The following is a 57,671-nucleotide window of genomic DNA, read 5'->3' as shown; positions in this document are numbered from 1 at the left end:
GCGTGACACACCGTGTCTTTGGTGACGGAACCGTCGTTGCCATCGATGCAGAAAAGGGAGCGTATGTCATCCACTTTGATGAGCTGGCGACGAACCGTAGCATTGCCTTCCGCGCGAAGTTGCAGAAAATCGGCTGACTATCACTTTCCTTGCCTGAATGCGGCCGCGGTGCTATACTTCAGGAAAAGGATGTGAATGGAATCATGATGAATGATAGAGAAAAGAAAGTCCTGTGCTTCGGCGTGGCCATCGGCATCTTGCTCGGTGTCATAGCCATCAAGACCGTGGGGACGCGCGGCGCTGTGATATTCGCAGCGCTGGCCTTCCTCATCCCGCTCGTGCCGGAGCTGCGCGCGCGGGCTAGAAAGAGTAGGCTGCCGCAGGTACCCTCCATCGAGAAGCCGCATCTTGAAGCACCGCATGTCACGATGCCTCATATTGAGACACCGCATATCGAGGTCCCACATGTCGCGATGTCGCATCTCGAGAAGCCCCATGTCGAACTGCCCGAGGTCGACCTCTCGAGCGACTGGCTCAGCAACAAGGCCATCGTCATCTACTTCATGATCTTCATCATCAGCTTTGTCATCGGCTACGTCGTGCTGAACTGATTGCGACAAAAAATGCTGCCACAGAGGAGAGCGCTCCTCTATGGCAGCATTTTTTATGGGAAGATCAGTCGATGAAGTTCGTCATGGTGACGGGTTCGTGCGTGGGATAGTCGATGCCAGCCTGTCTGCCGGCCTCGATGCACTTCGTGATCCAGGCGATATTGCGCGCGAGTGTGCGCATCGTCTGCAGGCCTTCAAGGTCCTTGCGGACTTCGTCCGGTGTGAAGCCGTGTACCTGGTTCCAGTACTGGGAGCCGACGACGACCATGTTGGACATCTGGAAGTACTTGTTCAGGCGGTCAAAGGCTGCCGTCGCGCCGCCGCGGCGGCAGGAGACGATGGAGGCGGCCACTTTGCCGTGCATTCTGGCGTCCTTCGTGCAGCTGAAGGTCAGGCGGTCGAGGAAGCTCGTGATGAAGCCCGTCGGGCCGCCGTAGTAGACGGGCGAGCCGACGACGAGGCCATCGGCAGCGGCGAGTTTGTCGGCCGTCTCATTGACGATGTCCGCAAAGACACAGCGGCCGGTCTTCATACAGCTGTGGCAGGCAATGCAGTCCTGCACCGCTTTCTTGCCGAGCCAGATCATCTCCGTCTCGACGCCCTGCTCGTGGAGTGTGGCGGCAATCTCTGCCAGTGCAGTGTAGGTGCAGCCCTTCTCATTGGGACTGCCGTTGATCAAAAGGATTTTGCTCATAGTGATTACCTCTGCGAATAAGATTATAATACGTTTGCTTATCTTCTTCGCGCTCCATAGCCCAAAGTCCTGTCAACGATGCAGATTATGACAGAAAAAGAGCTTGGCGGCCAAGCTCTTTTTGCATGCGATGTGCGAGATTTGAAATGTGGTGAACGGAAATCAGTTCTCGTAGGCTTCTTCGAGCTCTTCGAGCGTCTTCTGCTTGCTCTCCTTGCCGAGTGTCAGGACGACGGCGGAGATGATGACGAAGACGGAGGCAAACATCAGGAAGATGGTGCTCATGCCGAAGGCATTGGCGAGCATCATGCCGACGAGCATCGGGGCGATCATGCCGCCGATGCGGCCGAAGCCTGCCGCCCAGCCGGAGCCGAGTGCGCGGATCGTCGTCGGGTACTGCTCTGGCGTGTAAGTGTAGATGACGCCCCAGGCACCGAGGTTGAAGAAGCTCATGGCCGCACCCCAGGCGAGAAGCGAAGAAGCGCTTGCGGCATTGCCGAAGAAGAAACTGCAGATACCGGACATCAGAAGGAACAGCGAGAGCGTGTACTTGCGGCCGATGACGTCGACGAGCCAGGCGGCAGCGTAGTAACCCGGCAGCTGGGCAAGCGTCATGATGAGCACGTATTCAAACGTCTTGACGACGGCAAAGCCCTGGGCAAAGACGATGGACGGCAGCCACATGAAGATGCCGTAGTAGCTGAAGACAATGCCGAACCAGGCGAGCCAGAGCATGATGGTGCGCGTGCGGAATGGCTTCGTCCAGAGCGTCGTGAAGCTCGTCGCAGCGGCGTTTGGCTGTTCGCGCTCTGCTTCACTGAGCTCTTTGGCGAACGGGCGGCTCTCGACGTGGAGCTTGCGCTCGAGTTCGAGGATGATGTCCTTGGCGTCATTGATGCGGCCGTGCGAGATCAGATAGCGCACGGACTCCGGCATGTGCAGGCGAATCAGGAAGACGTAGAGCGCCGGGATCGTGCCGATGACGAAGGCAATCTGCCAGCCGAAGTGCGGGATCAGCAGGTAGGCGATGCAGGCGGCGACGAGCCAGCCCACACCCCAGAAGCTCTCGAGCAGGACGATGAAGCGCCCGCGCAGATGGCTCGGTGCGTACTCGCTCATGAGCGTCGCGGCGACCGGAAGCTCACCGCCGAGTCCGAAGCCGACGAGGAAGCGGAAGACGAGCAGTGACTCATAGCTCCAAGAAAGAGCACAGAGCCCTGTCGAGATGCTGTAGAGTAGCACCGTGATGGTGAAGACCTTCTTGCGGCCGATGCGGTCAGCGACCGTGCCGGCGAGCACGGCGCCGAGCGCCATGCCGATGAGGCCAATCGAGCCAATCCAGCCGGCCTGTGCAGGCGTGAGTCCCCAGTCCTTTGTCAAGACAGGCAGGACGAAGGCAATCAGGCCCGTGTCCATCGAGTCGAAGAGCCAGCCGAGGCCCGTGACCAAGAGAAGCTTGTAGTGGAAGGAGCCAACCGGCAGGGCTTCCAGGCGTTCGAGAATCATGCAAATAACCTCTTTCCCAAAATTCTCAAATGAGATGAATCGATGATGACATCTTCATTCAGCTGTCATGACAGCTGAATGTGTTATTGTTATTTTAACGGATTCTCAGGAAAATGCAAGGGCCCGGCGAGAAGTCGGAGCAATTCATTACTGAGCCGATGGAATCCGAATGGAACCGACTGATTTCCTTTACAGGAAGCGGCCTGCGTTGTAAGATGGAAGTGTTAAAATTTTTCGTGATATGCAGGAGGAATCCATATGAAAAAGGTACTGACAATCGCGGGCAGTGATTCGAGCGGCGGCGCAGGCGTGCAAGCGGACCTCAAGACGATGCTGGCCAACGGCGTCTACGGCATGAGTGCCATCACGGCCCTGACGGCGCAGAACACGCAGGGCGTCCGCATGGTGCAGGAGACCACGCCGGAGTTCTTGGCGGCAGAGCTCGATGCTGTCTTTGAAGACATCCGCCCGGATGCCGTCAAGATCGGCATGGTTGCTTCGCCCGCACTCATTCACGTCATCGCAGAAAAGCTGCAGGGATACGGGGCAGAATACGTGGTGGTGGATCCCGTCATGGTCGCGACGAGCGGGGCAAAGTTGCTCGCCGATGATGCCGTCGAGGTACTCGTGCAGGAGCTCTTCCCGCTCGCAGAGGTCATCACGCCGAACATCCCAGAGCTCAGCGTCCTGACGGGACAAGAGATTGCGGATGAGGCGGCCTTCCAGCGGGCGGCCGAACATCTCGCGGCGCAGGCCGGTGTCAATGTGCTGGCCAAGGGCGGTCACTCCGCTGGTGAGGCGAGCGACCTGCTCGTCATGGCAGACGGCAAGGGTGAGAAATGGTACCGCGGCACGCGCGTCGAGAATCCCAATACGCATGGCACGGGCTGCACGCTCTCGAGCGCGATTGCGGCAAACCTTGCCAAGGGATTCGACCTTGCGGAGTCGATTGGCCGCGCGAAGTCCTATCTGTTCGGGGCGCTGCTGGCGAAGATGGACCTCGGCACGGGCAGCGGCCCCGTCGATCATGGATGGAATCTCCATGGCGATTTCTTCGAGAACTGAATATCCGATGTGCCTGTGAGCCAGAAGCCCCGAAAGGGGCTTCTTTTGATTTGCACAAATGAGACATAGTCGAAACATATGTGATAATAAATGAGAAATTCATTGAGAATAGAAGGAAAATGGTTAGAAAACATAAGGAAAAGATTGAAAGTATGGAGCTTTACTGCTAATATAAGAATCAACAAGAGAGCAAAAGAGAAATAACATCACAAATGTGACAATAAAAAGAAGAGGAGGCGAAGACATCATGATGCCAGTAGAGAGACGCATCCTGATCAAGGCGGCCAGCATGTACTATCTTGACCATCTGAAGCAGAGCGAGATTGCCTCGCGCATGGGCGTTGACCGCACGACCATCAGCAAGTATCTCAAGAAGGCGATGAAGAGCGGCATTGTCAAGATAGAGGTTGAGAGCGATTCGTATGAAGATCTTGAAGCGGCCCTAGAACGGCGTTTCGGTCTGCGCGAGGCTTACGTCGTGCCCAAGAGCTACGACATGCTCGCCATCAAGCAGAGCATGGCGCAGGCCGGACTCAACCTGCTGCGCCGCATCATGGCGGATGGACAGGTCGTCGGTATGGCGTGGGGTTCTACCATCCAGGAACTCACGAAATACGCGCATCACGAGAAGATGCCGCAGCTTGACATCGATTTTGTGCCGATTGACGGAGGGCCGGAGAGCATTGACAGTGATCATCACGTCAATACAATCTGTTATGAGATGGCCAAGACGGTCGGCGGCCGCAGTCATTACATCTACGCACCGGCCATTACGCGCACGCCGGAGATTCGCGATGCCATCGTACAGGATGCGAATTATGAGAAGATCTCGCAGTTCTGGCAGCGCCTTGACGTTGCGATTGTCGGTATCGGTGCACCGGTCAAGTCGTCGAATCTCGTCTGGGCGGGATACTTTGGCCGGGATGCTATCGATTCCATGCGGCGCACTGGGGCCGTGGGGGAGATTTGCTCCGTCTTCTACGACAAGGATGGAAGTCCCGTGCAGACGCCCTTTACGGATCGCACGATTGCCATACCGCTCGATACCTTGCGCGGCTTGCCGTACAGCATCGGCATGGCTGCTTCACGTGAGAAAGTTCCAGCGATCATGGGGGCCTTGCGCGGCCATCTCATCAATGTGCTGATCACGGACGAGTCGACGGCAACCATTCTGCTGCATGAATGATGAGGAGGGTGAGATTTCATGATAGGGATGTTGTTCTTGGCGGCGATTGTAGTCTGGGTCATGCAGACCCTGCTGGCGCTCTGGCAATTCCGCCGCTTCAACCGCCGCGTCAAGGAGCTCCGCCGGTTTGGGCGCGTGGCCATCGGCAAATCGAAGGGGAGGTTCCTGGCGGGAGCCATTGTCCTGCTCTGCATTGACGAAGATTGCCGCATCATCAAGGGAGAATTATTGGAAGGTGTCACGGTCTTTGCCAAATGCCGACCCTTCACCGCTCTTAGTGAACTAAATCTTCTAAGTATTCACAAATCGATCTGTGAGGAAAGAGGCCTGACACGCCAACAGGTCAGAGCCGCGTTGAATGCGCGTCAGGACTATCTTTCCTATCAGGAGCTCCAGCAAGAAAAACGCCATGTATCCGTGACGCCTGCTGGAAGATAGAATAGGGAAAAAGAAAGGGAAAAAGAAAAGGAGAGATTTTGATGGACACCATGGTTTTATTGGCACAGGGCTTTATCGGCATGTTCAACAAAGGTGGTGAGACCTTTGTCGGCTGGGTGGGCGGCATCATTCCGACACTCATCTGCCTGCTTGTCGCCATGAATTCGATCATCGCTTTTGTGGGGCAGGAAAAAATCGAGAAGTTTGCGCGCATCTGCGGTGGCAACGTCATCACGCGCTACATCCTGCTGCCGGTCGTCGGCACGTTCTTCTTCTGCAATCCGATGACCTTGTCTCTGGGCAAATTCCTGCCGGAGTACTATAAGCCATCGTATTACGCAGCAGCATCCGCTTCCTGCCATACGATGAACGGGCTCTTCCCGCACGTCGACCCGGCGGAACTCTTTGTCTTCCTCGGTGTGGCAAACGGCATCTCGGCACTCGGACTGCCGACGGTTGATCTTGCACTGCGCTACTTCCTCATCGGCATTGTCATCAATTTCCTGCGCGGCTGGATCACAGATTTCATGACGGCTTACGTGCAAAAGCAGCAGGGAGTGAAGCTCAGCAAGGAGCTTGCGCCGACAAAATCGTGATCCCTAAAAAATTTTAGGCTGATACTACAACATATGGACATATGTGATACATGAAAAAGGAGAAAGGCATCATGGCAAAGTATAAAGACGTCATCGTCACAGCTGGTTCCGGCGGTTTCGGCGGTCCGCTGCACCTGCATCCCAATGAGAAACAGAACAAGATCGTCAATATCACGGGCGGCGTCATCTCGCCCGTTGCCAAGAGACTGGCGGAAATGACGGGCTGTGAGCTGGTGGATGGTTTCAAGACGAGTGTTCCTGACGCGGAAATCCTGGCAGTCGTCATTGATTGCGGTGGAACACTGCGCTGTGGCATTTACCCGCAGAAGCGTATCCGGACAATCAACCTCAATCCGACTGGCCCGAGCGGTCCGCTCGCGCAGTTCATCAAACCGGATATCTACGTCTCGGCTGTGCGCGAAAAGGATCTGGCTTTTGCAGAGGAAACTGACGCTGCTGAACCGGCCGCGGCAGAAGAAGTGCAGCATGATGCGGCGGCACCGGGCGGGATGGGCAGCCGTCACTATGACACGTCGAAGAAAATCTCGGAGCAGCAGGCCGGTTTTATGGCGAAGGTCGGTCAGTTCATGGGCGGTATCGTTGCTGTCTTTTATCAGGCCGGCCGTGAGACCATCAACACGATGATCAAGACCATCCTGCCATTCATGGCCTTCGTCTCGATGCTCATAGGCATCATCCTCTCGACAGGCATCGGCGACATCATTGCCCACCTGCTCGTGCCGCTAGCTGGCAATGTGGGCGGCCTCATCATCTTGTCGCTGATCTGCTCCTTCCCGTTCCTCTCACCGTTCCTCGGACCGGGGGCCGTTATCGCGCAGGTCATCGGCGTGCTCATCGGCGTCGAGATCGGCAAGGGCGCAGTCCCGCCGCATCTTGCCCTGCCGGCGCTGTTCGCCATCAATGCGCAGTGCGCCTGTGATTTTATCCCGGTCGGTCTCGGCTTGGCCGAAGCAGATGCGAAGACGGTCGAAGTCGGTGTGCCTTCCGTGCTCTATTCCCGCTTCATCACGGGACCGCTTTCCGTCATTCTCGCTTGGCTCGCCAGCTTCGGGCTCTATGAGGCTTGATGAATTTCCATGGATGTATATCAGGAGGTATTCCAATGAAAAAATATTACAGTACAATCGTACAGGAACTCGGTGCTCAGGTTCATGCGTTCAAGGGGGCGCGCATGCTCATCCTGTTCAATGAGAATGCGCCTCAGGAACTCCGCGAATACTGCGTCCTGCACCGCGGCAACAAGCTCGAGGATATCGTCGAACCAGGCGACATCTTCCAGCTCGGCAAGGAAGCGTACAAGATCATCTATGTCGGCAGCCAGGTCCAGAAGAACCTGCGCGACCTCGGTCACATCACACTGCGCTTCAATGGAAACAAAGAAGGGGAGAATCTGGAAGGTAGCCTCTATCTCGAGGACAAAGAGATCGGCGACATTGCTCCCGGCGAGGAGATTGCCATCTATAAGAGATGAAGGGGCTGGCAAGCGATGTGAAACGTCCCCAGCATCAGACATCATTCAGATGTCGTGTGGTAAGAAAAGATAGGAGAGATATTCATGACTTCGTGGTTGAATCTGGAAGGGAAAACAGCAGTAGTGACGGGCGGTGCATCCGGCATCGGCAAAACGGTTGCGCAGTCATTTCTCGATAATGGTGCGAATGTCGTAGTCTGTGACATGAACCCGGACGAGCCGGAATTTGAGCTCGGCGGGAGCAGGGGAAAGCTGCTCTACGTCGTGACCGATGTCACGAAAGCGGAGAGCGTCACAGCGATGGTCGAGAAGGCAAAAGCGGCTTTTGGCAAGCTCGACATCCTCGTCAACAACGCAGGCATCAACATCCCGTGTCTGCTCGTGGATCCAAAGGATCCGCACGGCAAGTATGAGCTCAGTGAAAGAGTCTATGACAAAGTCACGAGCGTCAACATCAAGGGCGTGTACCTCATGGCACAGGCCCTGGGCCATGAATTTGTCCGCAATGGCGCTGGTGTCATCATCAACATGAGCTCGGAGAGCGGTCTCGAAGGCTCTGAAGGCCAGAGCATCTATGCGGCGACGAAGAATGCGGTCAACTCCTTTACGCGTTCGTGGTCCAAGGAACTCGGCCGCTACAATGTCCGTGTTGTCGGCGTGGCGCCGGGCATCCTCGAGGCGACGGGCCTGCGCACACTGGCCTATGAAGAAGCGCTTTCCTACACGCGCGGCATCACGGTCGAAGACCTGCGCAAGGGCTATAAGAACACGAAGACGACGCCGCTCGGCCGCAGCGGCAAGCTCACCGAGGTGGCCAATCTCGTCCTTTTCCTCGCCAGTGACCGCGCTTCGTATATCCACGGTGTCACGTACAACGTGGCCGGCGGCAAGACGAGAGGCTGATGCCCTTCTGCCGCAATCCACCATCCTTACCCATTCTTTATGTCTTTCGAGATGCACTCTCTGGCAGAGTGCATCTCTTTTCTTTTTCGGGGAAATTGAAAAATTTGCCTGACTGTGCCAACCGTGATAAGATGGAAAGGCAATCGCCAGATGCCCCGCAGGGGCTTGTCTGGAACGGAACGCAAACAAAAAGAAGGAAAAGGAAGAGATGAATCCATCATGATGAAGATAAAGAAACTCGCGAAACTGCTGGGGCTTTGCTGCCTGACGGCAGGGCTGGCCCTGCCGTCTGCCGCGCAGGCAGCGACGGGGGATGATGGCCATGTCACGGCGACATCGGTGCTCGCGGAGAAGGCGGGGCAGAAACCGGCTGTGACGGAGACGAAGGCGGCGCAGCAGATCGAGGCGGCGGCCAAGGCGGATACATCTGCGGGCCAGTCGGTTGACATCCGCAGTGTGCGCCTGGTCTGGGATCACGTGCCGGGGGCCGTCAAGTACCAGGTCGAGATCCTCGGCTCTGCAGAGGACACACTGCCGAATGTCATCATGACGCAGAATCAGATTTTTGCCAATGGCGTTGACATTGAGGTCGGCCGCTACGGCAAGGCTGCGGCGAATTTCTACTGGAAGGTGCGCGGACTCGACTACAACGGCAATCCCGTCAACTCGTATTCCACGCCGCAGCCGCTGACGTCTGGCACGCTGAACCCGACGGCACCGCTTGCGACGTCGGACTACGACGCGATGGACTATGCGGCGGAGTACCCTGTCTACTCGTGGATACCGATGCCGGGCGCGAAGCACCATGAGGTGCAGGTCTACCGCGAGGTGGGCTCGCAGGACATGTACTTAAAGACGCTGCAGGCTGGTGAGTACGATGTCTACGACTGGGACGCCTACACGACGCAGGGCCGCTACTACTGGCGCGTGCGCTCTGTGGATGCGGACGGCGCGCCCTTGAGTGACTGGTCGGCGAAGAACGGCTTCACGGTGACTTCGCCGACCCCGATCGCGGCGCTCGGCGACAGCATCACGCACGGCGGCGGCGTCATGAGCGTGCCGCCCTCGTATCCGCTCTACAACTGGGAGACGTATTCGTCCGTGCCCATCAAGAACCTCGGCGTCAGCGGCAACACGACGCAGGACATGATCGACCGCTTCGAGCACGATGTCCTGCCGTTCTCCCCGCGCATCCTTGTCATCATGGGCGGCGTAAATGACTACCGCGCCGGCACGTACGGCTGGACCGTCGTGCAGCATCTCAAGGCGCTCAAGGAGAAGTGCGCGGCCTACGGCATCATCCCGGTCTTCGTGACGCCGACGCCGATCAATCCGAGCCTCATGATCCACCGCGCCGGCATCGAGCATCCGACGCCGGACTGGCTCACGCATCAGCAGTTTGTCTGCGCCTGGGTCAAGAAGCAGCCGTATTCTGTCGATGTAGCCAGCGCTCTGGCCGACGAGCGCGGCTGGCTGCGCTCCGACTACACGACGGACGGTCTGCACCCCGATTATCTCGCCAAGAAGTCGATGGGCGAGAAGATCGGCCAGTACCTCGAGGCGACCTTTCCCTGGGTCACGCAGAGCCTGACGAAGAAGACGAATTCCTGACCGCGTGTCAGTTTCATACGTCAAAAAGCCGCATTCCGTGTCATGGAATGCGGCTTTTTTGGTGCGCAGTCAGTCTTTGATATGGATGCCCGTGATCGTATAGCCGCTGCCGGAGAGGGCGCGGCGGATCTCGTCGTCGCTGACCTCGCGCGTCATCTTGACGATGGCGTGATTGCGGTGCAGGTTGACCTCAGCAGCAGCGCCGTCAATCGTGTCGAGTGCCTGCTCGACGCGGGCCTTGCAGTGACCGCAGGTCATGCCCTCGATATCGACGACCTTCGTCGCGACAATGGTGCCTGTGAGTTTCTTTTTCGGGACTTTGACATCCCCGCCTCCGCAGCAGCTGCTTTCCCCACGGAAATGCTTGAGCACGCCCTTGACGGCAAAGAAGAGCGCGACGAGGACGACGATGCCGACGATTGCTGTAGCCATGATGGATTCCCCCTGTATAACAACGTAATTGAAAATAAACTTCATTACTATTTATATACCAGCTGGGGGTATCTGTCAAGCCTTACTGTCTCCAGATAATACTCAGAAAAGCCTGCTAAAATGACTGAATACAATCGGGGAATACTATCCATCCATCATTTTATTCTTCTAGGAGGTTTTATTTATGAAGCGCAGGAAGGGATTCATCGCGATCGTGGTCCTCTTGCTCGTGGCCATCGGTGTCAGCGGTTACTGCTACCAGTCGGCCCGCACGCCGGAATATGCGCTGAACGAGCTCATGGAGGGCGCCAGAGAGCATGACGCGCAGAAGGTGCAGCGCTATGCTGACCTTTCCTCTATCGTCACGAAAGGGTATGACAGCAGCACAGAGATTCTCGCGCGCGACATTGAGCGGCTCCACCGAGAGTATCTGCAGGACTGGTTCTTCTGCCACGACACGGCCTTCATGGAATCGTACATCAAGGAGCGCCGCGAGAGCGATCTCGTCTTCATCAACCGCAGTCTCGAATTCTTCCTGACGCCGACCATCGCGCCAATCGGCGAGAGCGACGAGCAGGCGAAGTGGATTGCGGGCGAGGCTGAGAAATTCACGCAGCACTACAGCGCCAAGCTCCAGGGCGTCGAGCGCAAGGGCGACTGGGCTGAGGCGACGTTCCTCGTCACAGGCGATGATTCCGACTACGGCCGCCTCGTGCCGCAGATGACCGTCAAAGTCGAGCTCGTGCAGAAAAGCGATGGCCATTTCCAGGTTACGCACATCACGAACACCGACGAGATCTTCGATCCGATCGTCAAGGGCATCGAGGATTACTGGACACTGCAGGGCTGGCAGTGAGACTATGTGAGACAGAAAGAGATTCCACGATGTGATTGGGCACATCGGGAATCTCTTTTTTTGTGAGCTTTTTCGTAGAAAATGGCCATGCATCCTGCTAGAATGGCCATGAGGTGATGATCATGGAAAAGATAAAGCACATCGGACTGTATCCCTGCCCGTTCGGCTTCTTCCGCATCGTGGAGGAAGAGGACGCAGTTGTTGCTATCGATGTCGTGAAGGAGCGGCAGGAGGAAGAGCGCCCGAGCGAGGTGACGGACTGGGCGGCGCGGGAGCTTCACGAGTATCTGGAAGGGGAGCGGCGCGCGTTCACGTTCCCCTACAGGCTCGTGGGCACGCCGTTTCGCCTGCAGGTCTGGAAGGAGCTCGAGAAAGTCCCCTACGGCGAGACGACGACTTACAAGAGACTGGCGGAGGCCATCGGGCGGCCGGGGGCCTACCATGCTGTCGGCGGCGCCGTCGGAGCCAATCCCCTGAGTATCTGTGTCCCGTGCCACCGCGTCATTGGCACGAACGGCAGTCTCACAGGATATGCCTGGGGGCTGCCGATGAAGGAGGCTTTATTGGAGCTGGAGCGCCGTTAACGCTGTCCGAGCGGTGTCTTCTGCAGGATGCCTGCTGCGACGATCGCGATCGCGCTGTTCAGCACGCCTTCTGCGATGAGGCCCGGTGCTGAGGCGAGGCCTGCTGCGAGGCTGTCGTAGAGCAGTGCTCCGAAGAGCGTGTAGGCAGCAGCCATCCAGGCCGAGGCGAGCAGGAAGCCGACGACGAGGCGAGCGGGCGAGGCCTTTGTCTTGTCTGGTCGGATGACGCGCCAGGCAATGTCCGCCATGAAAAACTTGATGATGAGCGTCGGCAAGATCCAGAGCGGGAAGCCGCCGATGAGGTCCGAGAGCGCCGAGCCGAAGCAGGCCGCGATCAGTGTCTCGCGGCGCCCGCAGAAGAGCACCATGAGGAAGATGGCCGCATCGCCGAGATGTGCGTATCCGAGCGGGATCGGGATGCGCGGCACGAAGGTCGCGAGGAAGACGACGGCCGCCATGACGGCCGCCAGGCAGAGCTCGCGCGTGGTGAATGAAGAGGATGGATGTACAGATGATGCCATGATGATTTCCTTCTTTCGTCTTGTTTTTTCAATCTGGACTTGTGTCCTATTGCTGACTAGTATATACTGGTTTTGACCTTAGAAAAAGATTCAAAGCATGACGATAAGATAGTATCAGATGGAGAGAGGGAGTTTGCTGTGCTGACCTATTCATTCGAGAACATCGGGGCGGAATCGCTCTACGAGCACCTCTACCGCTGCATCCGCGCGGACATACTCGCCGGGCGCCTGCAGGCGGGCGAGAAGCTGCCGTCGAAGCGCTCGCTCGCGCACCAGCTCGGCATCAGCGTCATCACGGTCGAGGGCGCATATGGTCAGTTGGTGGCGGAAGGCTATTGCCAGTCGGTGCCGAAGAAGGGATTCTTTGTCGCGCGTCTTTCCAGCCTGCCCATCAAGCCCGCTCAGGCGCAGCGTGTCCATCGCGAACCGGAAGCGTGTTTGCCTGAGTACCTGGCCGACTTCACGGCCAACAGTCTGCGCCCCGAGGATTTCCCGTTCAAGACGTGGACGCGCCTCTTGCGCCAGGTCATGGCGCAGCAGGCTGAAGAGCTCTTGGAGCGCTCGCCCGGCATGGGCATCATGAGCCTGCGCGAGACAATCGCCAATCATCTGCGCAGCTTCCGCGGCCTCGATGTCGCGCCGGAGCAGATCGTCGTCGGCGCGGGCACGGAGTACCTCTACGGACTGCTCGTGCAGCTTTTGGGGCGCGACAAGTGCTTCGGCGTCGAGAATCCCGGCTTTGACAAGATCCGCCAGGTCTACCGCCAGAATGCTGTGCGCTGCGTGCCTGTGGCGATGGACGAGCAGGGCATCTGCCCGCAGGAACTCCAAGAAAAAGGTGTCGACGTCCTGCACATCAGCCCGTCGCACCACTTCCCGACGGGCTGCATCACGCCGATCAGCCGGCGCTATGAGCTGCTGGGCTGGGCGAGCGCGGGCGAGGGCCGCTTTATCATCGAGGACGATTACGACAGTGAGTTCCGGCTGACGGGCCGTCCCATCCCGACGATGATGGGCATCGACGTCAGCGGCCGTGTCATCTACATGAACACCTTCTCGAAGACACTGACGCCGACCATCCGCATCAGCTACATGGTCCTGCCCGACAAGCTCGTCGAGGTCTTCCACCGAGAACTCGGCTTCTACAGCTGCACCGTCTCGAACTTTGAGCAGTATACGCTCGCGCGCTTCATCCGCGCAGGCTACTTCGAGAAGCACATCAACCGCATGCGCAACTGCTACCGCAGGCGGCGCGAGGCCTTGCTGCAGACGATGAAGGCGGGCGGCCTCTTCCATCACGCCGACCTCATCGAGCGCGGCTCCGGCCTCCACTTCCTGCTGCACTTCCACACGGGGAAAGACGACCATGTGCTGCAGCAGGAATTGTCGCAGAAGGGCATCCGCATGCGTCCGCTCAGCGACTATTACGTCGGCAGTGCCGAGGGCGCGGCGCACACCTTCGTGCTCAACTACTCTGGCATGGAAGAGGATTGCCTCGACGAGGCCATCGACCGCATCGTCTCATGCCTTGAGGCGTGACCGTATAGATATTTACTATGTACCCGATAGGGAATCTATATTTTCCATATATGATGATTCATGATATAATGAGAAACAATGAGACAGAGTCGTCACTCGCAGTGGATAGATGAAAGATAGAGGTGCTTCTTATGTTGATGGGTCTTACCGTACCAAAACTCCTGCTGATCTTCGCAATCGGCTTGCTGGTCTTCGGACCGGGCAAACTGCCGCTCGTCGGCAAATCGCTCGGCAAGAGCGTCCGCGAATTCAAATCCGCCGTCACCGAAGACGAGAAGGCGGAGGCCAAACAGATTGCCCAGGCAGAGCAGAAGACCGAGACTGTTGCAAAGTGAATCTCGCATCCGTGCACGAGCATCTTTGAGGAATACCTCAGGGATGCTCTTTTTTTTACCCCTTGTTGTCGCCCAACATCGTGTCATGACGGGCAGTCGGTTAAACTTGATTTGCAATCTCAGATTTTTTGAGTACAATGAAGGTGTGTATTTACGACAAAAGGAGAGTCTTATGTATCTGAATGAATTGAAAGCCGGTGAGCGCGCAGTGGTGCGCTCGGTCGGCGGAGAGGGAGCGCTGCGGCAGCATTTCCTCGACATGGGCGTGATACCGGGCGCGGAGATCACGCTCGTGAAGTTCGCGCCGATGGGGGACCCAATTGAGTTCCGCATCCACGAGTATGAGCTGACACTGCGCATCGACGATGCGAAGCAGATTGGTATCGAGAAGCTGCCGGGCTGGGAGTCGGACCAGCATCCAGCGGTCCACATCCCGCATGAGCCGACGGACCATCCAGGCCTCGGCGAGGGCGGCCGCTACCACGTGCGGCAGGGCGAGCACCCGCTGCCCGACAGCCAGTTGCTGACGTTTGCGCTCGCGGGCAACCAGAACTGCGGCAAGACGACGCTTTTTAACCAGCTGACGGGCTCGAACCAGCATGTCGGCAACTTCCCGGGCGTCACGGTCGACCAGAAGAGCGGCAGCATCCGCGGCCACGCGAACACGAAAATCACGGACCTGCCGGGCATCTACTCGATGTCGCCGTACACGGAAGAGGAAATCGTCTCGCGCGAGTTCATCCTGCGCGAGCAGCCGACGGGCATCATCAACATCGTCGACGCGACGAACATCGAGCGCAACCTCTACCTGACGCTGCAGCTCATCGAGCTCGACCGCCCGATGGTCCTCGCACTCAATATGATGGACGAGCTCACGGGCAATGGCGGCTCCGTCGACATCAATGCGATGGAGTCCTTGCTCGGCATCCCGGTCGTGCCAATCTCGGCAGCCAAGGGCGAGGGCATCGAGGAGCTCGTCGCGCACGCCCTGCACGTCGCGCATTACCAGGAGAAGCCGGGCCGCATGGACTTCTGCGATGCGGAGAGTCATCGCGGCGCGGTGCACCGCTGCCTGCACGGCATCATGCACCTCATCGAGGATCACGCGAAGGAAGCGCGCATCCCGGTCCGCTTCGCCGCGACGAAGATTGTCGAGGGAGACAGCCATGTCATCGAAGCGCTGATGCTCGACCAGAACGAGATGGAGATGATCGAGCACATCATCTGCCAGATGGAGAAGGAGCGCGGCCTCGACCGCTCGGCGGCCATCGCCGACATGCGCTTTTCCTTCATCGGCAAGCTCGTCGACCGCACGTTCCACAAGGCGCACGAGAGCCGCCAGCACGAGCGCAGCCGCCGCATCGACAAGATCCTGACGGGCAAGTACACGGCCATCCCGGCCTTCATCGCCATCATGAGCCTCGTCTTCTACCTGACGTTCAACGTCATCGGCGCGGCCCTGCAGGACCTCATGGCCGCAGCCATTGCCTTCCTGCAGGATGAGGCGGATGCCGCCATGACGGCTGCCGGCGTCAATGAGGCGATGCACTCGCTCGTCATCGACGGCATCTTCCAGGGCGTCGGCACGGTGCTGTCGTTCCTGCCGATCATCGTGACGCTCTTCTTCTTCCTGTCCCTGCTCGAGGACACGGGCTACATGGCGCGCATCGCCTTCGTCATGGACAAGTGGCTCAGGAGGATCGGACTGTCGGGCCGCAGCATCGTGCCACTGCTCATCGGCTTCGGCTGCTCGGTCCCGGCCATCATGTCGACGCGCACGCTGCCTTCTGAGCGTGACCGCCGCATGACGATCCTCTTGACGCCGTTCATGAGCTGCTCGGCCAAGCTGCCAATCTACGGCTTCTTCATCGCGGCATTCTTCGGCGACTACGGCGCCCTGCCGATGATCGTCCTCTACTTTGGCGCGATGCTCGTCGGCATCCTCATGGCCTACCTCGGCAAGAACACCATCTTCAAGGGCGAGGCCGTGCCTTTTGTCATGGAGCTGCCGAACTACCGCATGCCGGGCCGCCGCAATGTCATGCAGCTGCTCTGGGAGAAGTCGAAGGACTTCCTCGAGCGCGCCTTCTCCGTCATCTTCATCGCGACGATCGTCATCTGGTTCCTGCAGACGTTCGACTTCCGCCTCGACATGGTTGCGGATTCCTCCGAGAGCATGCTCGCCTCGATCGCGGGCGTCATCGCGCCTGTCTTCGCGCCGCTCGGCTTTGGCGACTGGCGCATCTCGACGGCGCTGATCTCGGGCTTCATGGCCAAGGAGAGCGTCGTCTCGACACTCGGCGTCCTGTTCGGCACGAGCTCCATCTCGACAGTGCTGACGCCTCTTGCGGCTGCATCGCTTCTGGCCTTCTGCCTGCTCTACACGCCGTGCGTCGCTGCCATCACCTCCGTCAAACGCGAGCTCGGCACGAAGTGGGCCATCTGGGTCGTCATCTTCCAGTGCGTCATCGCCTGGATCGTCGCCTTTATCGTCCATACAATCGGCATGCTCCTGTGATCAAGATCAAGATATCGAGATACTAAAAAGCGGCTGTACGCGATGTACAGCCGCTTTTCTGCATGTCAATCTTCGACGTCCCGTGTCTCGAGATAGAAGAAGAACGCGGTGACGATGATGGCTAAGATCAGCCAGATGGAAGATGGCATATAGACCTCCTGTCGATTATGGCATGGGGGTGATTCGGCAGCGGACGAATGGTTCGCCGCTATTTCTTGCTTTCAGTATAGCAGAGGATTCCGGCCTCTGTCAAAGCTTTTCGCCACGTCTCTTCGAGCATGGGCAGGCGCCAGCGGGCGTTGGCCGGGCTCGTCGAGGGCATGGCGTAAAAGGCGATGTCGGGACGCCTCATCAGAGCCTTGTTGTGGCGCCGGAAGGCCTGGGCCGACTTGCCGCCGTTGAAGCAGATGGCCCGGATGGCCGGGTACGCCTGCAATAGCGCAGTGAAGTCATTGCCCCGCTCCTCGCGGATGGCGGAGTCGAGGCTGCCCTCGCGCTTGCACTGCCCGATAGAATCCCAGAGGGCAATGTGGTGGTCTAGCAGCATAGCGAGCTTTTCCTCATAGCGGGAGGGCAGCGCTTCGCCGAGCAGGTCGGCCATCATCGGCCAGAAGCGGTTCTGCGGATGGGCGTAGTACTGCTGTTCCTCGAGCGACTTGACGCCGGGCATGGAGCCTAAGATGAGCGCCCGGCAATCCTTGTCGATGCTGGGCGATAGTCCGATACAGAGCATGTGGATGCGACCTTTCTGGATAAGCGAGTCAGCGGTTCTCAAAGGCCTTGGCCAGATGCTCGAGGCCATTTTGGAGCGTGCTCCAGGGGCAGGCGATGTTGAGGCGCTGGAAGCCGCGGCCCGCCTTGCCGAAGATGTGGCCGGAGTCGAGCCAGAGGTTCGCGTCGTTGATGATGATGTCGTCGAGCTCTTCGTCGGAGAGGCCGTAGGCCGAGAAGTCGAGCCAGAGAAGGTACGTGCCCTCAGGCTCGATAAGCGTCACCTTGGGCATCTTCTCGGCGAGGAAGGCCTTCGTCTTCTTGTAATTGCCTTCGATGTAGGCCAAGAGCTCCTTGAGCCACGAGCCGCCTTCTGTGTAGGCTGCCTGGGCGGCGAAGAGGCCGAGCGCGTTCGGCTGGCTGTAGCCGGCCGCCGAGATCTCAGCGCGGAAGCGCTTGCGAAGCTCGTCATTCTCGATGAAGATGTTCGAGATCTGCAGGCCGGCGAGATTAAAGGTCTTCGACGGTGAGGTGCAGGTGATCGTTTGCGCCGCAATCTCCGGCGAGAGCGAGGCGAGCACTGTGTGGCGGAAGCCAGGGCGCACGAACTCCTCATGGATCTCGTCGGAGACAATCAGCACATCGTGCTTGAGGCAGATGGAGGCGATGCGCAGCAGCTCCTCGCGCGTCCAGACGCGGCCGGCCGGATTGTGCGGGCTGCAGAGCAGGAAGAGCTTGACATTATTTTTGACAATCTTATCTTCAAAGTCCGCAAAGTCAATCTCGTAGTGGCCGTCCTTGAGGACAAGAGAGCTGTTGACGAGCTGGCGGCCGTTCTGGCGGATGACCTCGCTGAACGGATAGTAGACGGGCTGCTGCAGGAGGACGGCATCGCCGGGCTTCGTGAAGCAGCGCACGGCTGTGGCCAGCGCGAAGACGACGCCCGGCGTGATGGTCAGGGCCTTCGTCGAGGGCGTCCAGTCGTGGTGCTCCGTCATCCAGTCGACGATGGTCTGCTTGTACGACTCTTTCGGGTCGGTGTAGCCGAAGATGCCGTGCTGGACGCGGCGCGTGAGCTCCGCGATGACGGGCTGCGGTGTGGAAAAGTCCATGTCGGCGACCCAGAACGGCAGGATGCCCTGCGGATAGCCGCGCTCGACGGCAAAGTCGTATTTGAGGCACGAGGTGCCGCGGCGGTCGATGACTGTATCAAAATCAATTGGCATAAAAATCACTCGCTTTCTGTGGGAAGGGCTAGCAGGGAGCCGGAGGGATCAGCTGTTCAAGGCCTGGTCGAGGTCAGCAATGAGGTCCTCGGGATCCTCAATGCCGACAGAGAAGCGCAGCAGGCGGTCGTCGAGGCCCGTGCGCGCGAGCAGCTCCTTCGGCATCTCGGCATGCGTCTGGGCGATCGGGTACGTCAGCAGACTTTCGACGCCGCCGAGGCTCTCGGCGAAGGCAATGAGCTTGAGGCGGCCGAGCACTTTGATGGCGAGTTCTGGCGACTTGACCTTGAAGGAGATCATGCTGCCAAAGCCCGTGGCCTGGCTCTTGTGGAGCGCGTGGCCCGGATGGTCGGGCAGTCCGACGTAGTAGACATCGGTGACAGTCGGCTGACGCTTGAGCCAGTCGGCAATCTTCATGGCATTTTTTTCCTGGCGCTCGACGCGAAGGCCGAGCGTCTTGATGCTGCGCAGCAGCAGCCACGAGTCGATCGGCGTCAGGTTCGGCCCTTCCGACTTGATGTAGAGCTCGAGATCTTTGCCGTAGCCGGCATCAGCGTCGGCAATCGCGATGACGCCCGCGATGATGTCGTTGTGGCCGCAGATGTACTTCGTCGCACTGTGGACGACGATGTCGGCGCCGAGCGTCAGCGGCTTCTGGAAATGCGGCGAGAGGAAGGTATTGTCAACGGTGAGCAGGGTGCCGTTCTCGTGGGCGAGCGCAGCGAGGGCGCGGATATCGCTGACGAGCATCATCGGGTTTGACGGCGTCTCGATGAAGATCATCTTCGTCTCCTGGCGGATTTTTGCCGCCGTCGCCTCGAGGTCGGCCGTGTTGACGTAGTCGAAGGTCAGTCCGTACTTCTTGTAGATGTCGTTGACGAGTCGGACGGTGCCGCCGTAGAGGTCCTCGGAGAGCAGGATGTGGTCGCCGGGATTCAGCAGATGGAGCACCATGTTGATGGCGGCCATGCCCGATGAGACGGCCCAGGCGCGCTGGCCGCGCTCGAGCTTGGCGAGGACGTCCTCGAGCTCCTTGCGCGTCGGATTGGCGACGCGGCCGTAGTCAAAGCCCGTGCTCTGCTTGTAGCCCGGGTGGCGGTATGTCGCCGAGAGGTAGATCGGTTCGCTGATGGCGCCGGTCGCATCGTATTTGTGGCAGCCGTGCACTTCAAGGGTGTAATCGTTCATGAGATTCCTCCTGTTAAGCAAATCTTTGGAAGACATATCGTTCTAGTAGGTATAGCTGCTATTATAAGGGAAAGCAGCTGTTCTTGTCAATGACATCAGCACGGCAGGGCGATGCGCCGCGTCGCACCCTCTTCCGACTGGAAGTTGGCGCTTGTGAGGTCGCGCAGTTCCATCAGCCGCGACTCGACTTCTGCGGGCGGCAGCAGGAGGTGGAGCGTGACAGCTTCGGCGTAGTCGGCCTCCTCTGTGCGGATCTCCTGCTGCCGGATCCAGTGCTCGACTGTCGCCAGGAGGTCGTAGCCGATTGTCACATGGAGCTCGGTAAAGGGCGTCATCTCGATGCGCGTGGCCGCTTCGATGCCGAGCACGGCGGCATGGCCGTAGGCGCGGATGAGTCCGCCCGCGCCGAGCTTGATGCCGCCGAAGTAGCGCGTGACGACGATGACAACGTCCGTCAATGCGTTCTTCTTGATGGCCTCGAGGATGGGGTTGCCCGCCGTGCCGCCCGGCTCGCCGTCGTCGTTTGACTTCTGCTTGTCGGCGCGCTCGCCGAGCACGTAGGCAGAGCAGTTGTGGCGCGCGTCGAAGTACTGCTTCTTCATGGCCTGGATGAAGGCGCGCGCTTCTTCCTCCGTCTCGACGTGGCGGATGTGCGTGATGAATCTCGATTTCTGTATCTCGTAGAGCGTCTCGACGGAGTCGTCCGTCTCGCGTATGGTTCGGTAGCCGTTCATGATTGCCTCCTGGATGTATTTCTTTCTTAAAATAATTATACCCTATTTCCTGCGCGTATGTCTCATCTGAAAATTTTATCTGCAGAGCTATGGTAATTGCTATCGTTTTGTAGTATCCTTTAGGTTGAAATAATGGAAGTGTCGCGGATGGCAATGCTATACAAATCACAGATCGAAGCGGCACTGGGAAGGTTGTGTTATTAAGGTAATGAACGAGTCGAAAATGAACAGAGGGTTAAAGAATCGCCATCTGCAACTGATCTCGCTGGGCGGGGTCATCGGCAGTGGTTACTTCCTCGGCACCGGGTATGTTCTCGAAAAAGCGGGCCCGGCCGCGATCCTCGCCTATCTCTTGGGCGGGGTCATCGTGCTTTGCGTCATGCTCTGCCTCGCGGAGCTGGCGGTGGAAAAACCTGTATCGGGTTCTTTTGTCACGTATGCAAGGGAGCACATCTCTCCGACCTGGGCCTGCGGTGTGGGCTGGGCCTACTGGACGACCTGGGTTGCGTACGTTCCATCCGAGATGATTGCCGCTGGCATCATCATGAATAACTTTATACCAGAAGTCAGCCAGCTCTGGTGGGCTGTGTTCTTCGGACTCCTGGTGACGATTCTCAATCTGTTCCATGTCGATAAGTTCGGCGAGAGTGAGTTCTGGCTGTCTCTGATCAAGATCATCGCTCTTGCAGCCTTCAGTATCGTGGCCGGCCTCATCTGCCTCGGCCTCATCGGCGATCAGGGCTATATCGGCACAAAGGTCCTTCTCGGCAGCGGCGGCTTCGCGCCGAACGGCTACTGGTCGATCGTGCTGACGATGGTCATCATCCTCGTCAACTTCCAGGGCACGGAGATTATCGGCCTTGCCGCCGGCGAGTGCGAGAAGCCGGAGAAGAGCATCCCGATTGCGGTGCGCAACGTGACATGGCGCATCATCGCGCTCTACATCATCCCGATCTCGCTCCTGATCTCCATCCTGCCTTGGGACAAGGCGGGCCTCGATGAGAGTGTCTTTGCGGCAGCTGTCACGCAGTACGGCCTTTCGGGCTTCGGCGCGTTCTTCGCCTTCGTCATCCTGACGGCGGCCATCTCGTGCTCGAACTCGGGCCTCTACGGTGCGGCTCGCGCCCTGCATGCGCTCGCGCGCATGGACATGGCCCCGAGCACGCTCGGCCACATCAACAAGAACGGCATGCCGTCGCGCTCCATCCTCGTCTCGATCTGCGCGTGCTGGGCCGTCATCCTGCTCTACTCGTTTGACCCGGATTCAGCGCTATACACCTACCTCTTGGCCGTATCGGGCTTCACGGGCGCGATTGCCTGGATCTCAATCTGCTGGAGCGAGTACCGCAGCCGCAAGCGCAAGATCGCCGAGGGCACGGAAGGGGCGCTGCGCTACAAGACGCCGTTCTTCCCGTATGTCACGCTGTTCGGCATCTGGGCACAGGTCTTCTGCCTCGTCGTCATGGTCTTCGAGCCAGAGCTGCGCGAGGCCCTCTACGCCGGCGTCCCCATGCTCGTCTTCCCGATGGCCTGGTACCGCCTGCGCCAGCACCGCCGCGCCACCAGCGCCGCACGTGCACTTCACTGAATCGAATACGTCAAAAGCCGCTTCTTGGATAGAGGCGGCTTTTTTGTTGACATCTCGCATGAGAAGGCGCCGCAGCTGCTTGTCAACGCTGCGCTGCGCAGGACTGCGTGACATCCAGCATGGCGAGACGACGGCACCAGCACCCCAACGCTGCGCAGGATTGCGTGACATCCAGCATGGTAAGACGCCGCAGCTGCTTGTCAACGCTGCGCTGCGCAGGACTGCTAAAAGGATTTTTTGCCGCAGAATCAATCCTTAGAAAAGACAAAAACGCGCTTCGCTTGAACGATTGTCTTTTCTAAGGGGCTTGGTCGGCAAAAAATCCTTTCTTCACGCAGTCCTGCTAACGCTCCGCTTATGACAAGCAGCTGCGGCTCACTTCCGGCACAGACGAAGTTTGCGTACCCATGCATTCCTTCTCGTATAGAAGAGATGAGCTCCCCGCCAAGGGGGCAGAGGGACAAGAGTGGAGCGTTCAGATTCCTGCGTGAAGAAGCTATTTTTGTCTACCACTCATGACCTTCGAAAAGAGTAGCCGTTCAAGCGCAGCGCGTTTTACTCTTTTCGAGGGATGCATTAAGAGACAAAATAGCTTTAGCAGGAATCTGTCGCGTAGCGTTGGCCCTCTGAGCCCTTCGGCGGCACACATCGTATCTCTAGCAGCCTGCCCTGCGCAGCGTTGCCTGTCCACTGCGGCGACTTGCTTTATGCGATGTAAACTGAATCTGAATCCGCAAATCACCTGCAAACCAAAAGCCTCCTGCCATGCAGGAGGCTTCTGGTGATGTGTGTCGTTGTGGGAAGCGATTACGCAGCTTGCTTCTTGGCGTATCTCTTTTCTTCCTGATCCATGACGATGGCGACGGCGCCGTCACCGGTGATGTTCAGGCAGGTGCGGAACATGTCGAGGACACGGTCGATGCCGGCGACGAGGGCGAGACCTTCCATCGGGAGGTTGACGCTCTGCAGGACCATCGCGAGCATGATGAGGCCGGCGCCCGGGACGCCTGCCGTGCCGATGGAGGCCAGCGTGCCCGTCAGGACGATCATGGCCATCTGGCCGTACGACAGGTCGATGCCGAAGACATTCGCGATGAAGAGGGAGCAGACGCCCATGTAGAGTGCCGTGCCATCCATGTTGATCGTCGCGCCGAGCGGCAGGACGAAGGAGGAGACATCGCGCGAGACGCCGAGCTTCTCCTGGCTGTTCTTCATGTTGACCGGCAGCGCCGCTGCACTCGAGCAAGTCGTGAAGGCGATCAGCATCGCCTCACTCATGCCGCGGAAGAACTGTGCCGGCGTATGGCCGCCCCAGACCTTGGCGAGCGTCGAGTAGACGGCAACCGCATGGATGAGGCAGCCGACGGCGACGCAGGCGATGACGGAGATCAGAGGCAGCAGGACGGATGGGCCGTTCTTGGCGACGACCGGCAGCAGCAGGGCGAAGACACCGATAGGAGCGAAGCTCATGACGATGCCGATGATCTTGTAGGAGACCTCCGCGCAGGCGTCGAAGAACTTGATCAGGATGTCTGCGCGCTCGCCGCCGACCTTGAGGATGCCGACGCCGATGAAGAGCGCGAAGACGATGACCGGCAGGATATCCGCCTTGGCCATCGAAGCGACCGGGTTAGCCGGGATCATCGCGACGAAGACCTGCATGATCGACGGCGCTTCCTTGACCTTGACGACAGCGTCCGATGTCATCTGGAGGCCGAGGCCCGGATGCGCGAGGCCTGCGACGCTGAAGCCGATGACGATGGCGATAGCCGTCGTGACGAGGTAGAGCAGGATCGTCTTGATGCCGATGCGGCCGAGCTTCGTCGTGTCACCGAGGCTCGTCATGCCGACGACGAGCGAGCAGAGGACGACGGGGACGATCATCATCTTGATGAGATTGATGAAGATCGTGCCGATCGGGGCAATCCACCAGTTGATGAACGGCAGTGCCGGTTCACCCGCAATCAGGCCGACGATGACGGCCAGCACGAGCGCGATGAAGATCTTGATCGATAAGTTCATGAAAATCACTCCTTGGGTATTGCGTACTTCGCGTATACGTGATCAGTCATTGGCTGCGATATATTTTCGCATTTGTATGATAGATAATGCCAATTCCTTATTACAGTTTTTTATTATAGAGAAAAGAGCAGGGGATGTCCACTGGTATGGAATAAGTATACGGTATACATACATCGTACGTGGACAATGCGGGGCAGCATTCTGTATTATTGTAAATCGAATCCGATTCCTTGACACAATCTCTTTGCGTATAATTTTGCTTATAATAAGGAAGACAGCTTTGCCGTGCATGATTCCTGTGAGCAGCGCGCAAAAAAAATACGGGGAAACGATTGTCAAGGCACTTCTCTTATGATATAATTTCTAACGGTGTAAAAATAGCACGCGCCTCGATCGCTGCCCTGTGCCCGACATGGGTGGTGCAGAGAAATGAAAGGTGCGGAAGAAAAAAACAGGAGGTGCACCAACATGGCAGTTATTTCCATGAAACAGTTACTTGAAGCAGGTGTCCACTTCGGACATCAGACCCGTCGTTGGAACCCGAAGATGGCAAAGTACATCTTCACGGAGCGCAACGGCATCTACATCATCGACCTTCAGAAGACGGTCAAGAAGGTTGACGAGGCTTATGCATTCCTTCGCAGCGTTGCAGAGGAAGGCAAGAGCGTCCTCTTCGTCGGCACGAAGAAGCAGGCTCAGGAAGCCATCAAGGAAGAAGCTACGCGTGCTGGCCAGTTCTATGTCAACGAGCGCTGGCTCGGCGGCATGATGACGAACTTCCGCACGATCCAGAAGCGCATCGCTCGTCTCAAAGAGCTCGAGGCTATGGAAGCAGACGGCACGTTCGAAGTCCTCACGAAGAAAGAGGTCCAGGGTCTTCGCCACGAGATGGAGAAGCTCGAGCAGTACCTCGGCGGTATCAAAGAGATGAACAAGCTGCCGGGCGCACTCTTCATCGTCGATCCGCGCAAGGAGCGCATCGCCGTTGCTGAGGCTCGCAAGCTCAACATCCCTATCGTTGCCATCGTCGACACGAACTGTGATCCGGATGAGATCGACTACGTCATCCCGGGCAACGATGACGCAATCCGCGCTGTCAAGCTCCTCACGGGCCGCATGGCTGATGCAGTCCTCGAGGGTCGTCAGGGTCAGGATAGCGAAGCAGAAGCTGCAGAAGCACCGGCTGCTGAATAATCCAGAAATCCAGATTCGATAAGAAGACCGGGAGGGGTAAGGGAGTTATCCCTTGCCCCTCCTTTTTATTAGGAGGAAAAGAACCAATGGCAAAGATTACGGCTGCAATGGTAAAAGAGCTGCGCGAGACGACGGGCGCAGGCATGATGGACTGCAAGAAGGCCCTGACGGCTACGGACGGCGACAAGGAAAAGGCAATCGACTGGCTCCGTGAGAAGGGCATCTCGAAGGCTGAGAAGAAGGCTGGCCGCATCGCTGCAGAGGGTGCTGTCGCCGCTTACATCAGCGACGATGCAAAAGTCGGCGTTCTCGTCGAAGTCAACTGCGAGACGGACTTCGCTGCTGGCAACGAGCAGTTCCGCGCTCTCGAAGAGAAGATCGCGAAGCACATCGCTGCAACGAACCCGGCTGACCTCGATGCCCTCAATGCAAGCGAGATCGACGGCAAGACGGTTGCTGCTCTCGTGACGGAAGCTACGGCTACGATCGGCGAGAAGATCTCCCTGCGCCGTTTCGTCCGCTATGAGTCGGAAGGCCGCGTTGCCAGCTACATCCACATGGGCGGCAAGATCGGCGTCCTCGTCGACATGACGGGCGGCGACGAAGAACTCGGCAAGGACGTTGCCATGCAGATTGCTGCAGCAGCTCCGGCAGCCATCGACCGCAGCGGTGTCGATGCAGCAGCTCTCGAGCACGAGAAGGAAGTCCTCCGCAAGCAGGCTTTCGAAGAGGGCAAGCCGGAGAAGATCGTTGAGCGCATGGTCGAAGGCCGCATCAACAAGTACTACAAGGAAGTCTGCCTCAACGAGCAGATCTTCGTCAAGGATTCCGACAAGACGGTCAAGGACATCCTCGGCGACGTCAAGGTAACGGCATTTACGCGCTACCAGCTCGGCGAAGGCATCGAGAAGAAGCAGGAGAACTTCGCTGCTGAAGTCGCTGCTCAGATGAAATAATCAACCGGAAAAAGCCAGACCGGAAAGAAAGAGAACACATAATGGATTGTGTTCTCTTTTTTTAGAGGTTATAACGAGGCAGAAAATCTCCGTAAATGGGGGAAACATCTAGAAACAGGCGGTGAGCCTATCTCCCGCCTCGTTGAAAGGCTGCAAGGTGGATTTTCCTATGGAAAATCTGGAACAATGGCCTTATAATAGAGAAAGATGCAGTGACATTTAGATGGAGGGTAATATTTTGGAACCAGCAAAATATAAACGCATTGTCCTGAAACTCAGTGGTGAATCGCTTGCCGGCGATCAGGGCTTCGGCATCAACCCGGCTGTTGTTGAGGATATCGCGAAGCAGATCAAGAAAATCCGTGAGCGCGGCGTCGACGTCGCCATCGTCGTCGGCGGCGGCAACATCTGGCGCGGGCTCGCCGGCTCGGCCAAGGGCATGGACCGCGCGACGGCCGACTACATGGGCATGATGGCCACGGTCATGAACGCACTCGCCCTGCAGGATGCACTCGAGAAGCTCGATGTGGACACGCGCGTACAGACCGCCATCGAGATGCGCCAGGTCGCAGAGCCGTACATCCGCCGCAAGGCCATCCGTCACATGGAGAAGGGCCGCGTCGTCATCTTTGGCGCCGGCACGGGCAATCCGTACTTCTCGACGGACACGACGGCCGCTTTGCGCGCTGCAGAGATCGAAGCCGATGTCATCCTCATGGCCAAGAAGGGCACGGATGGCATCTATGATTCCGATCCGAACAAGAATGCCAACGCGAAGAAATTTGATTCGCTGACGTACATCGAGATCCTCAACAAGGGCCTGCAGGTCATGGACACGACGGCCACGAGCCTCTGCATGGACAACGAGATCCCGCTTCTCGTCTTCAACATCGATGACCACGAGAACATCGTCCGCGCAGCACTCGGCGAGGAGATCGGCACGACGGTAGGAGGAAATGAGTAATGGTAAAAGACATTCTCGCGTCCCATGAGGAACGCATGAAGAAGAGCATCGAGGCCCTCAAGCACGAGTTCGCCTCGCTGCGTGCAGGCCGCGCTACGCCGTCCCTGCTCGACAAGGTCATGGTCAACTACTACGGCGCCCCGACGCCGGTCAACCAGATCGCGAAGGTTTCCGTGCCGGAGCCGCGCATGATCATGATCCAGCCGTGGGAGAAATCCATCCTGCACGACATCGAAGTCGCGATCATGAAGTCGGATCTCGGCCTGAGCCCGAACTCCGACGGCACGGCCATCCGCCTCTCCATCCCGGCTCTGACGCAGGAGCGTCGCCAGGAGCTCGTCAAGACGGTCAACAAGAAGACGGAGGAGGCCAAGGTCGCCCTGCGCAACATCCGCCGCGACGGCAATGAGGCCATCAAGAAGCTCGAGAAGTCCAAGGAGATCACTGAGGACGATTCGAAGCGCGGTCAGGAGTCCATGCAGAAACTCGTCGACAAGTACGTCAAGCTCGCCGATGCGGCGAAGGACGTCAAGGAGAAAGAGGTCATGGAAGTCTGATATGACTCAGATGACGCCTGACATCCTGGCGCGGCCGCTCGCCGAGGCCGAAGCGATGCTTCGCGAGGCCGGCCGCCCCTGGCAAACGGAAATAACACGCCCAACGCGTGATTTTTTCAAGACAGATTCAACCTGTCTTTACGTCGTCCGCGTGCGAGAGCAGGCGGATGGCACGATCCTGCTGACTCTTGCGGCAAAGCAGAGGAAGCTGGACCACTAAAAACTAGAGAAGGAGGCGAGATGAATGGCTTACAAGATCACTGATGACTGCATTTCCTGCGGTTCCTGCGCTGCTACGTGCCCGGTTGAGGCAATCAGCGAGGGTGCAGAGCACTACGAGATCGACGCAGACAAGTGCGTTGAGTGCGGTGCTTGCGCTGCCGGCTGCCCGGTATCCGCAATTGAAGCTCCCTGATGGATGACGAGCGGCCCCTCTTTTTTATGCGAGAGGGGCTTTTCGTTATTCTACACGGAATAGTCTCTCAGGATGGAGATATAGTATGTGGAAAAAGATATTTGGCGGTGGAAAAACGGCGCGCGAGGAAAAAGCGCCCGCCGATCAGAACCCGCTCTACGATAGAATCAACTGGCAGCGCTTGCCGCGCCATGTCGCCATCATCATGGACGGCAACGGCCGCTGGGCACAGGGCAAGGGCCTCATCCGCACGGCGGGCCACAAGGCCGGTGTCAAGACGCTCAAGAACATCCTCAAGGCGGCCATCGATCTGCGCATCGAGGCCCTGACGGTCTACGCCTTCTCGACGGAGAACTGGAAGCGCCCGCGCCTTGAGGTCGAATTCCTCATGAAGCTCTTCTCGGACTACCTCATCAAGGAGCTCGAGGAGATGAACGACTACAATGTGCGCATCCGCTTCATCGGCCGCATGGAGGGCATGCCTGAAGGTCTGCAGCGCCAGATGCGCGAGGCGGAGGCGCTCATGAAGGACAACACGGGCATCCGCTTCAACGTCGCGGCCAATTATGGCGGCCAGGATGAGCTCATCCGCGCGGCGCAGTCGCTGGCGCGCAAGGCAGCGGCAGGGGAGATTGCCCCAGAGGACATCGACGCCGAGGCCATCGACCAGCAGCTCGACACGGCTGGCGACCCGCCCGTCGACCTCGTCATCCGCACGAGCGGCGACCAGCGCCTCTCGAACTTCCTGCTCTGGCAGTCGGCCTATGCGGAGTTCTACTTCACCGATGTCAACTGGCCGGACTTCACGCCCGCCTGCTTCGTCGACGCGCTCGTCGACTTTGCCGGGCGCGACCGCCGCTTTGGCGGCCTGACCAATAAATAAGATAGGAGCGGTTTCGTTGTTTACAAGAATCATCACAGGCGTGGTCGGCATCGCGCTGGCTGCCTTCGTCATCCAGACGGGCGGGGCCCTGTTCGCTGGCTTTGCTCTCGTGCTCTCCGTGCTGGCCTGGTTTGAATACGCGCGCGCCTTCCACCGGAAGGGCAGCAATCTGACGTTCCTGACGGGCATTCTCGGGCTCATCCTGCTCTGGGGCTGCGCGTGGCTCGGCAATGCCGAGGAGTCGATGGCCGTCACGACGGGCATCGTGCTCATCGTGCTCTTGGAGAGCGTCCTGCTGCACGGCCGCGTCTCCTTCGTCGACGCCTGCACGTCGGTCGCCGGCATCCTCTACCTCGGCCTGCCGTTTGCGCACATGGTCATGCTGCGCTACCTCTATCCAGAGCAGCACCTCATGACCTCGCTTGGCTCCTTTGAGTTCGGCTGCGCGATGATCTGGGTCATGTTCATCGGCACCTGGGCCAGTGACACGTTTGCCTACTTCACGGGTTCGGCTATCGGCCGCCACAAGCTCTGCCCGACAATCAGCCCCAACAAGACGGTCGAGGGCTTCCTCGGCTCTGTCGTCGGCACGACGGCAGCCGTCGCCGGCCTCGGCGTGTTCTTCTCGCTGCCGATCGTCGAGATGGCCGTGCTCGGCTTCTGCATCTCGCTGCTGGCGACGCTCGGCGACCTCGTTGAGTCGGTGGCGAAGCGCTACACGGGCATCAAGGACTCGGGCAATATCATCCCGGGCCACGGCGGCGTCTGGGACCGCTTTGACAGCGTGCTCTTCACGGCACCGCTCGTCTACTACTTTGTGCTGATCGCGGGCCTCGGCCTGAAGTGAGGGAAATGCTATGAAGAATATTGCCGTATTAGGCTCTACGGGCTCCATCGGCACGCAGACGCTCGACGTCGTGCGCGGCCATCGCGAGCTCTTCCACATCTCCGTACTCGCGGCCAATGCGAGCGACGAACTGCTCGAAAAGCAGATCCGCGAGTTCGAGCCGGAGCTCGCCGTGCTCTCTGACGAGGCCGCCTACGCGCGCCTCAAGTCGCGCTACACGGGCAGGACGAAGCTCGCCGGCGGCCGCCAGGCATTCATCGACGCGGCGGCCTACCCGGACGTCGACACCGTCGTGACCTCGATGATGGGCTTTGCCGGCCTCGAGCCGACGATGAAGGCGCTCGACGCCAAGAAGAACATCGCGCTCGCCAACAAGGAGACGCTCGTCGTCGCCGGCGAGATCGTCATGCGCCGCGCGAAGGAGCAGGGCGTCTCCATCCTGCCCGTCGACAGCGAGCACTGCGCGTTCTTCCAGTGCCTGCAGGGGGAGAAGCGCGAGACAATCGAGAAGCTCCTTTTGACCTGCTCCGGCGGCCCGTTCCGCGGCAAGAAGCGCGAAGCGCTCATCGGCGCGACGAAGGCGCAGGTCCTCGCGCATCCGACCTGGAATATGGGCCAGAAGATCACGGTCGATTCGGCCTCGCTCGTCAACAAGGGCCTTGAGGTCATCGAGGCGAAGTGGCTCTACGGTGTCGACTACGACAAGATACAGGTCGTCGTCCACCCGCAGAGCATCATCCACTCGATGGTCCAGTTCTGCGACGGCTCCGTCATCGCACAGCTCGGCTGCCCCGACATGAAGCTGCCGATCCAGTACGCCCTGACGTACCCGACGCGGCAGACCTCGACCTTCGAGCGCCTCGACTTCTGGAAGCTCAAGGACCTGACCTTCGAGAAGCCGGACACCGACACCTTCAAGGGTCTGCGCTTTGCCTACGAGGCCGGCAAGATGGGCGGCTCGATGCCGTGTGTCTTCAATGCGGCCAACGAAGTCGCCGTCGGCGCCTTCCTCAAGGATGCCATCCACTTCCTCGACATCTACGACATCATCGAAGAGACGATGATGAAGCGCGAATGCATCGTCGAGCCGACACTTGCAGAGCTCTTCGAGGAAGACAAGTGGGCGCGCGCGTACGCTGCCTCGCTGCTCGCGAAGTGATGCGTCTTCATTTGATTCACTGCAAGATTCACTATGACACGATAAAAGGATGGTGAAGCAATGGTATTGACAATAGCAGCAGCTGTCTTTGTCTTCGGCCTGCTCGTCCTCGTGCATGAGCTCGGCCACTTCGTCACGGCGAAGATGACGGGCATGCGCGTCGACGAGTTTGCCATCGGCTTTGGGCCGAAGCTCGTGAGCTTCCAGCGCGGTGAGACGGTGTACTCCATCCGCGCGATCCCGCTCGGCGGCTTCAACGACATCGCCGGCATGGACCCCGAGCAGAACGATGCAGGCAGCCGCGGTTACTGCGAGAAACCTGTGAGCTCGCGCATGATTGTGATTCTCGCGGGCTCCATCATGAATTTTATACTGCCGCTCTTCCTGTTCTTCGGCATCTTCTTCTTCGCCGGTGTCAGCACGCCGAGCACAGAGCCGGTCTTCGGCACGGTGCTTGCGGGCAAGCCGGCGGCCGAAGCGGGCCTCAGGGACGGCGACCGCGTGCTCGCCATTGACGGAACGCCAATCGCGACGTGGTCCGACTTCGTCGCTGGCGTCAAGGACAGCGCGGGAAAGCCTGTCAACCTGACCGTCGAGCGTGGCGGGGAGTCGTTTGATACGACGGTCATGCCGGCCTACGACTCGAGCTCGCAGCGCGCGATGGTCGGCGTCATGGGCTCCGTCGACACGCGCTACCCGGGCTTTGTCGAGTCGGCCAAGCTCGCCGTGCAGAAGACGGGGGCCATCCTCTACATGATGGTCGACGCCCTCTACAAGATCGTCCTCGAGCTGTCGGGCGCAGAGCTCGCCGGCCCGATCGGTGTCGCGCAGATGGCGGGTGAGGTCGCCCAGATGGGCTTCGTGCCGCTCCTCAACTTCGCGGCCTTCCTGAGCCTCAACCTCGGCATCGTCAACCTCTTCCCGATACCGGCACTCGACGGCGGCCACTTCCTGACGCTCTGCGTCGAGGCCGTGCGCGGCAAGCCGCTGAGTCCGACTGCCCTGCGCTACACGCAGAACGTCGGCATCGTCCTGCTGCTCCTCCTGATGCTGCTCGCAACGAAGAACGACATCGTCCGCGTGATCTTCGGCGGCTGAGGCTGACACCGACTAATTCGAAAGGAAGTGTACGATTTGTACGATTTACAGAAGCGCCGTCCGACGCGCCAGATCCACATCGGCAAGGTCGCGATCGGCGGCGGTGCGCCGATCTCCGTGCAGTCGATGACGAATACGAAGACGACGGACACCGAGGCGACTGTCGCCCAGATCCGCGCCCTGCAGGCCGCAGGCTGCGATATCGTGCGGCTCGCCGTGCCCGACATGGAGGCCGCCAAGAACCTCGGCAATATCCTGCGCCAGGTCACCGTGCCGCTCGTCGCCGACATCCACTTTGACTACAAGCTCGCGCTCGAGGCCATCCGCCAGGGTATTCACGCCCTGCGCCTCAACCCGGGCAACATCGGCGGCGAGGAGAAGGTCAAGGCCGTCGTCAAGGCAGCCAAGGAGGCCGGCATCCCGATCCGCATCGGCGTCAACGCCGGCTCCCTCGACAAGAAGATCCTCAAGAAGTACGGCGGCGTCACGCCGGAGGCGCTCGTCGAGTCGGCGATGGAGCATGTGCGCATCCTAGAGGCACTCGACTTCCACGACATGAAGATCTCCCTCAAGGCGCACGACGTGCCGCTGACGATTGCGGCCTATCGCCTCATGAGCCAGACGGTCGACTACCCGCTGCACCTCGGCATCACCGAGGCCGGCACGGTCAACACGGGCATCATCAAGTCGGCCGTCGGCATCGGCGCATTGCTCGCCGAGGGCATTGGCGACACCTTCCGCATCTCGCTGACGGGCGACCCCGTCGTCGAGGTCCGCGTCGCCAATGAGATCTTGAAGTCACTCGGCCTCAAGGAGTACGGTCCGACGCTCGTCGCCTGCCCGACCTGCGGCCGCACGAGCATCGACCTGCCGGCCATCGCCGCCCAGGTCGAGGAGAAGCTCAGGGACATCGAAGAGCCCATCGAGGTGGCCGTCATGGGCTGCGTTGTCAACGGCCCGGGCGAGGCGCGCGGCGCCGACGTCGGCATTGCCGGCGGCAACGGCGAGGGCCTCATTTTCCGCAAGGGCGAGATCGTCCGCAAAGTGCCCGAAGCCGACCTCGTGAACGAATTATTCCAGGAAATTGACCAGATATTGGAGGAACGCAAACATGCGAGCAAGTAACCTTTATGCACCAACACTTAGAAACACGCCAGCTGAGGCCGAGATTGCCAGCCATCAGCTCATGTACCGCGCTGGCATGATCCGCAAGACGGCCGGCGGCATGTACACCTTCCTGCCGCTCGCATGGCGCACGATCCGCAAGATCGAGCAGATCATCCGCGAGGAGATGGACGCCGCAGGCGGCCAGGAAATCATGATGCCGATCCTGCAGCCGGCAGAGTACTGGCAGGAGAGCGGCCGCTGGGGCGTCTACGGCGATGAGATGATGCGCATCAAGGACCGCCATGGCCGCGACTTCTGCCTCGGACCGACGCATGAAGAGATGATCACGGCGCTCGTGCGCGACGAAGTCCGCTCTTACAAGCAGCTGCCGCTGATGCTCTACCAGATCCAGGACAAGTTCCGCGATGAGCGCCGCCCGCGCTTCGGCCTCATGCGCAGCCGCGAGTTCATCATGAAGGACCTCTACTCCTTCGACAAGGACGTCGAGGGAATGAACGAGTCGTACAAGAAGATGTACGATGCCTACACGAACATCTTCACCCGCATGGGCCTCGAGTTCCGCCCGGTCGAGGCCGACAACGGCGCCATCGGCGGCGGCCACTCCCACGAGTTCACCGTCCTCGCCGACGCCGGCGAGTCGAACATCGCCGTCTGCACGAAGTGCGACTACGCAGCGAGCGACGAGAAGGCCGAACTCAAGCCGGTAGAGATCCCGGCTGAGGACGAACTGCCGCTCGAGAAAGTCAGCACGCCGGGCACGAACACAATCGAGGCCCTCTGCGACTTCCTCCAGGTGCCGGCCGACAAGACGATCAAGGCCGTCGCTTACCAGACCGACAAGGACGAGCTCGTGCTCGCCTTCATCCGCGGCGACCACGATGTCAACGAAATCAAGGTCATCAACCAGATCGAGGGCGCACTCGACTTGCGCATGGCCGACGAAGAGGCCATCCGCGCTGCCGGCGGCTGCCCCGGCTTCATGGGCCCCATCGGCATCAAGAAGGGCACGCACGTGCTCGTCGACGCGACCGTCATGAACATGCACAACGCCGTCACGGGTGCCAACGAGGCAGACGTCCATTATAAGAACGTCAACCCGCAGCGCGACTTCGATAAGGACGCCATCATCGTCACCGACCTGCGCATGGTCAAAGAGGGCGACCCGTGCCCGCACTGCGGCGCACCACTCAAGATGACGCGCGGCATCGAGGCCGGCCAGGTCTTCACGCTCGGCACGAAGTACAGCCAGGCGATGGGCGCGACCTTCCTCGACGAGAACGGCAAAGAGCAGCCGCTCGTCATGGGCTGCTACGGCATCGGCGTCGGCCGCACGATGGCCGCCGCCATCGAGCAGAACAACGACGAGCAGGGCATCGTCTGGCCGCGCGCCATCGCGCCGTTCGAAGTCGTCGTCGTCGCCGTCAACGCCAAGAAGGAAGAGCAGCTGACGTATGCCGAGGGCATCTACGAGGAGTGCTGCAAGGCCGGCCTCGACGTCCTGCTCGACGACCGCAAGGAGCGCGCCGGCGTCAAGTTCAAAGACTGCGACCTCATCGGCTATCCGGTCCGCGTGACCATCGGCCCGAAGGCTGTCGAGGAAGACGTCATCGAAGTCAAAGTCCGCAAGACCGGCGAAGTCTACAACTTCACCCGCGCCGACTACCTCGAGAAAGTCCAGGCGCTGCTCAAGGACCTTTGAGATCCAAAACGGCAATCAAAAAAGCTGCACCATCTGGTGCAGCTCTTTTTTATAGGCCTGTCTTATGCGCCGACGACCGTGTTGAGGTCCTTGACGAGCTGGTCGACATCGATGCCGTGTGCCATCGCGCCCTGCTCGATGTTCTCAAAGTGTGCAGCAGCGCAGCCAAGGCAGCCCATGCCGGCGTTGACGAATACGTCAACCGTGTCCGGGTACTTCTGGACGACTTCAAGGATGCTCATGTCTTTCGTGATTGCCATAATGAAAATTCCTCCTGTGGAACAATATAAAATCGCTGTGATTTACGTCACATATACGTGGATGGGGTATATTACCGCCAAGAGGATTATACCACATTTTCGAGAAATGCACTAGATAGCCAAAAACTTTTCCACTTTTTTCCAGAATCTGTGGTATGATAGATGCGAGTAACACGGACAGAAGCAGGAGGAAGATTTGATGAAGCGTTCATGGCGTTTGCTGGGACTGGTGTTGGTGGCAGTCGTCTGCCTCGCGGCGGTGGTTCTCTTGCGGCCGACGGTCGGCCACGAGGCTGAGATGGCAGGGAGCATAGATGACACGCAGGCGACGAGCACGGCACAGGAGCCGGACACGGGCGAGGATGGCCCGCAGATCCTCGTGCTCAACTACCACAAGGTCAGCGATGAATTCCTGTCGCTTGCCGTCGCACCGGCCGACTTCGACTGGCAGATGCGCTACCTCAAGGAGCACGGCTATCACGCGATCACGCCCGACGAGCTCTACGACGCGCTCGAGGGCACGGGCCAGCTGCCCGACAATCCCGTCCTGATCACCTTCGACGACGGCTACCAGGACAACTACGACAACGCCTACCCGATCCTCAGGAAGTACGGCCTCAAGGGCACGGTCTTTGTCGTCACGAGCTTCCTCGGCACGCGCAAAGGCTACCTGACCTGGGACGAGTGCCGCGAGATGGAGAAGAACGACATGACCGTCGCTTCGCACACCGTCGACCACAAGTCGATGACCGACCTGACGAACGACCAGCTGCGCGCCGAACTCGTCGAGTCGAAGAAGAAGGCCGAAGCCGAGCTCGGCCATGAGGTCAAGTACATGGCCTACCCGACGGGTGCCTACAACCTCCACATCGCCCAGCTCGTGCGCGAGGCCGGCTACAAGGCCGCCTTTACCATCAAGTACGGCGGCGTCAGCCGCAAGAGCAACATCTACGCCCTCGAGCGCGTGCCTATCTTCCACACAGAGAAGACGAACCGCGACTTCATCGAGCGTATCCATTACACTCCGCAGTTCGAGAGTTTCGGCTGGACGAAGCACTGAGCACACAGGTGTTTGCACAAAAAGTACATAAATAAGAAATGTTTTCCAGAAACAGGATGTTTTTCTTTTATAAATCGGTAAATTTAACCCGATGCTAAAGAAAAGCATCCTGTTTTTTTATACAATAGAATGTGAGGTAAATCACTGAGCAAGACGTCATGCCTCTGGCGTAACGAATAAAGGGGAAAGGAATCATGAAGAACACACATAAACACAGAAAAACAATGACCTGGCAGTCGAAATCTGCCGCCATTGCCATCGCTATCATGGCCATGTCGCTGCACAGCAGCAGCGTGCAGGCCATGCCGGAGCAGGGCAAGGTCGTCGCCGGGCAGGGTGAGATTGCACGTCCTGATGAAAAGACGATGGTCATCAACCAGAAGACAGACCGCCTCGCTCTCGACTGGCAGAAATTCAACATCGCCAAGGACGAAAAGGTCCACTTCGACCAGAACAGCAAGAGCGCTATCGCCCTCAACCGCGTCGTAGGAGACGGCCGGTCCATCATCGACGGCTCGCTCTCGACTAAAGGTCATGTCTTCGTCATCAACCCGAACGGCGTGCTCTTCGGCAAGAACAGCAGCGTCGACGTCGGCGGCCTCGTCGCCTCGACGGCCAACGTGACCGATGACGACATGCGTAACTTCGCGCAGGGCAAGGGCGACCTCGGCCTGCAGATTGCAGCTGGCAGGGAGGCCAGCGTGATCAACGCCGGCACCATCAAAGCCGAGGGCGGCCTTGTCGCCCTGCACGCGACAAATGTCGAGAACACGGGGCCATCGCGAATGAGGGCGGCCAGACTGTCCTCGCCGCAGCAAAGAACCTCAGCCTCGCAGCCGACACGGCGGGCAAGCTCAACTTCACGGTAAACGGCAGCCTCGCGAACGCCAAGGCCCTCAACAGCGGCACGCTCCAGAATGACGGCGGCTACCTCGTCATGACGGCCAAGAGCGCCGGCGACCTCATGAGCACTGTCGTCAACAACACGGGCGTCATCGAGGCCAAGACCCTGCACGCGAACGACAAGGGCGAGATCCTGCTCGACGGCGGCGAAAGCGGCCAGGTCGAAGTCAGCGGCACCCTCGACGCCTCCGGCAAAGAAGCAGGCCAGAGCGCAGGCAGCATCAAAGGCATCGGCCAGAAAACTGTCGTCAATGATGGAACCAATCTCTTGGCCCGCGGCGCCATCGACGGCGGCAAGATCGAAACCTCCGGCGATGTGCTGAACCTCGGCAACAATCTCAATATCGATGCCAAGGGCGAACGCGGCAAGGCAGGCGAGTGGCTGCTCGACCCGCTTAACGTGTACATTGCGGACAATGACCCGACTACAGCGTATGATGCAGCAAAGATTGATATAAAAAAATATGAGTCGGATAACAGTCTGTCTAGCAATACTTCTATTAACTATCACGATCCCACTAGTAAGGAAACGGCCGATGCATCTGCTGTAAGTTCGGCAATTACTTGGATTAAGACAAAAACCATTACAGACTTACTGAACAAAGGAACGGATGTTACCATCCAGGCTATAGCGACTAATGGTGTGGCCAATATCACGGTCAATTCTCCCATTAAAAAGGAAGCAGGAACAGATGCGACCTTTACGCTGGATGCTATGCGCAATATCACTATCAATAAAGCCATTACCTCGACTAGTGGAAAGCTGAACGTATTGTTGAATTCAGATACCGATGGCAACAAGATTGGTGCTGTTATTATCAATGCTGATATTGATACAAATGGCGGTAACTTTATTTCTTCTAGTGGCGGAAATCTTGTCTATTCTCCTAATAAAGAGAACGAAACAACAAAGGGATATGACAAAGGTTCTATTAAAAATGGAACTGGGCCGAAGTCAGATGGCTCTACTGTAGGTACCTATTTTGGTAATGTCAATGTTAATTTTGTCGCAGATGGTTCCAAGGCTGATCGTTATATTAAAACGAAAGGTGGAGATATTACCTTAAATGGTGAAGTGGCTATCGGCCTTAACGGTGGTACACTGACTTTGGATTCTAGTGGGAAAGATACGAATGGTGCCGTTAAGGTGACCGGAATCATTAATTCTGGTAATAGCTATGCTACGTATATTTACGGGACAGATGAGTGGGAAAATTTAATTAATAATTCTGGCCTTGTAGATAAATATTTGGAAGCAGGTACTGTTCCGTCCTATCATTATAAGTCTGTTAATTATGTAAAGAATCCTGATGGAAGTTATAAGGTTGATGAAAATGGAAACTATGAAACAACCACGGATTCACAAACGATTGATGGTCCTCATTACACCTATGCTGAGGCCAATACAGAAGACCCCCGTTGGACAGGGAAAGGTATAGGTTATTCGACTACTAAGGGTGACGGCTGGACAGCTGTGAAAGTCACTGAAACAAGTGTCGCGGATAGCATGATTGTCAAAGAATTCCTTGTATATTACAAGACAGCTGCTTCCGCTAACTATACAAGTAAGTATGGTTCATTTGATCCCAGTAGTTACACGGATAATACCTCTCTAGTAACTGCTTTAAAGAACGATAAGACAACTATGGGAAATGGTAAGACCATGTATGAAAACTTGAAGGCGGATATCAATGACTTGCTTTCAGTTAACTGGTTTGTTGCTAAGAACTTGGCGAAGGGGGAGAATGGTAATGGCTCTGCTGTCGGTGATACTTATTTAGCTACCCTCACAACTGTCTTGGAGAATTCTTTGACGGCTCCAAATTCTGCAACCGCTCTCTTTGTTGGTGCTAGAGGTTCAGGTGTCCTCCATAAGACTGGGGGTAATCTAGATAGAGAGAAGCAGTTGCCGTATTCCTACTATGGCTTGCCAGATGATCCGCTTTATTCGAATGGTATGTACTGGGTAACTGGCCCAGAAGGCTTAGAGAATAATGGTAAGGGTACACAGTTCTATAGTAATGTAGGATCTGACTGGAGCACTGTAACCGCCCAAAAGACTTATAACAGTGGAAGTAATATATATGGATTTGTCAACTGGCAGACTTGGCCTGTAAGTGGAGTTACCAGAACACAGCCGGATAATAGTGGTCCCTTCCTGACCGTTGGTTATGGCACCCAAAACCAGTGGGATGATATTGCTATGGCTGGCGGTTATGGTGGCGATCAGAGTGCCTGGGCTAAAGGATTTGTTCAGGAAAAGAATCTTGCCAATTCCAGCCTGAAAATCAATTCCGGCACTGGCGAAGTCAAACTGCAGGGAGATATTGGTAAATCCAAGGCTCTGGACACGGTAAGCATCGAAAGTAACAATGCAGTGACAGTAGGAACTGATAATAATAATGTTACTGATTACTATCATGGTACTATCTATGTCGACCATGGACTGTATATCTCTGGAAATGGTGTCAAAGTAGGCGGAGAAATCCATTCCGGCGAAAGCGAAGAAACGGATACTTTTACTACGCTGGAAGATAAATACAAGGATAACGCGACCATTCTTTCTTCTGGCAATATTGAAGTTCATGGCATTACCGCTAATCCTTATACCGCACGCGGGGCAACGACTGCTAATGGTGGTAAAATCAGTCTGACTTCCACTGGAGATTCCGGCAAGATTACGTTGGGGGCTGGTGTCGATTATGATGGCAATGCTACTGCTGGAACGATAGCATCTGGCAGCTCGGATAATGGCGCTGTCATCATTGATGCCCAGGGCAGCAAGGGCGCTCTGGTAAACAAAACCACCGGTACAAATGCCATTACCACCGGCGAAAAGGGCACCTGGCAGGTCTATGTCAATTCGCCCAGCGACCATGACACCAGCCTGGGCAGCAATCTGAATAGCGGTACCAATGCCCAGTGGACGGCGAAATCCGGTGCCAACAGTGTGGTCACGGCCAATGGTGCCGGCAATGCACTGACCGACTATACCGATACGAGCAGCAACAAGTTCATCTTCCAGGTAACCCCGGTGATTACCATTTCCGGCGGCTATGCTTCCAAGACCTATGGAGATACCCTGTCTGAAGAAATGATGACGGACACACTGACTTCCAAAGCGACTTATAAGGATTCCAGCGGGAATGACATTGATGTTACCAGCTTCAAAAACTTCGATGAATCCAGTTATCTGACTTATGTGACCAGTTCGGACGGAACGAAGACGGGCCTGGCTACGGTTAGCGCATCCAGTGACGGTGCTGTGCCAACAGCCACCCGGACCAGCGGAAATGAAATGGTGACAGATGCAGATGGCAATAAAACGTATAAGACGGCCAGCGATGGGAACAAAGCCTTCTACGTGATGGATGTGGCCTATCAGGATGGGGGCAAGACCATGAACGGGTATGACAAGGCGGCCAATGATGGGGAAGTGGAAATCACTCGGAAGACACTGATCATCAACACCGATGGTACCCAGACTTATGGCAACTCCAGGGTGAAGAGCGGGACGCCTTCTTACGACAAAACCCAGCTGGTGAACGGAGATACTCTGACTGATAGCGATATCAAGTATACCATTTCTACTGATGGTACTTATGCTGACAGCAAGGGTAGCAACGATACGGCCCATGTAGGCAAATATGAAGACCAATATCTGACTTCCAGTGCAGAGGTAAAGGCTAGCGATGGCAGCGATGCTTCCGCCAACTATAAGGTCACCGGTAGCGGCACCATCACTGTGAATCCAGCAGACCTTTACCTGACGGTGGGGGATGTGTCCACCACCTATGGCACGGCCTTTGATGATACCAAGTATGGCTATACGGTAGATAGCACCAAAGGCGGGCTGGTGAACGGGGATACCCAGGATGCTGTACTGGGAGATGATTTCCTCAGCTATACCAATGCCGGCAACGCCACAGATCCGGATAAGATTGCCAAAGGCGCTGTGACGCAGAACGCCGGGACATATGCACTCCAGGGAACGGCGAACAGCACCCTTGCTGATTACAATGTCCATATCACGAGCGGCACGGCCACGGTGAACAAGGCCAAACTGGCCTTGACGGTGGGAGATACCAGCACCACCTACGGATCTGATGCCTGGAGGCCCTACACTTACACACTAATCGGCAATGCCAACGGGGATACAGTGGATTCTGTAAAGGAAAACGGGATTACGGCAATATACACCAATACCGGGGCTGTCACTGATGCTGCCAGCAATGAAAAGAAGATTTACATCAAAGATGCTGACGGGAAGTATCAGCTGTTGGGAGATTTTACCCTGACCGGACAGACCGCTAAGAACTACGAAATCGAAACCAATACACCAGGCAAGGCCACAGTTGATAAAGCAACCGTCAAGGTGAAGCTTAACGACGTTTCCACTACTTACGGCACGGCTTTTGATACCGGCGCTTATGGATATGATGCCGATACGATCGAAGGCCTGACGAACGGCGATGGCTCAGACGTCGTGACGAGCGCTCTCGATGGGACGTACGGCAAGGGCGATATCACCTATATCAATACGGGCGATGCCTCGGCAGAGGAAAAACAAGCCGGCAAGGTGACCAAGACGGTGAACGGCGGGCCGTACTACCTGGAAGGATCCACGGACAAGACGCTCAAGAACTACAACATCGAGATCGAGAAGGGCAATGCCACCATCAACAAGGCTGCCCTGCATCTCACCACGGGTGACTACACGGAAGCCTATGGTGATGCCGCAGCGGTACAGTCGGAACTCGATACGGCCACGGCTGTGACCGGCAATGCGAATGGCGACGATCTGGAGGCGCTGGCTTCCCAGCTGGGCATCACGAATACGACGGACGCTCTTCTGAGCAGCGACCGCACAAATGATGTGAAATACAAGGCCGATGGAAGCCTTGACCGTTACACGATCGGCACTGCAGTGGCCAACACATCGCTGGATAATTACGATGTGGTCGTGGACTGGACGGGGACAGTCACGCTGAAGCCAGTGCCCATCACCATCACCAACGAGATGGTCCAGACGTATGGCTCGTCGGACAAGACCTTCAAGGAGGTCACGACGCCGACACTCGTCAATGGCGATGCCATCTCGACGGTTGGCCTGAGCATGACGCCGAAGGCCGGCGGCGCTTATGAGACGAACCGGGATGGACGGACTACGGCGGATGCCGGGACGTACAAGAATGACCTGGAATCGGATGGCGGCGGCATTGTCCACGAAGATGGCAGTGATGCCCGCAAGAACTACAGCGTTACGATTGAGGGCGACATCATCGTCAACAAGGCGCCGCTGGAGATCACGACGAAGGATGTCCGCGTCGACTACGGCACCGACTACGGTACGACGGTCGGCAAGACGGTCTCGTCAGTTGACGGCCTGACGAATGGCGACAAGGGCAAGGAATCGGACATCTCCTATGACTACGGCAATTACGGCGGTGGTTATATCGAGAACAACACGAAGACGAACCATGTCGGCGACTATGATTTCAAGACGACTGTCAGCAACAAGTCGGAGGATTTCCTCAAGAACTATACGATTTCGGGCGGCGATGCTACGCTGACCATCAACCCAAAGGATGTTCACTTCCATGTCGATGGCAATGGCAATACGCTCGGGGATGTGGTCTACACGGTCACGGATCCGAACAATCCGTCGAGCCCGGATCCGATCAATGGGCAGCTCGTCTATGGCGAGACGGTGACGCCGTCGTACACGCCGGACGGCCGACTGCCGAATGGTCACTACGGTGTCAGCACGTCGCTGCCGGACTATGGTCCGATTGATAGCGGCAAGGTCTACGGCAATTACCGCTATCACTATGACGGTGATATCACAGTCAATCTGCCGAGCAAGCCGGATATCGTGCCGCCGGTCAATCCGCCGGTGACGCCGGGCACGGGTACGGTGACGCCGCTGCCGGAGATGCCGGAGAACACGCCGAACACGCCGGAGAACACGACGGAGACGACGGGCCACAAGACGGTCTGGGACGGTGACCGCGACCGCGGCGGCGACCGTCCGGAGGACAAGCGCGTGGTGACGCTGCCGTTCTTCAAGGTACTGGAGGACAAGACGACGCACCGCTACGGCACCTATGATGTCGCCAAGCGCACGACGGAAGTCAAGATCGCGCCGTCGGCTCAGGTCCTGCCGGAACCGAACCAGCCTGCGACGCAGTATCGCGAGCTTGACACGGAGCTGACGACGGACAAGGGCACGGGCGAATTCACGCTCAAGTACAATGGCTCGCGCTTCACGATCCTGCCGGACGATGATGCTGCAGCGCAGCTCATCGTCGTCGGCGACGAGACGAAGAACCGCGGTCTCTTCGAGAAGGCACTCCATGTGGCCTTCACGAAGATGGGCCTCGAGGTGGCTGACCTCGACGGTGTCTACATCCATTTCGGCAAAGAATAAGCATCTTCTGGATGCTCGGGAAAGCCTTTTCCATCCCCTTGGGGATAGGGAGGGCTTTTCTTTTTCTGTAGAAAATGAATTTCCACTTGCAAAAGCAGGATTTATCTGCTATAAAAAAGAATAGATAAAGTGGCGAATTGTGGGGAAAAGTGCCAGATGTGTGGAAAGGCGGTGCAGCGGGATGTTCATGGGTGAGTATGCCCATACGATTGATGCGAAGGGACGCGTCATTCTCCCGGCTGATTTCCGCCAGGAGCTCGGTGTTTCCTTTGTCATCACGAAGGGGCTCGACAAGTGCCTTTTCCTCTACGGTCAGCAGGCATGGGAGGAGCTCGCGGCAAAATTGCGGGCCTTGCCGCTCGCGAAGCCGGAGGCGCGCGCCATCGTGCGGTTCTTCTTCTCGGGGGCGCGCACGCTCGAATGCGATAAGCAGGGGCGCTTTCTCGTGCCGGCAAATCTGCGCGCTTATGCGGACATCACGCTGCGCCAGCCTGTCGTGCTGGCCGGGGCGGACAACCGCATCGAGGTCTGGAGCAAGGAACAGTGGAGCCGCTACAACGAGGAAGTCGAGCCGGATGTGACGGCCATCGCGGCGTCGCTGGCGGAGCTCGGCATATAGAATAGGAAGCGATAGATAGATGGGGGAAGGAAACGTGGAGTTTCATCATATCAGCGTCATGCTGGAGGAGACGGTCAAGGGTCTCGTGACAAATAAAGAAGGGATCTATGTCGACTGTACTCTGGGAGGCGCTGGCCATTCCCATCGCATCGCGGAACTGCTCTCGCCTGAGGGCCGCATCATCGGTATCGATCAGGATGAGGAGGCCATCGCGGCGGCGAAGGAGCGCCTCAAGGACGTCAAGTGCCATGTCGACATCGTGCACAGCAATTTCTCGCATCTCGAGGAAATCCTCGAGGCGCAGGGGGCACCGCTCGTCGACGGCGTCGTCTTTGACCTCGGTGTCTCGTCGCACCAGATCGACACGGCGGAGCGCGGCTTCTCGTACATGCACGATGCGCCGCTCGACATGCGCATGGACCCGGAGGCGAAGTTCTCGGCGTACGATGTCGTCAACACGTACAGCGAGAAGGAGCTCGACCGCATCTTCCACGATTACGGCGAGGAGCGCTGGGGGCGCCGCATCGCGCAGTTCATCGTCAAAGAGCGCGCCATAAAGCCCATCGAGCGGACGGGCGAGCTCGTCGACATCATCTGCAAGGCGGTGCCGAAGGCGGTGCGCCAGGCGGCCAGCGGCCATCCGGCGAAGCGCATCTTCCAGGCCATCCGCATCGAGGTCAACGACGAGCTCGGCATCCTCGAGAAGGCGTTCCGCACGGCGGTGCATCACCTGAAGCCGGGCGGGCGCATCGCGATCATCACCTTCCACTCGCTGGAGGACCGCATCGCGAAGCAGACGCTCAAGGAGATGGCGCGCGGCTGCATCTGCCCGCCGGAGCTGCCGGTCTGCGTCTGCCACCATAGGCCGGAGATCCGCTTGCTCGGCAAGCCGAAGCAGGCGACGGCCGCTGAGCTCGCGCACAACTCGCGCTCGAAGAGTGCCAAATTGCGCATCGCGGAGAAACTGGACACAGCGGATGATCAGGAAGAGACGAGAAAGGAGGCGCGCTGATGCTGGCAAGACAGGAAAGACAGGACGAATCGTATCAGGAGGTCCCCGTGCATCAGGCGGAGGAGCACAAGCCGGAGCGTCAGGAGATGTTCGTGCACCGCGTGCTCAACACGTCGCTGCGCTCTCATTTCCAGGTGCTCTTCATCGTCACGGCACTGCTCGCGATGCTCGTGACGATCGGCAGCGGCATCAGTGCGAGCCGCGGCTACACGCTCGTCGAGACGCAGAGCGAGGCCACTCGCATCGAGCAGGAGAATGAACGGCTCAATGTGGAGATCGCGAAGCTCAAGAACCCGGAGCGCATCAAGGCAATCGCGGAGAGCCAGCTTGGCATGCAGGTCCCGAAGAAGACGTATTTTTCGCATGAAAGTAAATAAGATGGAAAAGAGGCTGCAAATCGAACGAGCAGCTTCTTTTGTGTTTGCAGGACGCATGGATACGGTTTATAATAGGTAACGGCCCGCGGCGGCATGACCGCAGGCGGAGCCTTGGGGAGGAAATACAATGAAAACTATCGGTCAGCTGGCAGATCTCTTGGAGGATGCTGTCATCATCGGAAATCGCGATACGGTCATCACGGGCATCGAGCACGATTCGCGCAAGGTGCAGCAGGGCACGCTCTTCGTCTGCATCCCGGGCGTCCACGTTGACGGCCACAAGTTCATCCCGCAGGCTGTCGCGGCGGGTGCAAGCGCCATCGTGACGACGCGCGAGGATGTCGAGGTGCCGCAGGGCATCGCGGTGCTGCGCGTCAAGGAGCTGCAGCCGGCGCTCGACACGATCGTGCCGTACTTCCACGACTACCCGGCGCGCAAGATGCGCGTCGTGGGCATCACGGGCACGAACGGCAAGACGACGACGAGCTACATCACGCGCGCCATCCTGCGCAAGGCAGGCTATAAGGTCGGCCTCATTGGCACGATCCAGATCATGATCGAGGATGAGGTGCTGCCAATCCACAATACGACGCCGGATGTCGTCGAGCTGCAGCACACGCTGGCGATGATGCGCGACAAGGGCATGGACTACGTCGTCATGGAAGTCTCGTCGCACGCGCTCGACCAGAACCGCGTAGCGGGCATCGAGTTTGACACGGCTGTCTTCACGAATCTCACGCAGGATCACCTCGACTACCACAAGACGCTCGAGAACTACATGCTCGCGAAGGCGAAGCTCTTCGACCATGTGTCGGAGCAGGGCTGCAAGCAGGGCAAGACGGCTGTCGTCAACATCGACGATGCGGCCAGTGCGACGATGCTCGCGCACGCGAAGTGCGATCACCTGACGTACGCCATCGAGAAGGAAGCCGACCTGCGCGCGACGGACATCCTCGTCCACGCGAACGGCGCGGAGTTCGTGCTCCATCACGAGAGCTTCGGCGAGATGAAACTCTCGCTCCACATAACGGGCATCTTCAATGTCTACAATGTCATGAGCGCCGTCGGCGCGGCTCTTTCTGAGCACATCGACGCATCCGTCATCAAGGAGGCGCTCGAGGCCTTCACGGCAGTGCCGGGCCGCTTCGAGCTCGTCAAGGCTGGCCAGGACTTCTCCATCATCGTCGACTACGCGCACACGCCGGACGGCGTCGAGAATGTCCTCAAGACGGCGCGCAAGATCGCGAAGCGGCGCATCATTGCTGTCTTCGGCTGCGGCGGCGACCGCGACCGCACGAAGCGCCCAATCATGGGACGCCTTGCGGCGGAGCTCGCCGATGTCGTCATCGCGACGTCGGACAACCCGCGCACGGAGGACCCGGCGTTCATCCTCTCGCAGGTCGAGGAGGGTGTCGAGGAGGCCATCGGCACGAAGCACCATGAGCTCATCGTGGACCGCCGCCAGGCCATCTACCGCGCTGTCGAGATGGCGGAGAAGGACGATATCGTCGTCATCCTCGGCAAGGGTCACGAGAACTATCAGATCCTCAAGGACAAGACGATCCACTTCGACGATAAGGAAGAGGCCCGCGCAGCTGTCGCTGCCAAGATGGCCGAGAAGAATTGACGAGATTACAGAGTTGCAGAGTTGCAGGAGGGAGTTTTCCGATGCCAGCATTTACGCTTGATGAGGTCCGCGAAGCGACGGGGGCACAGCTCTACAAGATGGAGCATGAAGAGTTCACGGATATCGTGACGGATACACGCAAGATCACGCCGGGAGTCCTGTTCCTCGCCTTCAAGGGCGAGCGCTTCAACGGCGAGGATTTTGTGCGCGATGCGGTCGAGAAGGGTGCGAGCGGCGTCATGGTCAGCACGGGCTGCCCGAAGGAGCAGCTGGCCGGCCTCAAGACGACGGTGCTCATCGCACCGGACACGCTTGCGGCCTATCAGCAGCTCGCGCACGCCTGGCGCATGCGCTTCTCGCTGCCGGTCGTGGCGATCACTGGCTCGAATGGCAAGACGACGACGAAGGACCTCACGGCTGCGGTGCTCTCGGCGCGCGGCCCTGTCCTCAAGACGCAGGCCAACTACAACAATGAGATCGGCCTGCCGCTGACGCTCCTGGGCCTGCGCAAGGAGCACACGGCTGCTGTCGTCGAGATCGGCATGCGCGGCCTGCACCAGATTGAGGCCATGGCGCCGATCGCGGCGCCGTCTGTCGGCATCGTGACAAATGTCGGCGAGACGCATATGGAGCTCCTCGGTTCCATCGAGAACATCGCGAAGGCGAAGTCGGAGATGGTCGAGGCCATTCCCGCGGGCGGCGCGGTCGTCCTCAATGCGGACAACCCGTACGTCGCGGCGATGCGCTCGAAGGCGAAGGAGGGCGTGCGTGTCCTGACGTTCGGCATCGAGAATGAGGCCGATGTGCGCGCCAGGGATATCGAGACGGTCGGCGGCCATGAGACGCGCTTCACGCTCGACTGGAAGGGACGTGAGCAGACGTTTGTGTTTGCGATGGTCGGCCGCCACAATGTCTACAATGCGCTCGCAGCTATCGCGGCCGGCTTCGCGCTCGGCCTGACGCCTGCGGAGGCGGCCACCGGCCTGCGCAACCTCAAGGCGACGAAGATGCGCTTCGAGGTGCAGGATGTCAAGATGTACCATGTCGTCAACGATGCCTACAACGCAAGCCCGATGTCGATGAAGGCGGCCATCGAGACGCTCTCGGAGCTGACGAAAGGACGCAAGATCGCCGTCATGGGTGACATGCTCGAGCTCGGCAGCGTCTCGGAGGAGGCGCACCGCGAGGTCGGCCGTGAGCTCGCCGAGCACGGCTTTGCTGCCGTCGTCACGCGCGGCCAGATGGGCGCCTTCATCGCGGACGGCGCGGAGGCGGGCGGCGTGCCGCAGGTGTTCCGCGCAGATTCGCACGAGGCGGCAGCCGACTACCTGCACAAGATCCTCGAGCCGGGCGACACGATCCTCTTCAAGGGCTCGCGCGGCATGCAGATGGAAAAGATCATCGACCTGCTCTGAGCACTGGCTTGAGTGGGAAATCATAAAGAGAGTGGAGACGTTAGAACTTGGATAAGATACTTCTTGCGGCCATCTTTGCCGCCGGCCTCGTGCTCTGCACAGGGCCGTTACTGATTCCGGAGCTGCACAAGCTCAAGTTCGGACAGAGCATCCGTGAAGAAGGGCCGAAGAGCCATCAGGCCAAGAGTGGCACGCCGACGATGGGCGGCATCATGATCATCCTGGCCATCGTGATCGCGACGGTGGCGGCGGCGCCGCTGACGCCGGCTGTCCTGCTGGCCCTCTTCATCACGCTCGGCCATTTCGTGCTGGGCTTCCTCGACGACTACATCAAGGTCGTCAAGAAACGCAACCTCGGCCTCAAGGCGAAGCAGAAGATGCTCGGCCAGATCCTCATCGCCATCGTGACGATGATCGTCGGCACGCGCGTGCTCGGCATCGACACGACAATCTGGATCCCGATTGCCGACATCAATCTCGACATCGGCGTCGGCTACTACTTCCTCGTGCTCTTCGTGCTCGTCGGCACGAGCAATGCCGTCAATCTGACGGACGGCCTCGACGGCCTGGCTTCAGGCACGGTGGCCATCGCCTCGGGCGCCTATGCGCTCGTCTGCTATATGACGGGCCACTTTGACCTCGCAATCTTCTGCGTGGCCATGATGATGGCCTGCCTGGCCTTCCTGCGCTTCAATGCCCACCCGGCCAAGGTCTTCATGGGCGATACGGGCTCGCTGGCACTCGGCGGCGCGATTGCGGCTGTCGGCATCCTGACGCATACGGAGATCCTGCTCGCGGTCATCGGCTTCGTCTTCGTCTGCGAGGCGCTCTCGGTCATCATCCAGGTCATCTCGTTCAAGACGACGGGCAAGCGCGTCTTCCGCATGAGTCCTATACACCATCACTTCGAGCTCGGCGGCTGGAAGGAGACGAAGGTCGTCTTTGTCTTCTGGATGGTCGGACTTGTCGCGAGCGTCGTCGGACTGCTGATGATGCCGTAACGGGATGTAAAGTCGGATTTTCTTGTATAGTCGGGAGGACTTGTCATGGAGTTGGATTGGAAGCAGAAGAACGTACTGGTCATTGGCGCGGGCGTCAGCGGCTTTGCCGCGGCGAAGCTCGCCCGCCGCTTTGGCGCAGCGGTCACGCTGAGCGACGCAAAGACGGAAGAGGAGCTCGAGAAGCTCGGCGATAACTTCTCGAAGCTGCGCGAGCTCGGCGTCGCGCTCGCCTTCGGCCCGCAGCAGGAGAGCCTGCTCGAGGGCGTGGATACGATTATCGTCTCGCCGGCCGTGCCGGTGCGCATCCCGCTCATCCAGGCGGCCTACGCGAAGGGCATCCGCATCATGAGCGAGGTGGAGCTCGCCTATGACATTGCGGAGTCGCCAATCTGCGCGGTGACGGGCACGAACGGCAAGACGACGACGACGACGCTGCTCGGACTCTTGCTCGAGACGCATTACGACAAGGTCGGCGTCGGCGGCAACATCGGTGTGCCGCTGTCGGAGGAGGCCCTGCGCATCGGCAAGGGCGGCTGCATCGCGGCGGAGATCTCGAGCTACCAGATGGAGGCGACGGAGCACTTCCACCCGCACGTCTCGGCGCTGCTCAATGTGACGCCGGACCACATCGTGCGCCACGGCTCGATGGAGGTCTACCAGGCCATGAAGGAGCGCATCTTCCGCGAGGAGACGGGGGACGATTACGTCGTCCTCAACTACGACGACGAGAAGACGCGCGGCATGAAGGCGCGCACGCAGGCGCAGGTCTGCTACTTCAGCCGCCGGGAAGAACTCGAGGAGGGCGTCTTTGTGCGCGGCAGCGTGCGTGACGGCCTCATCGTCATCCGCTGGCAGGGTGAGGAGCATGAGCTCTGCCGCACGGATGAGCTCGGCATCAAGGGACCGCACAATGTCGAGAATGCCCTCGCGGCCATCGCCGTGGCCTTCTTCGCCGGCTGTGAGCCCGCGCTGATGGTCCCCGTGCTCAAGTCGTTCCGCGGTGTCGAGCACCGCATCGAGTACGTGACGACGATTGACGGCGTGCCGTATTACAACGACTCGAAGGCGACGAATACGGACTCGGCCATCAAGGCGCTCGAGACGTTCGACGGCCACATCGTCCTGCTGGCGGGCGGCGACGACAAGATGACGGACCTCACGGATTTCATGAAGCTCGTCTGCGAGCGCGTTGACGCACTGGTCCTCATCGGCCGCGCAGCCGCGCGCTTCTACGGGGCCGCTGTCGAGAATGGCTTCCCTGAGGAGCGGATCTATGCGGCCGGCTACTCGATGCGCAAGGCCGTAGAAATCGCGCATGCGCTGGCCAAGGAGCCGGGCGTCGTGCTGCTCTCGCCGGCCTGCGCGAGCTTCGACATGTACCACAACATGGCGGAGCGCGGCCGCGACTTCAAGCATCTCGTCCATGAATTAGAACAGCAGAAGTGACTCGACGGGAGGATTTCTCATCTTGAATATCATTGTTTCAGGCGGCGGCACGGGCGGCCATATCTACCCGGCCATCACCATCATCCGGACTATCCAGCAGAAGGTGCCCGACGCGAGATTCCTCTACGTCGGCACGAAGCGCGGCCTCGAGGCTGACATCATCCCCAAGGAAGGACTGCCCTTCACGACAGTCGACATCCAGGGGTTCGAGCGCCATCTGACGGCCGACAACATCCTGCGCGCCGGCCGCGCGATGGTCGGCGTGGCCAAGGCCACGCGCATCGTCCACAAGTTCAAGCCGGACGTCGTCATCGGCACGGGCGGCTACGTCTGCGGGCCTATCCTGCTCGCGGCCAGCCTCATGCACATCCCGACGCTCATACAGGAGCAGAATGTCGTGCCGGGCATCACCAACAAGATACTCTCGAAGTTCGTGACGAAGATCGCGGCGGGCACGGAAGAGGCCATGAAGCACTTCCCGGCCGATAAGGTCGTCTTCACGGGTAACCCGATCCGCAGCGAAGTGCTCTCGGCACAGCGCGAGCAGGGCGCGGCGTCTTTCGGCCTCGACCCGAAGAAGCTGACGGTCCTCGTCTCGGGCGGCAGCCGCGGTGCGCGCGCCATCAACCTCGCGATGATCGGCGTCATCAAGACTGCGGCAGCGCATCCAGAGGTGCAATTCCTGCATGTGACGGGCAAGCGCGGCTACGAGCCGGTGCTCAAGGGGCTCGAGGAGGCCGGTGTCGACCTTGCCGCCTGCCCGCACATCCTCGTCAAGCCGTACCTCTACAACATGCCGCAGGCGATGGCGATGGCGGACCTCGCCATCTTCCGCGCCGGCGCGACGGGCCTTGCTGAGCTCACGGCGCGCGGCATCCCGGCCATCCTGATCCCGTATCCCTATGCGGCGGAGAACCACCAGGAGCACAATGCGCGCGCGCTCGAGGAAGCAGGGGCGGCGCGCATGATCCTCGACCGGGAACTGACGCCGGAGCGCCTGAGTTCTGTGCTCACCGAGCTCTTGAGCGAGCCCGACAAGCTTCAGGCGATGGCGAAGGCCAGCCGCGCGATGGGGCGTCCGCAGGCGGCCAGCGATATTGCAGACCTCGTCCTCGATATCGCCAAGAAATAAAGAACAGATGGAACAAAGGGAAAAGGTGATTGGAGTGCATAAAGAGCTCAAAGAGCTGAAAGGCATCAAGAAGATTCATTTCGTGGGCATCGGCGGCGCCGGCATGAGCCCGCTGGCCAAGATGATGGTCGAGCTCGGCTATGAGGTGTCGGGTTCGGATCGCGAGGATTCGGGCATCATCGAGAAGCTGCGCCAGATGGGGGCGAAGATCACGCTGGGCGGCCAGAAGGCGGAGAATGTCCGCGGCGTCGACGCCATCGTCGTCTCGACGGCCATCCCGTTCGACAATCCGGAAGTCCTGGCGGCCAAGGACCTCGGCATCACGAAGCTGCACCGCTCGGACATCAATGCGGCCCTCGTCAACGAGTACAAGGGCATCGCGGTTGCCGGCGCGCACGGCAAGACGACGACGACCTCAATGCTCGGCGTCGCGCTGACGCACGCGGGCGTCTCGCCGTCCGTCGTCGTCGGCGGCGAAGTCCCCGACCTCGGCACGAATGCCGAGCTCGGCACGAGCGATTACCTCGTGTCGGAGGCGGATGAGAGCGACGGTTCCTTCCTCAAGCTCCACCCGCACATTGCCGTCGTGACGAATGTCGAAGACGACCACATGGACCACTACGGCACGATGGAGAACATCATCAAGGCCTTCACGCAGTTCATCCAGAATGTCGACAAGGAGACGGGCTACGCTGTCATCTGCTTCGACAACGAGAACCTGCGCACGATGGCCAAGAATCTCGACCGCAAGTACATCACCTACGCTATCGACCATGAGGCCGACTACCGCGCGAAGAACATCACGCACAGCGGCATGGGCATCTCGTTCGATGTCTTCCACGGCGAGGAAGAGCTCGGCCACGTCAATCTCAACATCCCGGGCCGCCACAATGTCCTCGACGCGATGGCCTGCATCGTCACGGGCCTCTCGATCGGTGTGAGCTTCGAGAAGATGGCGGCGGGCCTCGCGGCCTTCCACGGTGCCAAGCGCCGCTTCCAGACGAAGGGCCGCGCAAATGGCATCTGGATCGTCGACGACTACGCGCACCATCCGACGGAGATCGCCGCGACGCTCAAGGCCGCCAAGGAGACGAGCCCGAAGCGCCTGATCTGCGTCTTCCAGCCGCATCGCTACTCGCGCACGCAGCTCCTGCACGAGGAGTTCGGCAAGGCATTCGTCTCGGCTGACGTCCTCGTGCTTACTGATGTCTACGCCGCAGGCGAAGCGCCCATCCCGGGCATCAGCGGCCAGACGATCGTCGACGAGGTCAAGCGCCAGTCGGGCCAGCATGTCGTCTACGAGCCGGCGCGCGAGAAGCTCGCCGCCTATCTCAAGGACTTCGTGCAGCCGGGCGACCTCGTCATCACGATGGGCGCCGGCGACATCTACAAGACGGGCGAGGAGCTCGTCGCGCTGCTGCAGGCTGAGTGAAAAAGCGCTGTAGAGCAGATAGGCGTCAAAGATAAGATGTCAAGGATAAGATAAAGAGGATAAAGGAGAAATTTTCATCATGAACCAGGATAAGATCGTCGTCGTCATGGGTGGTCCGTCTACGGAGGCAGAGATCTCGCGCCAGACGGGGGCGGCCATCCTCAAGGCATTGCAGTCGAAGGGCTACAATGCAGAGGGCATGGAGCTCAATCCGCCGACGTTTGCCGAGGATATCAAGAAGAGCGGCTGCGCGATCGTATTCAATGCGCTGCATGGCAAGTTCGGCGAGGACGGCGTCCTGCAGGGCACGCTCGACATGCTCGGCATCCCGTACACGGGCTCGGGCGTCCTCGCTGCTGCTGTCACGATGGACAAGGCAGCTTCGAAGCGCGTCTTCGTTGCCGAAGGTATCTCGACGCCGCGCTCGCACACATACCACCGCTATGAGATGAAGCGCGATCTCGCCGCCGAGATCGAGCAGGGCTTCTCGCTGCCGGTCGTCGTCAAGGCCGCTTCGCAAGGCTCGAGCATCGGCGTCTACATCGTCGAGACGAAGGAGGCGCTCGCCGACGCACTCAAGGAAGCCTTCTCCTACAACGACGAGGTCCTCATCGAGGAGTTCATCCGCGGCAAGGAGCTCACGGTAGCCGTCTGGGGCAACGAGGAGAAGAAAGAGGCTTTCCCAATCATCGAGATTACGACGGCTTCCGGCCGCTACGATTACGAGAGCAAGTACACGAAGGGCGCTTCGACGCACATCATCCCAGCCCGCGTCTCGGACGAGAAGACGAAGGAGATCCAGGCGCTCGCCATCAAGACGTTCACGGCCTGCGGTTGCAAGGGTGTTGCCCGCGTCGATATGATGCTCAGCGAGGACGGCACGCCGTACGTCATCGAGGTCAACTCGGTGCCGGGCATGACGGAACTCTCGCTCGTGCCAGATGCCGGCCGCGCGATGGGCGTGGAGTTCCCGGAGCTCTGCGAGCGCATCCTCGAGATGGCTGGTTTCCAGAAGTGAGATTGCCAAGTGAGATCGCTGATCTCGCTTTGATCTACTGATTTGCTGCGCCGGACTCTGGCATCGTCCGGCGCTTTTTTGTACAGGGGGAGAGAGATTGAAGGAGCAAGAGCAGAAAAAACATCGCAGCGGCAGGCGGCTTTTTAAGGGACTCCTGTTCCTGGCGGCCTGCGGCCTCGTCATGGCCATCGTGGTCTACACGCCAATCTTCACGCTGCAGCGCGTGGAAGTCAGCGGCATATCGTATCTGACAAGGGAGCAGGTCCTTGAGATTGGGCGCATCCACACGGGCGAGCCGCTCTTCCAGCTGCAGACGGATGCCGTGGCGCAGAACCTCATGCACGACCTGCGCATCGAGTCGGCCGTCGTGCGGCGCCGCCTGCCGGACCGCCTCGAGATCGAGGTCGTTGAGCGCAAGCCGGTCGCGACAGTCGCCTGTGACTACGGGTACCTGGACCTCGACCACAATGGCAAGATCATCGCGGCTTACCGCGCGCTGCACAGCGTGCCGATCCCTCTGATCACGGGCATGGAAGTCAAGGGGCTCTACCTCGGTGATGAGGTCAAGGATGAGAATGTCAAGAAGGTGCTCTACTTCCTGAGCCAGATTGACACAGAGGCACTCAATCAGATTTCAGAGGTCAACATCGCCAATCCCGATGGCGTCGTCGCCTATGCGAACAGCTCCGTCCAGATCCGGCTCGGCAAGCTCGACAGGCTCGACGAGAAGGCAGTCCTCACGGCTGACTTCGTCAAATCGCTCAAGACGAGCCGCCATGCCATCGATTACGTCGATTTCAGCTACGAGGCACCGTTCATCAAGCTCAAGGGATTCGATCCGAATCTCGAGAAAGAGGAGGGCAAGCCTTGAGCGAAATTTTTCACTTTGCCTATGGAAATCCGTATAGAATGATGGTAAACTGATAAAGGTATCTTTTTTTCAAGAAACAGGCATCCAGAGGATGCCGGACAATATACAGAATATGATATCGTATTCATAGATGATGGGGGTTAAGGCAGTGTTTGAACTGGATGACAATGGGCTCGATCAGTTAGCCAAAATAAAAGTAATCGGTGTAGGCGGCGGCGGCAGCAATGCCGTCAACCGCATGATTAATCTCGGACTGCAGGGTGTGGAATTCATTGCCGTCAATACAGATGCGCAGGCCCTGCTCAAATCCCTGGCTCCGAAGCGCATGCAGATCGGCGAGAAGCTCACGCGCGGCCTTGGCGCCGGCGCACAGCCGGAGATTGGCCAGAAGGCCGCTGAGGAGAGCCGCGACGATATCCTCGACACACTGCGCGGCGCAGACATGGTATTCGTGACGGCCGGCATGGGCGGCGGCACGGGCACTGGTGCCGCACCCGTCGTGGCGGAGTGCGCCCGTGAGATCGGCGCGCTGACGGTCGGCGTCGTGACACGTCCGTTCTCGTTCGAGGGCATGAAGCGCCGCCGCAATGCGGAGCTCGGCATTGAGAACCTCAAGAAGCACGTCGATACGATCATCACGATCCCGAACGACCGTCTCATGCAGGTCGTCGACAAGAAGACGCCAATCACGCAGGCGTTCAGCATCGCTGATGATGTCCTGCGCCAGGGCGTCAAGGGCATCTCGGATCTCATCGCCCTGCCGGGCCTCATCAACCTCGACTTTGCTGATGTCAAGAGCATCATGAGCAATGCGGGGTCTGCTCTGATGGGCATTGGCGAGGCTTCGGGCGAGAATGCCGCTGTAGAGGCCGCCAAGGCTGCCATCGCTTCGCCGCTGCTCGAGACGAGCATCGACGGTGCGCGCGGTGTCCTGCTCAATGTGACGGGCGCAGAAGAGAACCTCAGCATGTTCGAGGTCACGGAGGCATCGGAGGCCATCGAGAAGGCTGCAGACTCGCAGGCTAACATCATCTGGGGTGCATCCATCGACGACTCGATGGGCGATACGGTGCGCGTCACCGTCATCGCCACGGGCTTTGACGCGCCGGAGGAGACGGTCGGCATCCCCGAGTTCAAGCCACAGCAGAAGGCAGAGAATCAGGCGCCAGCACAGCAGCAGGCCCCTGCCCAGCAGCCTGCACAGGATCCGTCTGTCGGCAGCACGGTCGGCACAGACAGCTTCATCGACATTCCTGTCTGGATGCGCAGAAAATAAAATAAAAAGGTGTTGACAAGTGCGTAGAGAGTCGCTATAATAATACTTGTTCTTGACGCACTTGTTGAGACATGGGTAGGTGCCCGAGTGGTTAAAGGGAACAGACTGTAAATCTGTCATCTTCGGATTACGATGGTTCGAATCCATCCCTGCCCACCATTTATGGCGGCATAGCTCAGTTGGCTAGAGCATGCGGTTCATACCCGCAGTGTCCGGAGTTCAAATCTCTGTGCCGCCACCAATAGCCAATATGACGCATCGAGTAATCGGTGCGTTTTTGTTTTACTGCAGGAGCTCAAAAAACTTTGCAGTTTTTGAGGAAAAGGTGTTGACAAATGCACCATCATCCTGTAATATAATACAAGTCGCCGCGAGACATCGGCCTGGCAAGAAAATACTCCTTGATTGGAAGCGCCTTGCTGGAGCAGATGACTCAGACAAAAAAGAAAAATAAAAAAGTTCTTGACAGTCTGAAAGAGATGCGGTACAATAAATGAGTCGCTTGAAGCGAGAGCTTCGAAAGACAAAGTTGTTCT

General features: G+C 58.6%; 53 protein-coding genes and 2 tRNA genes (1 of these 55 running past the window's edge). 45 read left to right on the top strand and 10 right to left on the bottom strand.

All coding sequences use genetic code 11. From position 1 onward, the window contains the following. Positions 1 to 137, top strand: the final stretch of a protein-coding gene (locus B2X55_RS10705) for an ATP-dependent helicase (protein ID WP_286822114.1). The gene continues 2,029 nt to the left of window position 1, outside the view; the window shows 137 of its 2,166 coding nt (coding positions 2,030-2,166); the start codon falls outside the window, past its left edge; it ends in the stop codon at positions 135 to 137. A gap of 69 nt (positions 138 to 206) precedes the next feature. Next, complete coding sequence (locus tag B2X55_RS10700; RefSeq protein ID WP_286822113.1) at positions 207 to 611, top strand: hypothetical protein; 405 nt, start codon at positions 207 to 209, stop codon at positions 609 to 611. 64 nt (positions 612 to 675) lie between these two features. Here B2X55_RS10700 and B2X55_RS10695 read toward each other — a convergent pair whose 3' ends face one another. Continuing rightward, positions 676 to 1,305, bottom strand: coding sequence for a flavodoxin family protein (locus tag B2X55_RS10695; protein WP_286822112.1), 630 nt, complete (start codon positions 1,303 to 1,305; stop codon positions 676 to 678). A gap of 162 nt (positions 1,306 to 1,467) precedes the next feature. Beyond that, positions 1,468 to 2,811 carry an MFS transporter gene (locus B2X55_RS10690; protein ID WP_286822110.1) on the bottom strand — a complete coding sequence of 448 codons (1,344 nt, stop codon included), beginning with the start codon at positions 2,809 to 2,811 and terminating at the stop codon, positions 1,468 to 1,470. Positions 2,812 to 3,069: 258 nt separating this feature from the next. Between B2X55_RS10690 and thiD the strand changes: the two genes are divergently transcribed. From thiD to B2X55_RS10650, 8 genes are all read left to right on the top strand, one after another. Further along, on the top strand, positions 3,070 to 3,876 hold the full coding sequence (thiD, locus tag B2X55_RS10685) for a bifunctional hydroxymethylpyrimidine kinase/phosphomethylpyrimidine kinase (RefSeq protein WP_286822109.1): 807 nt from the start codon (positions 3,070 to 3,072) through the stop codon (positions 3,874 to 3,876). A 247-nt stretch (positions 3,877 to 4,123) separates the two neighbouring features. Continuing rightward, positions 4,124 to 5,062, top strand: a complete 939-nt coding sequence (locus B2X55_RS10680) for a sugar-binding transcriptional regulator (RefSeq protein WP_286822108.1) — start codon at positions 4,124 to 4,126, stop codon at positions 5,060 to 5,062. Positions 5,063 to 5,080: 18 nt separating this feature from the next. Further along, positions 5,081 to 5,500 carry a transcriptional regulator GutM gene (locus B2X55_RS10675; RefSeq protein ID WP_286822107.1) on the top strand — a complete coding sequence of 140 codons (420 nt, stop codon included), beginning with the start codon at positions 5,081 to 5,083 and terminating at the stop codon, positions 5,498 to 5,500. Positions 5,501 to 5,541: 41 nt separating this feature from the next. Further along, the gene (gene srlA, locus B2X55_RS10670) at positions 5,542 to 6,096 is read left to right on the top strand and encodes a PTS glucitol/sorbitol transporter subunit IIC (protein ID WP_270528801.1); all 555 of its coding nucleotides are present in this window, start codon (positions 5,542 to 5,544) and stop codon (positions 6,094 to 6,096) included. 71 nt (positions 6,097 to 6,167) lie between these two features. Continuing rightward, positions 6,168 to 7,184 (top strand): PTS glucitol/sorbitol transporter subunit IIB, encoded by a 1,017-nt coding sequence (gene srlE / locus B2X55_RS10665; RefSeq protein ID WP_270528800.1) that lies wholly within the window; start codon positions 6,168 to 6,170, stop codon positions 7,182 to 7,184. A 35-nt stretch (positions 7,185 to 7,219) separates the two neighbouring features. Then, positions 7,220 to 7,588, top strand: coding sequence for a PTS glucitol/sorbitol transporter subunit IIA (locus B2X55_RS10660; protein ID WP_036378290.1), 369 nt, complete (start codon positions 7,220 to 7,222; stop codon positions 7,586 to 7,588). A gap of 84 nt (positions 7,589 to 7,672) precedes the next feature. Further along, entirely contained in the window at positions 7,673 to 8,491 is an 819-nt protein-coding gene (locus B2X55_RS10655) for an SDR family oxidoreductase (protein WP_036378289.1), read from the top strand. Positions 8,492 to 8,710: 219 nt separating this feature from the next. Beyond that, complete coding sequence (locus B2X55_RS10650; RefSeq protein ID WP_036378288.1) at positions 8,711 to 10,102, top strand: GDSL-type esterase/lipase family protein; 1,392 nt, start codon at positions 8,711 to 8,713, stop codon at positions 10,100 to 10,102. Between the two features lie 69 nt (positions 10,103 to 10,171). On the opposite strand, the gene B2X55_RS10645 is transcribed toward B2X55_RS10650, so the two are convergent. After that, complete coding sequence (locus B2X55_RS10645; protein WP_286822104.1) at positions 10,172 to 10,534, bottom strand: heavy-metal-associated domain-containing protein; 363 nt, start codon at positions 10,532 to 10,534, stop codon at positions 10,172 to 10,174. A 184-nt stretch (positions 10,535 to 10,718) separates the two neighbouring features. Here B2X55_RS10645 and B2X55_RS10640 point away from each other — a divergent pair, with 184 nt between their 5' ends. Both B2X55_RS10640 and B2X55_RS10635 read left to right on the top strand, forming a co-directional pair. Further along, positions 10,719 to 11,390 carry a hypothetical protein gene (locus B2X55_RS10640; protein WP_286822103.1) on the top strand — a complete coding sequence of 224 codons (672 nt, stop codon included), beginning with the start codon at positions 10,719 to 10,721 and terminating at the stop codon, positions 11,388 to 11,390. Positions 11,391 to 11,512: 122 nt separating this feature from the next. Beyond that, positions 11,513 to 11,974 (top strand): methylated-DNA--[protein]-cysteine S-methyltransferase, encoded by a 462-nt coding sequence (locus B2X55_RS10635; protein ID WP_278521134.1) that lies wholly within the window; start codon positions 11,513 to 11,515, stop codon positions 11,972 to 11,974. Here the strand turns inward: B2X55_RS10635 and B2X55_RS10630 are convergent. Beyond that, a complete protein-coding gene (locus B2X55_RS10630; RefSeq protein WP_278521136.1) occupies positions 11,971 to 12,495 on the bottom strand; it encodes an ECF transporter S component in 525 nt (174 codons plus the stop codon). The two genes, B2X55_RS10635 and B2X55_RS10630, sit on opposite strands and share 4 nt — an antisense overlap. A 138-nt stretch (positions 12,496 to 12,633) precedes the next feature. Between B2X55_RS10630 and B2X55_RS10625 the strand changes: the two genes are divergently transcribed. From B2X55_RS10625 to feoB, 3 genes are all read left to right on the top strand, one after another. Further along, positions 12,634 to 14,034 carry a PLP-dependent aminotransferase family protein gene (locus B2X55_RS10625; protein ID WP_286822101.1) on the top strand — a complete coding sequence of 467 codons (1,401 nt, stop codon included), beginning with the start codon at positions 12,634 to 12,636 and terminating at the stop codon, positions 14,032 to 14,034. 134 nt (positions 14,035 to 14,168) lie between these two features. Continuing rightward, on the top strand, positions 14,169 to 14,369 hold the full coding sequence (locus B2X55_RS10620; protein WP_036378305.1) for a Sec-independent protein translocase subunit TatA/TatB: 201 nt from the start codon (positions 14,169 to 14,171) through the stop codon (positions 14,367 to 14,369). Between the two features lie 172 nt (positions 14,370 to 14,541). Beyond that, entirely contained in the window at positions 14,542 to 16,887 is a 2,346-nt protein-coding gene (gene feoB / locus B2X55_RS10615; RefSeq protein WP_278521139.1) for a ferrous iron transport protein B, read from the top strand. 208 nt (positions 16,888 to 17,095) lie between these two features. Here the strand turns inward: feoB and B2X55_RS10610 are convergent, their stop codons facing one another. The 4 genes from B2X55_RS10610 to B2X55_RS10595 form a co-directional block, all read right to left on the bottom strand. Beyond that, positions 17,096 to 17,620 (bottom strand): DNA-deoxyinosine glycosylase, encoded by a 525-nt coding sequence (locus B2X55_RS10610; RefSeq protein WP_286822100.1) that lies wholly within the window; start codon positions 17,618 to 17,620, stop codon positions 17,096 to 17,098. A 28-nt stretch (positions 17,621 to 17,648) separates the two neighbouring features. Further along, positions 17,649 to 18,824 (bottom strand): MalY/PatB family protein, encoded by a 1,176-nt coding sequence (locus tag B2X55_RS10605; protein ID WP_286822099.1) that lies wholly within the window; start codon positions 18,822 to 18,824, stop codon positions 17,649 to 17,651. Positions 18,825 to 18,872: 48 nt separating this feature from the next. Continuing rightward, positions 18,873 to 20,012: a trans-sulfuration enzyme family protein gene (locus B2X55_RS10600; RefSeq protein WP_286822097.1), complete on the bottom strand. Its 1,140-nt coding sequence runs from the start codon at positions 20,010 to 20,012 to the stop codon at positions 18,873 to 18,875. Positions 20,013 to 20,107: 95 nt separating this feature from the next. Beyond that, positions 20,108 to 20,746 (bottom strand): YigZ family protein, encoded by a 639-nt coding sequence (locus tag B2X55_RS10595; RefSeq protein WP_036378276.1) that lies wholly within the window; start codon positions 20,744 to 20,746, stop codon positions 20,108 to 20,110. Positions 20,747 to 20,954: 208 nt separating this feature from the next. On the opposite strand from B2X55_RS10595, the gene B2X55_RS10590 reads away from it, so the two are divergent. Continuing rightward, a complete protein-coding gene (locus tag B2X55_RS10590; protein ID WP_036378274.1) occupies positions 20,955 to 22,334 on the top strand; it encodes an amino acid permease in 1,380 nt (459 codons plus the stop codon). A gap of 807 nt (positions 22,335 to 23,141) precedes the next feature. On the opposite strand, the gene B2X55_RS10585 is transcribed toward B2X55_RS10590, so the two are convergent. Next, positions 23,142 to 24,356 carry a dicarboxylate/amino acid:cation symporter gene (locus tag B2X55_RS10585; protein WP_286822095.1) on the bottom strand — a complete coding sequence of 405 codons (1,215 nt, stop codon included), beginning with the start codon at positions 24,354 to 24,356 and terminating at the stop codon, positions 23,142 to 23,144. A 468-nt stretch (positions 24,357 to 24,824) separates the two neighbouring features. Here B2X55_RS10585 and rpsB point away from each other — a divergent pair, with 468 nt between their 5' ends. The 12 genes from rpsB (at position 24,825) to B2X55_RS10525 (ending at position 35,256) form a co-directional block, all read left to right on the top strand. Further along, the gene (gene rpsB, locus B2X55_RS10580) at positions 24,825 to 25,550 is read left to right on the top strand and encodes a 30S ribosomal protein S2 (RefSeq protein ID WP_278823523.1); all 726 of its coding nucleotides are present in this window, start codon (positions 24,825 to 24,827) and stop codon (positions 25,548 to 25,550) included. A gap of 86 nt (positions 25,551 to 25,636) precedes the next feature. Then, positions 25,637 to 26,506: a translation elongation factor Ts gene (tsf, locus tag B2X55_RS10575; RefSeq protein WP_286822094.1), complete on the top strand. Its 870-nt coding sequence runs from the start codon at positions 25,637 to 25,639 to the stop codon at positions 26,504 to 26,506. Between the two features lie 223 nt (positions 26,507 to 26,729). Further along, the gene (gene pyrH / locus B2X55_RS10570) at positions 26,730 to 27,470 is read left to right on the top strand and encodes a UMP kinase (protein ID WP_286822093.1); all 741 of its coding nucleotides are present in this window, start codon (positions 26,730 to 26,732) and stop codon (positions 27,468 to 27,470) included. Next, the gene (frr, locus tag B2X55_RS10565) at positions 27,470 to 28,027 is read left to right on the top strand and encodes a ribosome recycling factor (RefSeq protein ID WP_036378267.1); all 558 of its coding nucleotides are present in this window, start codon (positions 27,470 to 27,472) and stop codon (positions 28,025 to 28,027) included. The genes pyrH and frr overlap by 1 nt, the downstream gene beginning before the upstream one ends. A 1-nt stretch (position 28,028) precedes the next feature. Next, positions 28,029 to 28,247 (top strand): RNA-3-phosphate cyclase, encoded by a 219-nt coding sequence (locus B2X55_RS10560; RefSeq protein WP_244881914.1) that lies wholly within the window; start codon positions 28,029 to 28,031, stop codon positions 28,245 to 28,247. 24 nt (positions 28,248 to 28,271) lie between these two features. Beyond that, entirely contained in the window at positions 28,272 to 28,442 is a 171-nt protein-coding gene (locus B2X55_RS10555; protein WP_036378266.1) for a DUF362 domain-containing protein, read from the top strand. Positions 28,443 to 28,527: 85 nt separating this feature from the next. Beyond that, positions 28,528 to 29,325 (top strand): isoprenyl transferase, encoded by a 798-nt coding sequence (locus tag B2X55_RS10550; RefSeq protein WP_286822091.1) that lies wholly within the window; start codon positions 28,528 to 28,530, stop codon positions 29,323 to 29,325. A 16-nt stretch (positions 29,326 to 29,341) separates the two neighbouring features. Then, positions 29,342 to 30,172 carry a phosphatidate cytidylyltransferase gene (locus tag B2X55_RS10545; RefSeq protein ID WP_279182440.1) on the top strand — a complete coding sequence of 277 codons (831 nt, stop codon included), beginning with the start codon at positions 29,342 to 29,344 and terminating at the stop codon, positions 30,170 to 30,172. Between the two features lie 10 nt (positions 30,173 to 30,182). Next, the gene (locus B2X55_RS10540) at positions 30,183 to 31,331 is read left to right on the top strand and encodes a 1-deoxy-D-xylulose-5-phosphate reductoisomerase (protein ID WP_286822090.1); all 1,149 of its coding nucleotides are present in this window, start codon (positions 30,183 to 30,185) and stop codon (positions 31,329 to 31,331) included. 60 nt (positions 31,332 to 31,391) lie between these two features. Beyond that, on the top strand, positions 31,392 to 32,429 hold the full coding sequence (gene rseP, locus B2X55_RS10535) for an RIP metalloprotease RseP (RefSeq protein ID WP_286822088.1): 1,038 nt from the start codon (positions 31,392 to 31,394) through the stop codon (positions 32,427 to 32,429). 27 nt (positions 32,430 to 32,456) lie between these two features. Then, a complete protein-coding gene (ispG, locus tag B2X55_RS10530) occupies positions 32,457 to 33,554 on the top strand; it encodes a flavodoxin-dependent (E)-4-hydroxy-3-methylbut-2-enyl-diphosphate synthase (RefSeq protein WP_404810293.1) in 1,098 nt (365 codons plus the stop codon). Continuing rightward, a complete protein-coding gene (locus B2X55_RS10525) occupies positions 33,541 to 35,256 on the top strand; it encodes a proline--tRNA ligase (RefSeq protein ID WP_286822085.1) in 1,716 nt (571 codons plus the stop codon). Before ispG ends, B2X55_RS10525 begins: the two co-directional genes overlap by 14 nt. Positions 35,257 to 35,318: 62 nt before the next feature. Here the strand turns inward: B2X55_RS10525 and B2X55_RS10520 are convergent, their stop codons facing one another. Then, a complete protein-coding gene (locus B2X55_RS10520; protein WP_036378940.1) occupies positions 35,319 to 35,516 on the bottom strand; it encodes a DUF1858 domain-containing protein in 198 nt (65 codons plus the stop codon). 199 nt (positions 35,517 to 35,715) lie between these two features. Between B2X55_RS10520 and B2X55_RS10515 the strand changes: the two genes are divergently transcribed. From B2X55_RS10515 to B2X55_RS10440, 17 genes are all read left to right on the top strand, one after another. After that, positions 35,716 to 36,576: a polysaccharide deacetylase family protein gene (locus B2X55_RS10515; RefSeq protein WP_286822083.1), complete on the top strand. Its 861-nt coding sequence runs from the start codon at positions 35,716 to 35,718 to the stop codon at positions 36,574 to 36,576. Positions 36,577 to 36,800: 224 nt separating this feature from the next. After that, positions 36,801 to 37,445, top strand: a complete 645-nt coding sequence (locus tag B2X55_RS10510; RefSeq protein WP_286822082.1) for a filamentous hemagglutinin N-terminal domain-containing protein — start codon at positions 36,801 to 36,803, stop codon at positions 37,443 to 37,445. 68 nt (positions 37,446 to 37,513) lie between these two features. Further along, complete coding sequence (locus B2X55_RS10505) at positions 37,514 to 43,909, top strand: beta strand repeat-containing protein (RefSeq protein WP_286822081.1); 6,396 nt, start codon at positions 37,514 to 37,516, stop codon at positions 43,907 to 43,909. 181 nt (positions 43,910 to 44,090) lie between these two features. After that, a complete protein-coding gene (mraZ, locus tag B2X55_RS10500) occupies positions 44,091 to 44,528 on the top strand; it encodes a division/cell wall cluster transcriptional repressor MraZ (RefSeq protein ID WP_036378560.1) in 438 nt (145 codons plus the stop codon). A gap of 34 nt (positions 44,529 to 44,562) precedes the next feature. Beyond that, positions 44,563 to 45,540 carry a 16S rRNA (cytosine(1402)-N(4))-methyltransferase RsmH gene (rsmH, locus tag B2X55_RS10495; protein WP_279181974.1) on the top strand — a complete coding sequence of 326 codons (978 nt, stop codon included), beginning with the start codon at positions 44,563 to 44,565 and terminating at the stop codon, positions 45,538 to 45,540. Beyond that, on the top strand, positions 45,540 to 45,917 hold the full coding sequence (locus B2X55_RS10490) for a cell division protein FtsL (protein WP_226868425.1): 378 nt from the start codon (positions 45,540 to 45,542) through the stop codon (positions 45,915 to 45,917). The genes rsmH and B2X55_RS10490 overlap by 1 nt, the downstream gene beginning before the upstream one ends. 127 nt (positions 45,918 to 46,044) lie before the next feature. After that, positions 46,045 to 47,544: a UDP-N-acetylmuramoyl-L-alanyl-D-glutamate--2,6-diaminopimelate ligase gene (locus tag B2X55_RS10485; RefSeq protein ID WP_286822080.1), complete on the top strand. Its 1,500-nt coding sequence runs from the start codon at positions 46,045 to 46,047 to the stop codon at positions 47,542 to 47,544. A 41-nt stretch (positions 47,545 to 47,585) separates the two neighbouring features. Beyond that, positions 47,586 to 48,959: a UDP-N-acetylmuramoyl-tripeptide--D-alanyl-D-alanine ligase gene (locus tag B2X55_RS10480; protein WP_286822079.1), complete on the top strand. Its 1,374-nt coding sequence runs from the start codon at positions 47,586 to 47,588 to the stop codon at positions 48,957 to 48,959. A 47-nt stretch (positions 48,960 to 49,006) separates the two neighbouring features. Then, the gene (gene mraY / locus B2X55_RS10475) at positions 49,007 to 49,960 is read left to right on the top strand and encodes a phospho-N-acetylmuramoyl-pentapeptide-transferase (protein WP_226868428.1); all 954 of its coding nucleotides are present in this window, start codon (positions 49,007 to 49,009) and stop codon (positions 49,958 to 49,960) included. 51 nt (positions 49,961 to 50,011) lie between these two features. After that, positions 50,012 to 51,406 carry a UDP-N-acetylmuramoyl-L-alanine--D-glutamate ligase gene (murD, locus tag B2X55_RS10470; protein WP_286822118.1) on the top strand — a complete coding sequence of 465 codons (1,395 nt, stop codon included), beginning with the start codon at positions 50,012 to 50,014 and terminating at the stop codon, positions 51,404 to 51,406. 22 nt (positions 51,407 to 51,428) lie between these two features. Continuing rightward, positions 51,429 to 52,538, top strand: coding sequence for an undecaprenyldiphospho-muramoylpentapeptide beta-N-acetylglucosaminyltransferase (murG, locus tag B2X55_RS10465; RefSeq protein ID WP_278823216.1), 1,110 nt, complete (start codon positions 51,429 to 51,431; stop codon positions 52,536 to 52,538). Positions 52,539 to 52,563: 25 nt separating this feature from the next. Beyond that, positions 52,564 to 53,970 (top strand): UDP-N-acetylmuramate--L-alanine ligase, encoded by a 1,407-nt coding sequence (gene murC / locus B2X55_RS10855; RefSeq protein WP_349678255.1) that lies wholly within the window; start codon positions 52,564 to 52,566, stop codon positions 53,968 to 53,970. A 79-nt stretch (positions 53,971 to 54,049) separates the two neighbouring features. Then, entirely contained in the window at positions 54,050 to 54,988 is a 939-nt protein-coding gene (locus tag B2X55_RS10850; protein ID WP_349678254.1) for a D-alanine--D-alanine ligase family protein, read from the top strand. 97 nt (positions 54,989 to 55,085) lie between these two features. Then, positions 55,086 to 55,859 (top strand): cell division protein FtsQ/DivIB, encoded by a 774-nt coding sequence (locus B2X55_RS10455; RefSeq protein ID WP_270528772.1) that lies wholly within the window; start codon positions 55,086 to 55,088, stop codon positions 55,857 to 55,859. Between the two features lie 148 nt (positions 55,860 to 56,007). Then, complete coding sequence (gene ftsZ, locus B2X55_RS10450; protein ID WP_286822078.1) at positions 56,008 to 57,135, top strand: cell division protein FtsZ; 1,128 nt, start codon at positions 56,008 to 56,010, stop codon at positions 57,133 to 57,135. A 73-nt stretch (positions 57,136 to 57,208) separates the two neighbouring features. Beyond that, positions 57,209 to 57,294: transfer RNA gene (locus B2X55_RS10445), tRNA-Tyr, on the top strand. A 5-nt stretch (positions 57,295 to 57,299) separates the two neighbouring features. Beyond that, positions 57,300 to 57,376, top strand: a tRNA-Met gene (locus B2X55_RS10440). Positions 57,377 to 57,671 lie beyond the last annotated feature (295 nt).

This window comes from Mitsuokella sp. UBA4253, from assembly GCF_002395285.1.
In the GTDB taxonomy this organism is placed as follows: domain Bacteria; phylum Bacillota; class Negativicutes; order Selenomonadales; family Selenomonadaceae; genus Mitsuokella; species Mitsuokella jalaludinii.
Note: the sequence above shows the minus strand (reverse complement) of the source record. Positions and strands in the feature narration are given on the sequence as shown.

What these genes read in the sequence shown, in the direction of transcription:
- B2X55_RS10560 (WP_244881914.1), top strand. Translation starts at nt 28,029, where the DNA reads ATGACTCAGATGACGCCTGACATCCTGGCGCGGCCGCTCGCCGAGGCC.
- B2X55_RS10540 (WP_286822090.1), top strand. Translation starts at nt 30,183, where the DNA reads ATGAAGAATATTGCCGTATTAGGCTCTACGGGCTCCATCGGCACGCAG.
- feoB (WP_278521139.1), top strand. Translation starts at nt 14,542, where the DNA reads ATGTATCTGAATGAATTGAAAGCCGGTGAGCGCGCAGTGGTGCGCTCG.
- B2X55_RS10525 (WP_286822085.1), top strand. Translation starts at nt 33,541, where the DNA reads ATGCGAGCAAGTAACCTTTATGCACCAACACTTAGAAACACGCCAGCT.
- B2X55_RS10630 (WP_278521136.1), bottom strand. Translation starts at nt 12,495, where the DNA reads ATGGCATCATCTGTACATCCATCCTCTTCATTCACCACGCGCGAGCTC.
- pyrH (WP_286822093.1), top strand. Translation starts at nt 26,730, where the DNA reads ATGGAGGGTAATATTTTGGAACCAGCAAAATATAAACGCATTGTCCTG.
- B2X55_RS10590 (WP_036378274.1), top strand. Translation starts at nt 20,955, where the DNA reads ATGAACGAGTCGAAAATGAACAGAGGGTTAAAGAATCGCCATCTGCAA.
- B2X55_RS10635 (WP_278521134.1), top strand. Translation starts at nt 11,513, where the DNA reads ATGGAAAAGATAAAGCACATCGGACTGTATCCCTGCCCGTTCGGCTTC.
- B2X55_RS10600 (WP_286822097.1), bottom strand. Translation starts at nt 20,012, where the DNA reads ATGAACGATTACACCCTTGAAGTGCACGGCTGCCACAAATACGATGCG.
- B2X55_RS10695 (WP_286822112.1), bottom strand. Translation starts at nt 1,305, where the DNA reads ATGAGCAAAATCCTTTTGATCAACGGCAGTCCCAATGAGAAGGGCTGC.
- B2X55_RS10595 (WP_036378276.1), bottom strand. Translation starts at nt 20,746, where the DNA reads ATGAACGGCTACCGAACCATACGCGAGACGGACGACTCCGTCGAGACG.
- rseP (WP_286822088.1), top strand. Translation starts at nt 31,392, where the DNA reads ATGGTATTGACAATAGCAGCAGCTGTCTTTGTCTTCGGCCTGCTCGTC.
- B2X55_RS10510 (WP_286822082.1), top strand. Translation starts at nt 36,801, where the DNA reads ATGACCTGGCAGTCGAAATCTGCCGCCATTGCCATCGCTATCATGGCC.
- B2X55_RS10850 (WP_349678254.1), top strand. Translation starts at nt 54,050, where the DNA reads ATGAACCAGGATAAGATCGTCGTCGTCATGGGTGGTCCGTCTACGGAG.
- tsf (WP_286822094.1), top strand. Translation starts at nt 25,637, where the DNA reads ATGGCAAAGATTACGGCTGCAATGGTAAAAGAGCTGCGCGAGACGACG.
- B2X55_RS10515 (WP_286822083.1), top strand. Translation starts at nt 35,716, where the DNA reads ATGAAGCGTTCATGGCGTTTGCTGGGACTGGTGTTGGTGGCAGTCGTC.
- rpsB (WP_278823523.1), top strand. Translation starts at nt 24,825, where the DNA reads ATGGCAGTTATTTCCATGAAACAGTTACTTGAAGCAGGTGTCCACTTC.
- B2X55_RS10700 (WP_286822113.1), top strand. Translation starts at nt 207, where the DNA reads ATGAATGATAGAGAAAAGAAAGTCCTGTGCTTCGGCGTGGCCATCGGC.
- B2X55_RS10490 (WP_226868425.1), top strand. Translation starts at nt 45,540, where the DNA reads ATGCTGGCAAGACAGGAAAGACAGGACGAATCGTATCAGGAGGTCCCC.
- srlE (WP_270528800.1), top strand. Translation starts at nt 6,168, where the DNA reads ATGGCAAAGTATAAAGACGTCATCGTCACAGCTGGTTCCGGCGGTTTC.
- thiD (WP_286822109.1), top strand. Translation starts at nt 3,070, where the DNA reads ATGAAAAAGGTACTGACAATCGCGGGCAGTGATTCGAGCGGCGGCGCA.
- B2X55_RS10550 (WP_286822091.1), top strand. Translation starts at nt 28,528, where the DNA reads ATGTGGAAAAAGATATTTGGCGGTGGAAAAACGGCGCGCGAGGAAAAA.
- B2X55_RS10675 (WP_286822107.1), top strand. Translation starts at nt 5,081, where the DNA reads ATGATAGGGATGTTGTTCTTGGCGGCGATTGTAGTCTGGGTCATGCAG.
- B2X55_RS10520 (WP_036378940.1), bottom strand. Translation starts at nt 35,516, where the DNA reads ATGGCAATCACGAAAGACATGAGCATCCTTGAAGTCGTCCAGAAGTAC.
- B2X55_RS10650 (WP_036378288.1), top strand. Translation starts at nt 8,711, where the DNA reads ATGATGAAGATAAAGAAACTCGCGAAACTGCTGGGGCTTTGCTGCCTG.
- B2X55_RS10640 (WP_286822103.1), top strand. Translation starts at nt 10,719, where the DNA reads ATGAAGCGCAGGAAGGGATTCATCGCGATCGTGGTCCTCTTGCTCGTG.
- B2X55_RS10660 (WP_036378290.1), top strand. Translation starts at nt 7,220, where the DNA reads ATGAAAAAATATTACAGTACAATCGTACAGGAACTCGGTGCTCAGGTT.
- B2X55_RS10680 (WP_286822108.1), top strand. Translation starts at nt 4,124, where the DNA reads ATGATGCCAGTAGAGAGACGCATCCTGATCAAGGCGGCCAGCATGTAC.
- mraZ (WP_036378560.1), top strand. Translation starts at nt 44,091, where the DNA reads ATGTTCATGGGTGAGTATGCCCATACGATTGATGCGAAGGGACGCGTC.
- frr (WP_036378267.1), top strand. Translation starts at nt 27,470, where the DNA reads ATGGTAAAAGACATTCTCGCGTCCCATGAGGAACGCATGAAGAAGAGC.
- B2X55_RS10555 (WP_036378266.1), top strand. Translation starts at nt 28,272, where the DNA reads ATGGCTTACAAGATCACTGATGACTGCATTTCCTGCGGTTCCTGCGCT.
- B2X55_RS10505 (WP_286822081.1), top strand. Translation starts at nt 37,514, where the DNA reads ATGACGGCCAAGAGCGCCGGCGACCTCATGAGCACTGTCGTCAACAAC.
- srlA (WP_270528801.1), top strand. Translation starts at nt 5,542, where the DNA reads ATGGACACCATGGTTTTATTGGCACAGGGCTTTATCGGCATGTTCAAC.
- B2X55_RS10690 (WP_286822110.1), bottom strand. Translation starts at nt 2,811, where the DNA reads ATGATTCTCGAACGCCTGGAAGCCCTGCCGGTTGGCTCCTTCCACTAC.
- B2X55_RS10655 (WP_036378289.1), top strand. Translation starts at nt 7,673, where the DNA reads ATGACTTCGTGGTTGAATCTGGAAGGGAAAACAGCAGTAGTGACGGGC.
- B2X55_RS10480 (WP_286822079.1), top strand. Translation starts at nt 47,586, where the DNA reads ATGCCAGCATTTACGCTTGATGAGGTCCGCGAAGCGACGGGGGCACAG.
- B2X55_RS10485 (WP_286822080.1), top strand. Translation starts at nt 46,045, where the DNA reads ATGAAAACTATCGGTCAGCTGGCAGATCTCTTGGAGGATGCTGTCATC.
- B2X55_RS10610 (WP_286822100.1), bottom strand. Translation starts at nt 17,620, where the DNA reads ATGCTCTGTATCGGACTATCGCCCAGCATCGACAAGGATTGCCGGGCG.
- B2X55_RS10605 (WP_286822099.1), bottom strand. Translation starts at nt 18,824, where the DNA reads ATGCCAATTGATTTTGATACAGTCATCGACCGCCGCGGCACCTCGTGC.
- B2X55_RS10645 (WP_286822104.1), bottom strand. Translation starts at nt 10,534, where the DNA reads ATGGCTACAGCAATCGTCGGCATCGTCGTCCTCGTCGCGCTCTTCTTT.
- B2X55_RS10585 (WP_286822095.1), bottom strand. Translation starts at nt 24,356, where the DNA reads ATGAACTTATCGATCAAGATCTTCATCGCGCTCGTGCTGGCCGTCATC.